Raw genomic sequence first — 57,671 nt, 5'->3', positions numbered from 1 at the left:
AAAACCAAGTGACCCGTTTCAGCAGCAGTAATGGCCGTAGAAACGGTCTCTAAATCGCGCATCTCTCCAACTAAAATAACGTCAGGATCTTGCCGCAAAGCGGCGCGTAACCCGTTAGCAAAGTTTTGTGTATCAAACCCAACCTCTCGTTGATCAATAATACTGTTACTATGCCGGTGGAGATATTCAATCGGGTCTTCCAACGTAATAATATGTTTGCGCATCTGTTGATTAATATAATCGATCAAGGCAGCTAGTGTAGTAGATTTTCCGCTTCCAGTAGGTCCCGTCACCAACACAAGCCCCTGGGGCTTTGCCGCTATTTTCTTCAGGACTTCTGGCATCCGCAGTTCTTCCAGAGTAGGAATGGTAGTTGGAATCGTTCGAATGGCCATACTGACAGAAGAACGTTGGAAATAAGCATTAATCCGGAACCTAGCTCCTCCTGCAAGACCATAGGAAAAATCCAGTTCACCTTTTTGTTGAAACATCTCCCAACGATCAGCTGGTATAAGTTCTTTTGCCATCGCTTCCGTATCTTGCGGGGTAAGAGCTCCCCGACTGTACTGCTTCAATTCTCCATGGACACGAAGCACTGGCGGAACGCCTACTGTTATATGCAAATCAGATGCCTTTTGGTCCAACGCAGCTTGTAATAATTCAACAATTTCCACAGGCCTCCCTGCCTCCTATTCTTGAATGGCAACCCTTAGCACTTCTTCCGTTGTAGTTAAACCCTGCTTTACCTTTAACAGCCCATCTTTTTGTAGGAAAATTGTTCCTTCCTTGACCGCATATTCACGAATGGTGGAGATTGCGTGATTATTCATAATCATCTTCCGAATGGTTTCATCCATCGCCAACATCTCATGGATCGCGATTCTTCCTTTATATCCCGTCATATTGCAATTCCCGCAACCTTTACCACGAACGACTTGTTCGATTTTTAGTCCATGCTTGGTAAAAATCATTCGTTCCCTTTCTGTCGCCTCCTGAAGTTCTTGACAATCTCGACAAACCCGGCGCACCAATCGTTGGGAAAGTACACCGGTTAAGGAGGCAGCAACTAAAAATGGCTCTACTCCCATATCAATAAGACGAGTGATGGTACCAATCGCCTCATTCGTATGAAGTGTGCTTAATACCAAATGTCCGGTCAGAGCAGCGCGAATGGCGATTTCTGCCGTCTCTTTATCCCTAATTTCCCCGATCATGACAATATCCGGATCCTGACGAAGGATTGATCGTAACCCTGCAGCAAACGTCAAACCCACTTGGGGGTTAACTTGGATTTGACTGATCCCCTCAACTTGATATTCGACCGGATCTTCTATTGTAATAATATTTACTTCTTCCGTATTGAGCCGATTTAACGCTGCATAAAGGGTGGATGTTTTCCCTGAACCCGTTGGTCCTGTAATTAAGATAATTCCATTGGGTCTTTCGATTAATTCTAAAAACCGCTGATGATTATTTTTGTTAAAGCCAAGCTTATCGATATCGTTTATACTGCTGCTTAAATCTAACACCCGCATGACAATCTTTTCACCATAAATGGTGGGTAAAGTAGAAACCCGGATATCGACCGCATGATAGTCAAAATTGATTTTAATTCGTCCATCCTGAGGCAGACGGTTTTCGGTAATGTTTAAATTGGCCATTATTTTAATTCGGGCTGTCAGTACATTTTGCATATGTTTCGGTAATGTACGTTCCGTCCGCAAAACTCCATCGACCCTATAGCGGATTGATACTTTGGTTTCTTGCGGATCAAAATGAATATCACTGGCCTTCAGCTGAACCGCATTCAAAATAATCTGATTAACAAGTCGAACAACTGGAGAGTCTTCATCAACGATACGGTTTTCTTCAGGCGCTTGATTTTTAGGAATCTCCTCAAGAAACGCATCCATTGACTCATCGAATTGATAATACTTATTGATCGCCCTTAATATATCGTCCTTTGTCGCGATTACAGGTTCAATTTGAAACCCGGTGGCCATCCGCAAATCATCGATCGCATAATAGTCCATAGGATCTGCCATCGCCACAAACAATCGATCTCCTTCTTTCTTTAAGGGAATCAATTGATTACGCTTGACTATATCCTTTGGAATTATGGTCATTAATGTTGTATCAATGGGATAGCGGTATAAGCTTACATGTGGAATCCCCAACTGAAACTCCAGTACCTCAATAAGCTGTTGTTCCGTTATAAAGCCTTGTTGAAGTAGGGCATCCCCTAATCTTTGGCTATCGCTTTTTTGACGTAACGCTTGATCCAACTGCCCTTCTGTAATAAGCCCCGCTTCCACCAATAAATCTCCCAAACGTTTACGTGCCTGTTTCATAGTTGAACTCCTTCGGTAAGGCGTTGTAGATCCTTTCCACTTATTTGATCATAATCCAGCCACTTTCCTTTGAAGCATCCTTCTGCAAATCGTCGTTTACTTGCTGTGGGGTGGCTTCTTCTTCTTGCTGATCGGAAGAAGGGCTCGGGTTAACAATCGATTCAGAAGCTGGTAAAGAAGCAGGTCCCCATTCTTCAACCCGGTGTATTGGGGGATAATAATCTTCAGAGATCCATTCTTTCCCTACTAATTTTCCATCCTCCCACTTTTGCCGATAGACTTCTACATGATAACCCAATTCTCCCTTTTCCACTGTAACCTTCTCACCCACAGACAGATTTGAATTAAAGTGAACGATTGTTTTCGGTTCCAATCCTTTTTTGGCTAACAAAAAGGGTTGATAACGAGCAGAAAGCTTGGCCCCTTCAAGAGAAACTGTAAGTTGATCATTTTGATAGACCGTTCTTAACGTATAGGGTCCCGGATTTGGATTCTTAAAGACCAAGTCCCAATGGTTTGGAATAATACTTGCCTCAAATCCTAAGTCTGTATAGGCCGGTTTTGTTCGACCTATATGGCGTTCAATCATCTCTAAATTGGTATGTAACAACAATTGATAGATTCCTGCCGCTGCCAAATTAAGAGAATTGTGTTCAGCTTCGGAAAACTGATTTTTCCCCATTAAAGTTAATAAAGAGACAGACTCACCCGGTTCGATTGTATAGTTATTTAACTTAGCAAATATTTGCAAATCAACCGGTTGTTTCGCTTGATTAGAAACGGTATTTTTCCCAATGACAACCGATGGAGAGGATTCCTTCTCAAGATAATCGCTTAAATTAAGTAAACTCTTTTGCACTGGCAACGTTACAGCCAAATCCTCCATCGCCTTTTCTAAGGACAGATAATCCACATGTTGCATGATATCCTTGTCCAATAATTGGGACATGTTGTTTTCGAGGGCTTCATGCAGAATGGTTAACTTTAGCGGAGAGGATCCTGTAGAAGATGCCTGTTCTATACTTGTTGGAATATCAAATTGAAAGACGGATGGATAAATAGAAGAATCCTTTCCATTCCAGCTAAGCTGGATTGAGGGTTCACCTAGCCAATTTTCCACAGCCTTTTCCACCTTCACCGTTGCTTCCCTTCGATTTAGACCCTCTACCGAAATAGCGCCAATGGTTGCCCCCGATGCAAATTGAAATTCGCCCACAAATGATTTAATCCCAAACACGGATGAATGGGAAAAACCTACCAAAAGCGAAACGGACAAAATTAAGATCAAAAAGACAACAACATAAGGTTTGGCATAAGCACGAACCTGTTCCATTTATCTCACCACTTTCAGATAAAACTGATTGGTTAATTTCGACAAATTTCATCATATTGTTACAAAGAACGTAAGGTTATTGTAATATAAAGTTGCATCGTCTAACAAGAATGGAATAGAAGAAGGTGAGTGCGTTTTGAATCAAAGTTTAAATCAAAAGGGGTTTACCTTAATAGAGGTATTAGTTTCCATTGTTCTATTTTCAGTCGTCCTGATGTTATTTAGTACCTATTTTATAAATAGCTTTTCTCTATCCAAAAGACAAGACAGTGAATTAATTGCCATGAACATCGCTAAGCAGATTGCAGAACAATGGAAAAGTGAAGAAGGAGATCTCTCATCCCCATCTGCTTCTATTCTTAAACCGGTTGATTCTGATTTAGCTACGATTGGTTTAGCTGATAAGACCCAACTTGGATATAATGATTTGCAAAAACTGGTGGGGTACACCCTTGTTTTACCTTCAGAAAAGATGAATGATAGAACATACGAACCGCATATTACAATCCAATCGTTAAATCGTGATCCAGATGAAACGATGGATTTAAGCCCGATTATTATCATCGAAGTAGCCATTTATTCTACGGTGACGAAGCAACCATTAGCAACACTAACGACTGCCATCGGTCACGAAACGAAAGGGTAAAAATTATGCGAATCGATCCATTACGTTTAGATCAGCGAGGAGTTACCGTACTAGAACTTTTGCTTAGTGTAACGATTTTTCTTCTCGTTGTTTTGCCCTTGTCAACCTATTATTTGTCCGGTGTTGATCGCTACCAAAAAACACTTAAACAATCTAATCTTAGAAATGAATTAGATTTTACGATTGCAGATATCATGACAAAAGTTGAAGGAGCTAGTTTCTTCGAAATTAGCGACACAGGTTTAGAAACTACGGATAAAAGAAAAGATGATTTGCTCACCATTTTTCAAAGTCCTAAATTAGGCAGTTCTATTTCGGAAAGTGAAGCCCAAGAGTTAAAAGCAAGTTTAACAACCTATAAAACACATGTAACCTACGAATATGATGAGACACTTGATAGGAAAGTGCCTCGATCAGAGATCGTAAAACAAACCTTTCAAATCCCTGATTTTAATTTTAACCATCAGCTTTACCTTATTGATGGGCTATTCAAGTTGTCTGATGATAACAAAAAACTTCTTGTTTTTCTGGTTGTCGTCCCCAAAAGCTCTTACTTTCTTGAGATGGATGGACAACATTCAGGTTTTACCGGATGGGATGAAGTGGTAACTGCATTAGAAGAAGATTCTCCGCCCTTTGAATATATTAAAATAACAAAAATAGAAATCGCAGTGAATAACTTGCAAAGAGGATAATTAGAATGATGACCAACAAAAGAGAAAGTGGAATCGCACTTGTAACTGTCCTACTCATGATTACTATTTTTTCTATCCTTGGACTATCCATCATGAGCTCAACGTTGAACCATGCAAAAATCCGTACTTTCTCAAACGAGGAAGTAGAAGGGAAAATGTTGGCTGATATTGGATTTGTCTATTTCCAGGAATACTTAAAGAAGAAACTAAACATGCATGAAAATGACGTACTGGCAGCCATGCACGATCCCGGAGACAACGATGCAATAATAGACCTCATTGATAATATTGCTGCTTTATCAGAAGTCGGAAACGGGCCATTCCTGCGAACGTTTCTCCCTGATCATAAAAGAAGCTTTGCCATTAGCTTCCAAGAGATGAAGGAAACGTACACCCTGTCTGGTGCCGAAAAACAAATGCCTATTCCTTATCAAGTTGAAACCAGTGGATATTCCCATCCCTATATCCGTAAATTAAAAGTATGGGTGATTGGAATCCCAGCAACAGCGGCAAACAATGATACTGCCTCCAAAAAGGTTAAGTTGGAAGCAACCGTTTATATTAACAACATTGCTGCGCCGTTTCATTACGCAGTTAGCACGCCGGGTGAATTGCGTCTATTTGGCGGCAGCAATATCATCGGTGATGTAACGGTCGGACAACGTTTATTAACAAGCGATGGATACCGATACAGCATCTATGATGATTCGGCTGATCAAGACAGATGGTATACAGGACCCGATAGTGGTGGTTCGCTTAGTACCCAATCTTTTATTAAAGGAAAAATACGGCTTAATGGGGATCTTGCCAATCTATATAAGGTGACCTTGGCAGAAAATTTTAACCCTTACATTGAACCAGATATGCTGCCAAGGGAGCACAACCCTGAAGAGATTAGACGGGATTCTTTAAGAGCAAACAGAGTATTTATGCCGAGAGGGATAGACAATTTAGATTCGACTGTAAACAAACCTTATATCCCTGAATATGATCCCCCGCTCTTTGAACGAGTGGATCCTTCTGATTCCTCCATAGGGGACGTTTCTACATTGGTAGAAGAAAAGTTTAGTCAATACGCGGCAACACCGAGCTTATATAGAAACGTCCCTCTCATTGTAGACGACCATGTGAATCAACCCATTGTTCTCAAAGAAAATAACCCGCCGTGGACAGAAGAAGATTATACATCCTCTGAAAGCAAGGAATTCTCCAGGGTAGACGTATCAGGTATCCAAGGCAATGACGTTGTTATCCATGTGCAGCGGGATCACACGATGGGTATGCAGCTGGCCAGCGGACTAACCCTAACTACCAGACTTACCGGAAATCAACTGGCAACCCCAAGATTCCAACGGCTATTTATCGGTCCAAGTCCGAGCAATCCCTTTTTTAGTGAAGATAAAGCCGCGGTAGAAATGGGGTGTAAAAGTTCCTTTGCGGAAAGCCCTGAAAAATGTGATCCTGATCGCGATAACGCTCCCTTTACCTTTACAGGCACCATTTTTATTAAAGGAAATCTGGATATTGTTGGTGATATCCATGTCAACGGAACAATTTACGTCGACGGAGATGTGACGATTCGTGAAATAAGCAATCTCCCCGATCAAAATTTAATCATTGTTTCTTCAGGAACGATCACGATTTCCAACCGCTTTCCCGATCTCAATCCTGAGGATTTACCTACAGATTTTAGACCGTTATCCGCCTTTTTGTATTCGGAAAAATCATTAAAGGTATACTCTATCGATTCCTTTAACTGGATTAACGGTGGTTTTGCTACAGGTACAGCCAACGGAAATACTGATATTCCCATGATTGAATTGAATACAAAACGGGAGGAGGATAGCCTTATATCCCGATTAACTATTGAATTTAATCGTGGAATCTTTGAGAAAGAAACACCAGGACTTCCTTCTTCTGACACCGATGTTTATCTTGATACCTATGATATTGAATACACTCCTTATCTTAAGGGCTTAAATTTAACAGAATGAAAGAAGCTTTCCCGATGGGTCTAAACCATTTGGGAAAGCTTCTTTTTTGTCACTTCAATTTTTCATTCGCTTTGACTACAACAGCCAGAGGCTTTTCTGTAGGAATCCAAAATGATTCTACCATGGTCTTGTCTGTTAAACTCATGACCTCAACCTCAATAGCGGCATTCACATCATAGGTTTGAGTTTTACCGCTTGGTGATTTTAAAAACTTTATCACAGGTGTAGAATCAACATACGCCTCTTTCACACTGGGTAAAGTGCCTTTCATCACCAGTAGGTTTTTTTCTTTATCTGTTATGGTATAGTAAGCATCTTTTACACGAACAGCAACCGCTGAGTTTTGATCCTGCTCACTAGATGATGACTTCTGGTTGATTTTATATTTGATGATAACCTTTGCCGCTCTATTGCCTGATGTTGCAGACAGTGTAGTAGAGGTTAAAGTAAAGGTGACATATTCCTTTCTAAAAGAATCTGCCGGGCTACTGTGATCGGGTTGGACAGTGATTTCTTTTATGGATTCAATAGTTCCTGTCTTCGCCTGCACCTGAACCTTTGTAGTAACAGGGTTGCCCTCATCATCTTTTAACATCACTACAGCAATATCCATCATGTTTGATGGCATCACACCCGTATAGAACAATTTCCAAGAGCCATCAACTGGGTTTTGCAAATACCATTCTGTATTTTCCTTAACCGTTCCAGGGACACTCTGTACGGTGACAACAGCAAATGGACCGACAAATTTTTTAAAACTTAGTTTAAATTCCGGTGCAACTTCAGCCTTAATGACCGTGACAGTAAAGGTTGTCGATACCTTCCCTCCTCTGCCATCATTTGCAGTCAGTTCGATTTCTAGCTCTCCAGGCATTGTTCCCGGTGTAAGAACAGGTTGATTATTAACCATCTCCACCTTGACGATTTGATTTGCACTGGAATCACCCAGAATCCTTGCTGTTACGCTCAGTTGATCCCCATCTGGGTCATCGAATATTTCACTAATTTCAACCGTCTTTCTTTCTCCACCGACAAACAAGGTCTGAGAAGGAATCTCACCGGCAGTAGGTGGACGATTAGGGATCGTTTTATCAATGGTGATTTCTCTGACTACTGCCTTCCCATTGGCAAATCCGCCTTGTCCACGAACCTCTAATTTGTAGTGAATGGGACGAGTGTTGTCACCGGTTAATTTTGGGATTTCATCTGACCATTTGGCTAAGGAAATCCACTCACCATCAACACCATCCCTAGTTATACGGTATTGATATACAACTTTGTTCTTTGAATCGAAGGATTCCGGTTCATATATTTGCTCATCGATAGTAGCCAGGATATCTTCCTTGGAAACCTTCACATCATCATCAACCACATGGCCACTTTCAACAGTTTTAAATTCAATACTTGGGACCAATGGCAAATAATCTACATAATCCGTTTGGTTCTTCACATTTCTTGATTCAACCCGGATAACATTCGTATTGATTTCATCCAAGTCTTCTAGATAGGTTAATTTTTTGATGGGATCTGATGTTAGGGACGCCGAAGCCACTTCGGAACCGTCTGATTGCTTTATCTTACTAATCCGGCCCCATTCATCCCCCTGATATATGTATTCATCATTTCCGATTAAATCGAGCAGTATAACCTTCGCTTGCACAAAATCAAGCGGGGCTTGAATCGTTATCTTTTTTTCCGGGCCATTTTTTAATTCGTAGGAAACCGTTGGATTCTCTAATTGGGTATTTAGGGCCCAATTCGCCTTCGCTTGCAGCTCCGCCTGTAACTGCCCCGGCGCAAAATTCACAGTGACCACGGTCCCATCAGCAGATACCAGGATGCCATCACCTGGCATTACAGTGATTCCATCCGGAAGTTTCTGGACCAACTTAACATTCGTTAAGTCGCCTGTATTTGTGATAGATGGTTCTAACTTGTAGTTAATAGTAAACTTATCCATTCCAGCAAATTCCTGGTCTTCTGAAATAATGAGGTTATCAACCTTTTGTGGAAAACTCATTGTACCGGTAATGTTCGGTTCGCTTACTCCCCGAACATTGATGGTAACGGGGTTATCCTTAGGTAAAACATAAGTTTTAGCTGTTCCCATTGAATCTTTATATTCCAATACGGCGTCTTCAAAAGTATAGCGGCCTTCTTTGGTAAATTGGATCGGCAGATCATAGATGTATTCACGGGAAGAATCATCGATATCCCCAAGTTGTAAAACGGCATAGTCACCGCTTATTGTCAGGTCAGGAGTCTCTGTAATTTTAATGTTTTTATCCAACACACCAAGGCTAGGTGAATTTTTAACTTTTAGTTTAAACTTGATGTCTGTAAACTTCGCATAGGAGGCCATCTCGCTGGTAATCGAGCGAAGCTGGGCTGTTAAATTTGTCCCGGTTGTTGCTTGAACAGACTTTCCACCTGTATTGCTGGCTAGAACGCTCAAAAGATTATTTGTATCATTATCTGTCCCAAATCCAACTGCATATATCTTTATATTTTGTTTGTTTAACTCGGCTGCTTGATCTTTCAACTGATATTTTATATTGGAAAACACATCATCATAGCTTATATTTACAAAGTTGATTTTCTTGTTATTTTCAAAAAAGAACTTTTCCCCTTTGTACCCATCAAGTAGATAATGAATATCCTTTTCTTCCTCTGTAAAACCGTTATTCTCCGTTCCAGAACCCTTTTTAACATACTCCTGCTTTACCGTTTTAACAGGTTTTCCTCCTGATAGAAAAACAATATATTGATTTCGGTTAGAATCACTGTTAAGCATCGATTTAGCCTTTTCTAAAGCATCTGTATAATTTGCACTTTCTTCAAGTTGGGCAGAGGGGAGTACGAATTTAGCAAAATCCTCATTTAGATCCATAGTTCTTATTACATTTTCATTAAATGTAATAAATCCCAGACGATCCCCCTTGCCTAGGTTTTTAACAGCCTCCAGAACTGCAGTTTTAACCTGCTCATTTTCGGTTTCGCTCAAAGAACTTGATTGGTCAATAACAAATACAACATCGCTAGGTTTTCTTTTGTTATTTTCGACAGTTCCTTTTGGCTTAAGGGTAATATTAATTATACCATTCTCACCCAATTTAATTTCGTTTGATTTCGCCTTCATTTCAGCTGCTAGTTCTGCATCATTTTTGGGAGGTGTTACAGGTGGTTCTGTTGGCTGCGGATTTCGCCCAGAAGCTACCGTAATAGTGCAAGTAACGGATTTATTTCCATTTCCAATATTGCTGCCATTCCCATGATAAGCCGTGATCCCTGCTGTCCCCTCTTTTAATCCGATAACCTTAATGGTCCCTCCCTTTCTATTAACCAACTTCACAATGCTAGAATCAGAGACTCTCCATTTCAGAGATGTATCATTTGCCGGGGTAATCGTTGCCGAAATACTTTTCTCCTCTCCCACTTTTACAATGCACTGACTACAATCCATGGATATATCATTATTCGTTGTGTTGCCATTTGCCAAAATAGGTGATTGATTTGATAAAAGAATCATCCCAAACAGCAAGACTAACGCTAAGAAATTATGTATACCCTTTCTGAACCTTTTCATTCGCTCACTTCCCCCAGACAGCCCCGAAAAATTTGTCGTTTTTTGTCATAGATACCATACACAAACATTTTAGCCTATTTTCTTTAAGAATTGTATCTCTCTTTCTCCAGAAACCCATTAGATAACCAACCAATTTTAACCATTTTAGGGTAATTTTGTTGATGTTATTAACGGATGATGATATAATTTTTAAAAAATTAGGGCAGGAACATTATATATGACCGTTACCCCTCCTATTAAAACCATCTGTTTTTCTCTTCTATTTCTTTGTGTATTGGATACCCTTATAACAAACTGGGGGTTACTAACTGATCAGATTAAAGAAATAAATCCAATTATGAATTTCATTTATTTTGAATTGGGTATTTCTATCTTTTTTATCGTTAAACTTGGTTTACCAGTCTTATTATTGTTTATTCATAAAATGATCCGCTCTATCTTTTTGTATATTGGGCTACTGATTACAACTTGTTTTTATATAATCATTCTTTTTTTACATATCCATTGGATTTTTGTAGCGTATCTTATACCGTGAAAATCATCTTTAGGCAGTAACAAAATATAGTCCTATATCCTGACAAAATTTATATTCGTTTCATCTTATAGATAGATCTCCGTCTAGCTTCGACAACAGCTTAATCACCTTGTCAGATGCCTGTTCTAATTTCTCCAGAGCTTGTCCAGCACTTAGCATATTCCCCTTCCCATAACATTCCACCGCCTTTTCAGCAAATTGGTGTACCTCTTTATGTGGCTGCTCTAATTCCTTATATGTAGAACTGTTTTTGATACCAGACGGTAAGTCGCTGTAATACCATTTCCCGAGTCTACAAGCCTCGTGGGACATGACCTGAGTGGAATCAGCAGTCTGTATTCCTAACATCATATTATAAATCTTCCATTTCCATAGAAGATGGTCTGTTTTGGCAACCCGAATTAAATCTTTAGCATTAAGTTTTACGTTGATCCTAAAGAAGGAATTTCGATATTCATCCATTTTGCTACTTAAATCATAGATAATCCTTGCAGTTTCTTTTGCAATTACTTGGGCTGTAGTACTATGGTCATGGATAATGGCATTGCGCTCAGCAATATCCATGACAGCAGCAGACTGTTCTTCAGACATTGCAGCAATTTGAGAAGTGGTTTCACTAATCTCCCTCATGGTAGAAACGATATGGGTTAACGCTTCCCCTGCATGTTGTGCCCCTGTTACACTTTGTTCAACGAGATCGCCAGTTTGTTTAATCTGCTGGATGACCTGAGTAGATACTTTCCGCAAGGAATCCATATTCGATGTAATTTGGCTGATTTGTTCCTTTGTATGTTCGGCTAACTTGCGAACCTCTGCCGCAACAACTGAAAAACCCCTTCCATGCTCTCCAGCACGGGCTGCTTCAATACTCGCATTTAAAGCAAGTAAATTCGTTTGTTCCGCAATTCCTCGTATAATCTTTACTACCTCCTGAGTATGTTCAATTTCTTGGTCAAGGTGATTTACTTGACTCATGACCTGGTAATAAACATCCCCTACTTGCCCGATATCATCCAATGCACTGTCAATCACTACCTTGCTTTGGTCTGCTGATTGCACTGCTTGATCGGTTCCTTCTGCTACCCGTATAGCATGGCTGGCAACCTCCTGAATGGACGCACTCATCTCCTCCGTTGCCGCTGTAACACTATGGCTTTCCTCCATCTGCTTGTCCATCGAAACAATTAATTGCTTGGTTGTGTCCAACTGCGTTGTATGGTTGAGCAGATCAGATACACCAAACAAAAACGACTTAAAGGTTTCTTCCATATACACTTCTACAATAAGTTGTTGGTCATACGAAGCAAGTTTCTGTATCGCAAGAACAGACTGCATCATTTGATGAGGTTTATGGTTTAACTTTTCCATCAAGATCGATGTCATGAACTGAATTAACAAATGATGGGCTGAAATAAAATGCTCTGCAGTCAAGTGAATTCGGCTATGAACTTGTCCGATGATAATTCTCGTCGTGATATATTCCTGATTGACCTCTGCATGAAGAAGTTGATCCAAGTACCTTTCCATTGTTTGTCGCAATCGATCAATGCTGGAATGTTGAAGGATAATATTTTTAAGGTGGTCCACAGATTGAAGATTCCCATAAAATTGATTAATAATCTTAGCTTTATACGGGAGTAAAATATGGGCGGCATCCTTAACATGATTTAACGTATCCTGATTGATACCCAAAAACATCAATCTTTCTTTTGCCCGTTCACCAACTTGAGATATATCCGTTAAACGGGAAAATTCCATATATTCATTCCAAGACTTTCTCTTTTTTGTAAAAATACTCATGTTTTCCTCCGTAACCAATAATTTCTTATGTATATTGTTTTACATAGTTTTTTAATTCCGTGTGAAGTGTCCGTTCCGAGTAACTTTTCGGATCAAATGCCATTCCATAGATATACCCTTTGTAACTTTCCCTAACCCACTTCAATTCACCGGCAATTCTTAATTTTTGATGATGGATTGTGCATTCTAATTGGATTATCGTTTTATTTACAGGTATTTGAAGAGAAGTAGTGACTTTAGCCCCCGTTAAACTCATATCCAATATCTCAATAGTTCCTTCTTTACTCTCTACCTCTCTTCCCTGGAGATGTAGGATCTTAAAGCTTGCCGAAATAGACTTTTGGAAGACTAGGCGAAAACCATCTTGTCTTCTGAAAATAGGGAACTGCGCTTCTTGATTACTCATACATTAGCTACTCTCCTACCTTTTATCTATGCAAAGCAAATTGAAAAGAATTTTTAAGATATTGCTCAAAATCCTGACTCGACAGTGGTTGACTGAATAAAAAGCCCTGCCCTTGACTACAACCGTCCTCGCTAAGAATGGTTAATTGTTCGGATGTTTCGACCCCTTCAGCAATGACATTGAGATTTAACGTTTGGGCAATGGACAGGATGGCCTTAACGATAGCCTGACTTTCTTTGTTCTGATGGATATCCCGGATAAACGATGCGTCAATTTTTAGAGTGTCTATTGGAAGGTGTTTTATATAACTAAAAGAACTATATCCTGTTCCAAAATCATCAACAGAAATATGAATACCTAAATCTCTCATTTCTTGTAAAATAGCTGCTGCATCGTCTAAAACTGCAAAAACGCTTTCTGTAACCTCGAGTTCCAACCATTGAGGCCTCAATCCTGTATCTTTTAAAATTTCTTTAATTTTATCAAGTAGATTAGGCTGGTAGAATTGTCGAACAGACAAATTTACGGATAGTTTTAATTGTGAATAACCCTGCTGTTGCCATTCGATCGCTTGCTCGCAGCCACGACGTAGTACCCACTCTCCTAAAGGAATAATCATACCAGTATCTTCAGCCACCGGAATGAACTTGTTAGGAGCAATCCTCCCGAGTTCTGGATGATCCCATCGAACCAACGCTTCCATGCCGATTAACCTGCCAGTAGAAAGATCCATCTTCGGCTGATAGTCGAGGTGAAATTGCTCCAATTCGATGGCTTTTCTAAGTTCGTTTTCCATTAAAATACGTTCTAACGAGCTCTCTTCCATATCCGAGTGAAAGAAAGAATACCCATTTCTCCCTTGATCTTTGACAGCATAAAGAGCCATATCTGCCCGTTTGAGCAATTCATCTGCATTCCTGCCATCCAAGGGGAAAATGGCAATCCCTAGACTGCAAGAGATATTGTACAACTGCCCACCCATTTTTATTGGTTCCTTGAAACTCGCATGAATCCGCCCAGCAATCAATTCCACTTCCTTCTTACTGACAAGGTTCGTCAGCATAACGGTGAATTCATCCCCTCCCAAGCGAGCCACTAAGTCAATGGATCGAATACATTTTTTTATTCGTTGGGCAGTTTCAGTTAGGATGAGGTCTCCGATTTCATGCCCCCATGTATCATTAATATATTTAAATCGATCAATATCGAGGAATAGAATGGCCAGTTGAGATTGGAACCGCTTCGCATGTTTCTCTTCTTTACGTAAACGATCCATAAAAAGCCTACGGTTTGGTAATTCGGTTAATGAATCATGGTAGGCTAAATGATAGATCGTTTGTTCCGATTCTTTCCGTTCGGTGATATCCCGCATCACCAATACGAAGTTTTGGAGATAACCAGATTCATTTAGAATCGAACTAATCCTCGTTTCTACATAGATATACTCACCATTTCTCATTTGGATTCGAAATTCCAATTGGGATGACACCTTTTTGGTCACTGATATTTGTTGAATCCCATGGGCTACAATTTCGCGATCCTCCACATGAACCCATTGAAGCAAGTTGCTAGCCTCTAGGTCTGTTAAGTTATGGCCCAACCGAAAAGTGTGGGAAGGGGAAACATACAGGAAATTACCTTCCCCATCAATAATGGATATGAGATCTGATGAATTCTCCGTAATCAAACGGTACTTTTCTTCACTTTTCCTTATTTCTTCCTCCATCCCTTTCCTCAGGCTGATGTCATTACGTATAGAGATAAATTGATACGGCTTTCCTGCTTCATTTAGAAAGGGCACAATGGTTGTATCTACCCAATAAAGCGAACCATCCTTAGCCTTGTTTCGAATTTCTCCTCGCCAAATTTCCCCTTTCATAATAGTCGCCCACATATGCTTAAAAAAATCACCCGAATGATATCCAGAATTTAAAATCCGGTGATCCTGCCCTAATAATTCTTCTCGTTCATATTTTGAGATTTTACAAAATTGATCATTGGCATAAAGAATTCGTCCACTTTGATCCGTAATCGCCACAATCGAAGCCTGATCTAAGGCATATTTGATATCTGCGAGTTCTTTCAATATTTCTTTTAATTTTTTGTCTTGAACAAGTAAAGGACTCTGTATATACCAATCAGCTGAGGGATCAGCTTTTCCCTTGTAATCTGCTCTCATTTTCATCACCCATTAATCAGATTTAATTTATATGGATATTCGGATTTCAAAAAAAAAAACCGACCCTAACAAAAAAGGGTCGGTTGCACTACTCACTCCCAGCCATCCAAGTGCCCATATGCAAATGGCTGATCATCGTCTCCACTTAAAAAGAGATATTCAATTGGATAAATATTCCTCATACACCCTTAAATTATATTTAAATATCTTAAAATAGTCTACAGTGGAAATAGACAAATGTTTGGCAAAATTATACTTTGAACTTCCCGATTAGCACATGTAATTCTCCATATATTTTTTAATATTCATTATGTGCGACTGTGAAATTTTGAAGGGCTGATTCATCGCCGATAATTAAATATCCACGCATGCTGACTTGTTCTTGTTTTACGGCTATTTGTAACTCCTTAATCTGAATGAGTTTCTGCGCTTTATCCTCAATTAAATCGGTATATGTACTATTAATTGATGTTATTTGGGAATATCCAATGGCTACAGTCGCGGTTAATATAATTAAAACCGCCAAAAAACCCCCAAATAATTTTCTGCTGATCGTCATGTTCACCCAAGTTCTCCTTCCTTGTTGCCTCTCTTTCTTTTTTTATTATATTCATCAAGAAAAATATCTTTGTGATTGATCTTACAAAACTTAGATGCCATTGTTACAACTATGTGAAAGGGTCGGTCTCATTAAAATAGAAAAAACCGGGCTTAGCCCGGAATTTGCTCACTAATATAATGACCTATAGATAGAGATGATGTAGCTGCAGGGGATGGTGCATTCAGGATATGAATGGAATGTTCGTTCGATACGACAAAAAAATCATCGATTAATTTCCCCTCTCTTGTCAGCGCCTGTGCCCGCACCCCATTTTCTGAAGCAACGAGATCGTCATCCATGATCGCCGGAATGAGGCGTTGCAGACTTTTGACAAAAGCCTTTTTGCTAAAAGATCGCACGATCTCCTTGAAACCCTCCCCAATGTTTTGACGGGCAATCTTCCAGAAGGCGGGATACAACATCACCTCAGCAAAATCCTTGAAATCAAAATCCGTTTTAAGATAACCTTCACGTTTCATGCTTAAAACAGCATTCGGGCCAGCGTGTACACTCCCGTCAATCATCCGAGTAAAATGCACGCCGAGGAAAGGGAATTTTGGATTGGGTACTGGATAAATCAGGTGTTTCACCATGTGGCGTTTATTAGGCTTAATCTCATAATATTCTCCGCGAAACGGGATGATCTTCATATTTGTCTTCATCCCTTGTATGGCGGCAATTCGGTCGCAGTGCAGCCCAGCACAATTAATTAAATAACGCGTTTCAAATGTCCTATTCCCGCATTCCACCATGACCCCATGCTTTCCTTCCTGAACTTTTTCCACCTTTGTATTTAAGAAAATCTCACCGTTTGCTTCTTGAATTTCCTTTGCCAGCGCCCTAGCAACCTGTTGGTAATGGATAATTCCTGTTTCCTTCACCCAGATGGCCTTTAGTCCTGCTACATGTGGTTCAATTTCTTTTAATTGTTCGGGCCCAATGATGGAAAGATCAAGTTTATTGTCCAACCCACGCTGATATAACCGATCAAGAAGCGGTAATTCCTCCTGTTCAGTCGCAACAATCACTTTTCCGCACAATTCATAGGGGATATCATGTAGATCGCAAAAGGCTCGCAGTCGCTTGCCTTCTTCTTTTGAAAACTTAGCCTTCAGGCTTCTAGGTTTATAGTAAATTCCAGAATGAATGACACCACTGTTGTGACCTGTTTGATGATAAGCCAGTGATGATTCTTTTTCTATTAAAGCAATTTTTGCTTGTGGATCACGTTTAGTCAAGGCATAAGCAGTGGATAGCCCAACAATCCCACCGCCAACAATTAGATAATCATACACCATCATCACCCCTGGTAAGAGTTTTTGAAAAACGTTCATAACAAGACTCCTTCCGAAAGAAGTCAACCTTATGGTTTCATAATAATGAAGTTCAATTTTATATTCATTGATTTAGGTCAATTTTCAAACTTCAGGAACCAAAATAAACTTATCCCCTTACCCGTTCATTCAATTGTTCCAATCTTTCGTAACCCTTTTCTAGACCTTCATCAACGACAGAAGCTTCCTTAATATGAGAAATTCAAAAAATAGACGAAACCCTGGTGATAACCCCCTCCATCCCGATACAAAAACCTACCTAAAAAAAGACCAACTACCTAAAGGTAGTCAGTCTAAAAGTTATTTCACCAATTTTTCTTTTCCGTTAGTTTTGGTAAATCGGTGATCCTGGGATGCTTCTTCTATTTCTTTAAATGCCCAATGGGTTGCAGGGACATCTTTCCATGTTGGTTGTTCTACACCACTTAGCGGGCCGCGTTTTAGGATTCGATTATAGATAGTCACCGCTTCTGCACGCGTTAACGGTTGATTAGGACGGAATGTTCCATCCGGCATGCCAAGCATGATTTTAGCTTTTTCAACTTGGGCGATTACTTTTTCTGCCCAATGCCCTTTGACGTCACTGCTGTTAGAGGTCGATGTCCCCCCTAACTGTAACCAGCGAGCAACAACTGCAGCCATTTCTGCACGAGTGATTGACTTTCCTGGACCAAAAGTTTGATCTGGATATCCTGACATAAGACCTGTGAGTTGAGCAGCCTGGATCGCTTCTTTTGCCCAGTGTCCTTGGTTGACATCGGGGTAAGACACTACATTCGATTTAGTTTGAGCCCCGGTATATACACGAGAAAGCAATGCAGCCATTTCAGCACGGTTAATCTGAGCTGATGGTTTAAATTGTCCATTTGGATAGCCCGCAACATATGCTTTATGTAAGCCATCTGTGCTCTGTGGTTGTGGCTGCTGCTGTTGCTGCTGTTGTGCGGCAAAATATTCCCGCCAATTTTCCATATAAACCATAGTAAATGTACTAAACTTTTGAATCCCAAATTGAATTCCTAGATTGTTCTGATCATAGGAAACAACTGTCCCTTTAATTAATTCCTTTGTTCCGTCGTCATGCTCAATAAAAATAACAAGATTCTCCAGTAATTCATCCCGTTTTTTGGAGTCTGTTGGTAAAGAATCCTTCAGTGGTAAAACAAGATCCACTGGGCGGCTTTCCATATTTGTTTCAATCGTCATTGGACGACCGTACACTTTTACTGATTTATCTCCAGCTACCTCCTGGACAACCTTCTCCTTCTTGGCCCGATCTTCTACTTGCTTACGTTCATCCTCATCTTTAATAGGGACAACGCGGAAATATAGATCCTGATTGAAATTGACAAGGGAATTGCTTGGAACCGTAATTTTAGCATTTTCTGTATGAATTTCTAAATTTATTTTTCCGTCATTCAGCGATTGGATTGCGTCTCTCGGCACATCGAGACGAACCTCCGAGACTTCGTCTTTTTCATCAGGGATGACGATTCGAGCGGTATTTTGTCCTTGTTCTTTTAGCTTATCTGCAGTTTGTTGGGCAGTTTCCGGAGAAAATACTACTTTATCTTTAAAAGAACCGTTTCCAGTGGGTGTACGGTTGATGGTTGTTTCAGTAACCGTCGTTCCACCTCTGCCGCTTTCAACGGGGGCAGTGATTATCTCCGGCTTTGGTGCTGGTGCTTGCCCTCCACCTGCTCCACCGCTGCTGCTTTCTCTTGCTTTTACAATAAACGAGTCCCTGGCAATATCATCGTCCTGACCGACAATCACCTTATAAGTCCCGTAGATCGCATCGTCAGCAAGCGTAAATGATTTACTATACTTTCCTTCTGACACAGGAATGACATTGACGTATAAAATAAGATCATTTGCATCATAGACTTTCACAACAACTTCCTGATAAGATGTCGATCCCTTAATTGTAACTTGTTCCCCTCGATATTTATCCGTAATATCCGTGACGTCTACATTTGCACTGGCTTGTACCATGGAAAACGGTACGAGCAACAGCATAGTTAGACAGATCGCAGAAAATAATGATTTGATCCGCACCTTTCATTCCCCTTTCTAATTTCAAAACCTTATGCGCGCTACCGATTCATTCTGATTAAATAGGCGGAGTTTTTCCGGTTAAAGATCCAAAATTGAATAGTAGCCAAATATAACCGGAGTACTTTCCGTTATTCTCGGAAAAATGGTCATTCTACGCAATTTTAGCAACGTTAACCGGAATCCGCTTAATTCAGGATGAATCGATCAAGATTATTGCTGAATTCTAAGTGTCTTCGGTTCAGCTAAGCTCCTTCCAACCTCGGACTGATTATCCATCTCTTTATCGAGCACGTTCACGATGACAGAATAATTCGGCCCTGTAACATTGAAGTAGGCGGAAACATTGTCCGTTGTTTGCAATCCCTTTTCAACCGCCACCACACTAATAGGTGTAGTCCCTTTCATTAACTGGAATACAACGTATTTCGTGCCTGCAGTTGGGTTTGCATTATCTGCTACTTTCACTTCGGCTGTTGCTTTAAGACCTCCTTGGGAAGTAAGCTGGCCTGTCACTTGATATGGCTTATTTTTCACGACGAACGTTTTGACCACTTCATTGCCCGCTTTGTCCTTAAGGTATAAAGTATAGGTCCCCTCTTTAGTAACACTGAAGGTATTGCCTGGAATTGAATTTCCTCCTGCAGCAAAGTCCCCCTTGGTGTGGGATCCTTCCAACCATTTCTTTGTGACAATAGGGCTGCCACTGTCCTGAACGTTGAAGGAAATGGATGCCGTTCCATCTGCATAGTTTGGCGTTACGCTGACTTCAACTTTTGGCGCCTTAGTAGAAAGACTATCAATTTTCTTTTCACATGCTTTGAGGGTTGCGAGATTTGTAATGTCATTTTCTGTTGCACCCAAAGCAATGGCTGCTTTGACCAAATCCCGGGCAGTTTGAACTTGACCACGATCGTCGTAGGTTAGTTCTGTTAATGGCAGCTGGGAAATCGCCAAAATGGCATCACGGATAGCTTTTGCTTTGGCTTGATTGGAATCTCTTTCTTCATCTACTAATCTTTGTACCTCAGCAATCCGTTCTAGCAAGCTTGTTTTTAATTCACCATCATCAAGCCTGTTAACTAGTTCTCTTGCAACGGCTAGATCCCCATCTGATTTCGATCCTTCTGCTCTCTCCACCGCTGCCATTGCCTCTTGGATTTGATTCCGCTTCGCAACAGCATCGTCAATTTTTCCTTGGACCTTCTGAGCGAGTGTTTGGATGATTGTTTTAAGACCATCGTTATCCCCTAGTGAATTGATAAAACTTTTATTTTCATCCACATATTTCTGAGCACGTTCCAGTGATATTTCATATTTTCCAGTTTCCTTATCCAGGAATTGCTCCATTTCCTCTTTAAGCATATCGAATCGGTCTTTAATCGCAGCTTTATTCCCATCATCATTAGAAAGTTGATCGATTAATCCGCCTGCCAAAGCCAAATAATCCTCTACTTGTTTTTCGTTAAAGGTTAGTTTATTCCCTGACTCCGACTCTTCAAAGTTCTTAGCAGCCTCCCTGGCTTTATCAAGGCGATCTTGTAATTCCTGCTTGTCATCGGATTCAGGAAGATTATTAAGTAATTCCTGAGCCTTATCAACGTACACTGTGGACTTAAATAGTTCCGCTTTCTGTACAGCTCTTTCGGCATCAGCTAAAAGTTGCTCATCAGAAGTACGTCCTACATCGTTTGAAACCGACATATCGATAAAGGAACCTAGTTTATTTCCAGCCTTGTCCACTACATTTCCAGTTCCCTGAACATAGGTTACAGTCACGGTTTGCCCATAAGAAATCGGTTGTTCCAGTGTTAAGGTAATTGTATTGCCATCGCTTGCGGCCGAATCAACTTCGACATCCTGTCCATTCACATTTACTGTAAATCCATCAGGAGAAGTGACGTACACATCATCATTTAAAGTTAATCGAATTTCATTTGGATTCGATACATTAACCTGCGGATTTTCAACCTCTGGAGCCTCTCGGTCAATATTGGAAATGGTGATTGTTTGTACCGATTCATTTCCCGCTTCATCCATCACATAGACGGTATAGATTCCGTTCCGATCAGCTTCAAATGATGTTCCGGTAATGTCCTGATCCTTACCCGCATTTCGTTCTCTGAAATCCTCTTTGGTGTGGGTTCCGTACGCCCATTGTTTGATTTGGATAGGGCTTTCACCACTATTTTTTGTAACTGTAACTTCTATTGTTACATTCCCTTTTGTTGGTTCTTCATTTGCCTTAAGAGAAATCCCAGGTGCATCATGATCCACATTGGTGACATGGATCGTTTCCAAAGCAACATTCCCAACATTGTCTTCCACGTATATCGTGTAATACCCACTTTCATTTACGTCAAAGAGAATACCTTCAAACTGGGTCCCTACAAAATTAGATGGATCCGTGATTTCTCCCTTAGCCCACTTTTTCACCTTCACCCCGCTGCCGCTATCAGTAGCCTCAACACCAATTGTAATGCGATGATTTGTCGGGTCTTCACTTGATTTGTAGGCTGTAATTACTGGTGGTGTCAGGTCAATCTTACCCACTGTAATCGTACTTACTGTTTCATTTCCAGATGCATCTATTGCATAGACTGTATAGATTCCATTTTCTGCCGCTTCAAACTGAGAATCTTTTATATCCGAACCAATTTTCCCCTTATCGAAATAGGACGCCTTCTGCTCGCCTTTTGCCCATTTTATAGCCTTGATATCATTATTATTGTCTGTGATTTCCGCTGTAACGAATACTGAGCCGCTTGTCCAATTTTCCGGTTGAGTCAAACGAATCACAGGTGCATCTGTTTCAATATTATTGATGGTGATCGTTTTCAATGCGATATTGCCAGCTTTGTCTTTAACAAAGATTGTATAATCCCCGTTTTCCGTAACAATAAAGCTACTTCCTGTAAGTGGTTGTCCATATTTTTCAAAATAGGGTGCAGGATGATCATCCTTTGCCCACTTAACAATATCTATCCCACTTCCACCATTTTCATCATAAACATTTACCGTAACTGTCACCTTTCCATTAGTTTGGGTTTCTGGTGATATCGAGGTTTCTAATGTTGGAGCAGTTTGTTCAATAGAATAGACTGTTACAAAATTAATTGTTGTATTTCCGGCTTTATCTTCTGCATAAACGGTATAAGCCCCAGGTTCCTCCACTGCAAAGGTATTTTCGGTGAATTGGGTTCCGTCGCCATTAGTAAAATATTTTAGGTCTTTTACATCTTTAGCCCACTTTTTAACCTTGATTCCACTTTTGTTATCCGTAATGTCGGTTGTTATGACTACCCTACCATTTGTCCATGTGTTGTCAGCATGTAAGTTTATGGATGGAAGCGTGTCATCAAAGTTGTCAATCGTTATATAGGATATTGATTCGTTCCCTGCTAAATCCCTTACATATACGGTGTAGGTTCCATTGATCAAACTAGGAATTTCTTTGTTCTCAAGTTTATTCCCATTGGTGGTAAAATAAGCCGGATCATGAACTCCTTCTGCCCATTTTTGAACGGCAATTTTATCCTCTTTTGTATAGGAAACAGCAACAGTGATCTTTTCATTTGTTGGGTCAGTTGTTGATGCGGTTAAAGTAATTCCGGGTAAATCTTTATCAATATTGGATATGACTTCTTTTTCAATCGTCTCATTCCCGGCAAAATCCCTAACATAAACATAATACGTACCTTTTTTACTTGCATTGAAGAAACCATCGGTAAATGCAGTTCCTTTACCATCTTTATTAAAATAATCAAAGTTTGGTTCCTCTTGTACATCTCCTTCGCCTTCTTCAATAAACTCCATTTTTTTCACATCAATTCCACTGTATGAATCGGTGGCCTCTACTACCATTGTAACTATACCATTCGTTTGATCCTTTATAGCTGGGGTTAGGGTTAAATTAGGTGCTGTTCTGTCAAATTTCATATCATCGATTGTTCCAGATTTGACCTCACCCTCATTTCCCGCACGGTCTTGATAGGTAATACTGTAGGTGATAGGTCCTTCCGGATCTGAATCTTTTAACTTATAGGTTGCCTCCCATAGAGTAGGATCGTTGTCTTTTTGAGTAACTGTTGCAATTTGGTTCTGAATCATTACCGTTGGTTGCAACTGACCGTCAGCCAGTGGCTCATCTGATACGAATGAAATCGTTACTGTATTATCTGGTTTTACAAAGCCTTTACCAATCACATTATTGGAGGTCATCTCAATATTATTTAACTTAGGCTTGGTTCGATCAATGTCAATAACTACTCCTATACTTTCACTTGCATTATTTGATTTGTCCTTTGCCCTAAAATATAATGTTGTTTTACCTTCAACGGAGATGGTGCCATTTTCGGATGGCTTCCATAATTCCCAGTTATCTCCATCCTTACTAAATTCATAAATAACAAATCCTGAATTATCCGTTGATCCGGAAAGGGTGATTTGAACATCCTGCTTTGTGGGTGTACCACTTACATATTCTTTACCATCATCCGTAGTTTTCACGGAAATAGTAGGTATTTGTGGTGCAACACCATCAGTGATTGTATACGGGCCAAAATAGCCAATCTTTTCATTCCCTGCGTAATCTACGGCTTTGTAATGGATATACCAGGTCCCTTTTTCATTAAATTGAATGGTTCTGATGTTATTGTATCCTGGTGCACCCCATTCAGACTCTTTTGGCACTTCCGCACTATTTTTAACTACATATTGTTGATAATTAAAGCCACTGTCACCTGTATCGCTGAACTTTAAATCAATTGACTTAGGTAATTCAAAGTTCCCTTCTTCGTCATCAGTGGAAACAGTAGGTTTTGTATTATCGTTAATAATCGTTAAAACCTTTGAAAACTCTTGGGATTGTTTACCTTCAGAATTTTTAACAACCAAAGAAATGGTATATTTCCCTGCGCCTTTTCCTTCAAAATCCATACTGCCATCTTCAAATGGAACATCCACAGGTGTAGTACCATTTTTTACTGTCCATTTACGATCAGTAATTGCTTTTCCAGATGGGTCATAACTTAAATCATTAATTTGGATCATTCCAGGTTTATAAAGTATTGTATCAGAGATTGAAAAATCGGCAATTGGCAGCATATCTGTACTTGTTGAGGTGTATTTGGAATAAGAAGTACTCGATTCACCCTCCCGATCCGTTACCATGAGTTGAATGATGTAATTCTCATCCTCATCTAATGTTCTTGGCTGACCATTCGTCCAACTATTATCCGACGTTTTTTTCCATCTCCATTGCCTTTCAACGATTCCCTGATCTGGTTCACTTTGATGGTCGGGGTCATATGATTGATCTACAAACGCCACGTTGTTACTACTATCCTTGACAATAGTAAAATTACTAACCGGCTTTCTATGAACATAGATTGTTTTCACAAGCACATCTTGATAGTAAATATCATACTTACCCGGTTTATTAAAACGAACATCCATATTATTTAAGTAATGATCATGAAAAAGCGCTAAACCTTCATCATTTTTAAATACGGATGGATCATGTTTCACCTTCCATTTTCCATTCGGCCAATCCTCATCCGCAGTGTTTTTAGCTTTTTCTGCAGGGCTAACAGTAAATTGATAGTTTGTACCATAAGGGATATATTCAACATTACTCTTTTTTGATTTTTGGTATTCATCAGCAATGTATTGTGCAATCTTTTCAATATTTTCATTTGTATCGTTGTTGTTCCTGTTGACAAAGGTTCCCCTGCCACCGTTCTTGGCAATAAAAGTTTCTGCTTGGTCTTTTGTTATATCCGTATTATCCGTTGAATCATCTTTTCCCCAACCAATATAATGGATTTCATCATTATCCATGCGGGATAAGATTTCTCCTATTGCGGCGTTATCATCAAAATCATCAACCGTTTCATCGTCCAAATTGACAACGAAGCTTTTGGCTGTACTGCGCCATTCGGGTTGCCGTAGGACTTCTAAGAAACGTTTTACATTCGTTGTCTGCATTTCTAGATTTTCAAAATTAAACCAGGATAGCTGCTGACATCCATGACCTGTATATTCTGCTAATGGTCCGAAACCATAAGAACCAAAATCATCAGGCAATTCATATTCCATAGTATTCGTTGTTTCATCAACGGTATCCCACATTTTAAACTTTTTGCCAGAAACCTCAATTTTAATATTATGAACACCTGCTAATAATTTTGAACTATCTGATGTTAATAATGTCAATCCCCCTCCATTATTGTGAAAATCATTCAAGGAAATATTATCGACTTTATAAAGTGCTGGATAAGAACCTGTTTTTCCTGTGTTCGAATCTGTATATTTCTCCAAAAGCAGAACATACCCAGAAATTCTCTGGTTATCAAGTACATCTGAAGGCACAATAGATGGTAGGTACCCCGAATTTTCTGATGTGGTATACTGGTCTTCATTGGTAATTTTTGCGTTAAAAAGAAACCCACCGCCCTTCATGCTATGATTATTTATATTGTTGTCGTCCATTGTAAAGGTAAATGTTTTTGGGGTAGGGCTACTATTAGGCATGTACATAAAATCTCGATATGCAGGGCTTTCATACCCATAAAAAACGATCTTTTTTCCACCGTTATAAACCCAAATATGTTTATACGGTGTTCCTGTGTTCCCTTCCGGCTTTGCAACAGTTTGACCATTAAAATTTTGATAATTCCAATCAGTAGACATATGATCATAATTCTTCCAGGCAAAATTACTTTCGGCACTAACCTCCGTAGCCTCTACCGCAGAAATTTTAATACTATCCAGTGGAATCCCTTTGTCCTTCAACTTTTGTCTTAGATCTGCTTCAAAACTACTTACATCCTGATCAGATGAACCAACGGATAATACAACATCCACATCATAATCTTGATCAACACTTATATCTACAGCTGCATCTGCCGCTTCAACAGTTTCACTTCTAGCCAAATTCTCGGCCTGTGCCACCTCAGGAATATTGACCATAACAGGTGTTGCCGCCATCGTGGCACTCATTAAGGTTAAGACGCCCCTTTTACTTAGAGGCACCCTTTTTTTCAACTTTTCTGTTTTTTTCATTTCTTCAGCTCCTCGTACTTTTATAAAATATGGTTTAAAATTATTGCATCTTCACCTGCAAAACCCTCCAAGTATCCTCCGGGTATTTCACAAGGCTAACGTGATAAACAGCCTTTTTCTCTGAACTGCCAGGTACTTGGTAAAAAACTTCTAAATTACTTCGATAGATTTGTTGGGCTGTATTAGTCACCACAACTTCATTGTGGAGGGAATAACCCTTCTCCCATCCTGGTTCAACTGCTATTTTCTCCCTCTCAAATTCCTTCAAGTATCGATCCACGATGTTCATTAGTTGCATCTGTTCCAGTAAGGTTAATATGTATGTCTGGACGGGAAGTTCCGCTTGGTTGCTTTCCGTCGGTGTAGCCTTTTCGGTTTTATCATCATGCTCTTGTTTAAAAATATTGGTCAGCTTCTCCCATAGTTTTGCGGCCATTTTATCACCCCATTTAATTTCAAGACTTGGATTACCGGGAGCAATAAGCTTCCCTATCCTGTCAAAACCTTTTGCCTATCCTCCGCCTGAATGCGTCTGTTGATCCTCTCCAAAGTCCATCGGTAGACTTTATTCTGAATCTGCATCTCCATCTTCTGATATAAGAACCAAGCCTCGTCATTATAGATAACTAAGGGGTTTCGCTGTTCAAAGGCCCGGTAATGGATGCCTTGTTTTAGATGTTCCAAGACTTCTAAATGTCCAACCCAAGCATCATCAAGCATTTTTAAATATTCGATCTGAAAAAGCGGTTCCTTAAGTTGAAAAGTGAGTGATGAATCTTCCATTAAGCAGGACCAATATTCGACTATTTCCTGTGTGAGTTCTTTTCTACTATCTACCGTTCTCTCATTCGGTTTTGACTGTTCATAGATAGGCAAACCGATTTTTCCAAGCAATTGGTTTAAATTGATGTCCTCGAAATCCCGATAGTTTTCTTCCACAAATCTTTCAATATAGGCTTTCACAAGTCTTTCAAATATTGGAAAGATGGGTGTTCCCTCCAAAACCTGCTGACGATGCTGATAAAACATTGTCCGTTGGTCGTGAACTACTGAATCTAGCACGTGAACGATTTGGCGGACCTCGAAATGCTGCTTTTCCACCATCGTTTGAACATTCAATAAAAATTGTAGGACATCCTTATCCCTTATCCCAAGCTCACTATTTTCCGACCATCTATTTTTAAATTTTTCCGCTTTCTCCCGGGCAAATCGTTCCACAATCTCATCTTCAAGCGAAATGAAGAAACAGGATTTCCCAACATCCCCTTGCCTTCCTGCTCGTCCTCGCAATTGATGGTCAATCCGCCTGCTTTCATGATGCTCGGATCCAATGACATAAAGTCCGCCCAATTCGGACACCCCTTCACCGAGACGGATATCGGTCCCTCTTCCAGCCATATTGGTCGCAATGGTTATTGACCCTTTCTGACCTGCATTGGCTATGATTTTTGCTTCTCCCTCTTCAGTTTTTGCATTCAATAGTCGGTAGGGCAAATTTCTCAACCGAAGCCGATGCGCCATCTCTTCTGATTGGGCTATGGATGTTGTCCCAATCAGCACAGGCTGTCCTCTCTGGTTGGCTGCCTCAACCTCCTGGACAATCGACAAATATTTGGCTTCCTTTGTTAGAAACACTTGCTCATCATCCTGGCGAATCACAGGCCGGTGGGTAGGGATTCGAAAAGCCTGCAATCCATAAATTTTATATATTTCTTCTTCCTCAGTAAGAATCGTTCCCGTCATTCCAACCACTCGTCTATATAACCCAAAAAACTTTTGTATCGTGATCGTTGCATGTGATTTATTTTCATCGCTTAGAGAAACATTCTCTTTGGCTTCAATCGCCTGATGGAGGCCATCATTTAACTGTCTGCCTTCGAGAATTCTCCCCGTATATGTATCAATTAAATTCACTTTCCCCTGGGCAACGATATAGTGGACATCCCGCCTCATCAATACTCTGGCTCGTAGACTTTGCAGCAAATAGTGATAGATGGAAACATTCTCTAAATCATAGAGATTATCAATTTGAAGACTTGTTTCGATTTCCCGAATTCCTTCTTCAGTAAACATCACCTGTTGCAGTTCATGGTCATATTCATAATCCCGCTCTTCCTGCAACCCCCGAACAATTCTTGTACATATATAGTAAATATCGCTTGGGCTTTTAGTTGGAGCGGCAATGATTAACGGGGTCTTCGCCTCATCAATGAGCATACAATCAATCTCGTCCACGATTGCCACCGAAAGTTCCCGTTGCACCTGCTCTGCCCGGTTCGTCGCAAGCCGATCGCGAAGGTAATCAAAGCCAAATTCATTGCATACGCCATAGGTTATATCTTTTAAGTAGGCAGATTTTTTTTCTAAGATGGATAAGCCAGAGATATTCAACCCAACAGATAGGCCTAAATAGTTGAAAATCTTCCCCATTTCCGCATAATCCCGACGAGCCAAATACTCGTTGACGGTCATTAGATGAACACCTTTTCCTTCGAGCGCAAACCAGACCGCTGGAAGTACAGACATCACCGTTTTCCCCTCACCCGTCGCCATTTCAGCTACTTTTCCCTCTGTAAGGACGATTCCTGCTAAGACCTGTTCATCATGCAATTCGATTTCTAAAACCCTTTTTATCGCCACTTTCACGACGGCGAATAATTGAATTTTTATATCTTCCTGCTCGTCTCCCGCTTGCCGTTTTTCACGCAAGCTTATAACCTGGTTTCTTAGATCCTCGTCTGAAAATCGACTTAACCCGACAGCAAGGTCGCAAACCCTCTGAACGGATTGCCGATAGGCCTTTAATTTCCTTTGATAAATCCATTGATCTACAAAGTTCCGCAAGTTACACCTCCTACCAAATACCCATTTTAAACTTTCAAATAAACCAAAGGTGCTATATCCAATCTTTATAATTCATATGTTTATCACGTTATTTACGATATTTTTCTACACAATTCTTCCTTATTCTACAAAACACTTCTTAACAAATTCTTAACAAATACAAAAAAGCCCATTGGATGCTTCCAATAGGCTAGTCATTTAGAACTATTCAATTACTCGGAATACGAATTGTGACTTTCGTCCCAAACCCTTCTACACTGTCAATGTTCAATTCCGTACCGTAGGCATATTTTAGTCGCTTTCTTATATTTTGCAACCCGACGCCAGTGTGGCTTGTTTTTTCTTGAACGCTGTTTTCCTTTAAGCCGATCCCGTTATCCTCAATCACAAAGATACAGTGATTCCCTGCTTTATAGGCACACACCCTAACCATACCGCCTTCCATACGGTTGCCAATCCCGTGTCGAATCGCATTTTCTACTAAGGGTTGAATTAGAAGTGGCGGAATCTCCACATCCCTTACATCATCTGAAATCTCATATTCTACGCGGATGCGATCCTTAAAACGGGCTTTTTCAATTTCTACATAAGATTGGATCAAGGCAAGTTCGCGGTGAAAAGGAACCTTCTCTTGTGTGTTGCTAAAATGGAAGCTTCCTCGAAGATAATCTGCGAGATCGGTAATCATTTTTCTAGAAGCCTCGGAATCGGTATAACTAAGCGCCATAATCGTATTCAGGACATTATAAAGAAAATGAGGTTTGATTTGTGATTGAAGAAATGCCACCTCTAAATCAACCGCTTTTCCAACCGATTCCTTGATCATCAGGAGGCCTCTTACTCGTGCCTTCAGCTCCGCCGCATCAAACGGCTTGGTGAGAAAATCATTTGCGCCAGCATCAAAAGAAGTGATTTTATCCTCAGGCTGAATCGATGCAGTGACCATCAGGACGGGAAGCTCTAGCAAACTATACTTTTCGCGAATTTCTCGACAAACATCCACCCCTGACAATCCGGGCATCATCAGATCTAATATAACAAGATCAATTTCATGCATCTCTTCAATTAATTTCAGTGCCTCAAAACCATCCTTCACTGCTACCACCTTATAATTCAGTGGTTCCAGCAGATCGATCAAAACCTTAAGGTTGGAATAGTGATCATCGACCACTAATACTGTATATTGACCTTGTTGATCAGATATATAAGGCGTTGTAAAACGAAACCCGGGAGAAGCTTGCGGCCGCTGATTTCCAATCCCCTTTTTCTCATTTGCCGATTGCATAACAGTTCCATCTTCAGGATCCACTATTTTTAAGGTGAAATGAACGGAAGTTCCCTGTCCTTTTTTCGAGTTGATCCAAATACTCCCCTGCTGTAGTTCAATCAATTGTTTTACAATAGGTAAACCAAGTCCAAAGCTCTGATAGGAATCTGGTTGCAACATTTTATAGGGTTCAAAAATAGTCTCTAGATTGTCCTCATCAATCCCTACCCCAGTATCGGTGACAATGATTTCAATCAGCTGATCCCGTTTCACGGCGGAAATCTCAATAAACCCGCTATCGGTATATTTGATCGCATTATCAAGTAAATTACTTAGAATTTGCCGGATTCGATTCTCATCTACCCATACTAAAGGAAGTTCTTTAGGGACACGGTTGATTAATCGAATTTCCTTTCCCACGGTTAAGAAAGAAAATACCTTGATGACGACATCCACAACAGAATGAATATCATGTGGCGTCATATCCACTTTCATTTCCCCTTGCTTCAATCTGGAAAAGTCCAAAATATCATAGACTAATTGGGATAATCGCTTTGCCGTTGAAGAAATGAGGCTTAAGTTTTCTAGTTGACCAGATGAAAGCTGATTAGAATCCTTAATCATGGACTCAGCGATGTGCACTAAACCATGCAAAGGGGTTTTGAATTCGTGAGCCGTTTTTGTAATAAATTCATCCTTTATTTGGTCAGCTTTTAATAATTGTGCGGACAGCAGCTCATTTTGTTTATACGCATTAGAAAAGCGCAACGAAATAAGAAGCGACAGCATAAGCAGAAATAAAAAGGGTTCAATCGGCGGAAAACTAAATATAGGAACCGCAAAATAGACGTTTAAATTTTGCATCGAAGTATAAAGATTCAAAGCAATAGCGGCAACCGCCAAATAAAAGCTTCCTTCCACCCTGTGCAGCGCAGCCAAGACCAAGCTGTACATCATGTAAACTGGTGCCAAGGATACATACAGGGAATGAATGAGCAAAATCACGCTGTTATAGGTCGCACTCATAAAAAACAGACTAAGTACAATCTGGATTAATCCCAAGAGTAGAGCAATCCGGATTAACAAAGGCGAGCAAAAAGGCCGAAGTACTAAGTAGACATACAAAAACATAGAAATGCTTGCACATAAAGTAGAAACAATCTGAATTCGTAAAAAGGCCCCTACAGACAAATCGGGAAATACATGAAAGATAATCCGCTCCCCGCCTGTGGAAGAAAAAAGAGCAATAAGCATACACATCAGTCCAAATATGAGGAGAAAGCGATCTTTTGTTCGCTGTGTATACATCCCGATAAAGTAAAGCCCGATGATCAAAAATGCCGTGACCGATATCCAATCATATGCTACTGCTTTGGATTGCAGCTCTGAAATTTGTTCACTAGTTCCGAAATAAATGCTGTGCTTGATTCCGCTCGATGCGGGAAAATCATAATTGGCTACCTGCACAATCACCTCATTAAGACCCTGCTGCAGTGGAAAATAACCAACAATGGGTTTGTTTTTCCCTACATATCGGGATAAATCTGAAGGTACTCCACTGTTTCCAATTTCCTGCCCGTTCACAAAAATTCTGGCGGACATTTGAATAGATAATGTTTTCAGACCAAAAACGAGGTTCTGTTTTCCAACGTCAATTAGCAGACGATACGTAGCTTTGCCAATCGTATTCATCCTACTTGCCCATGATCCTGGGACTGTCATCAGATCTGCGGGAGGCTCGTTCGACTCTAGAGCAAAGTCACGGTGTTCCAGCAGCTGATCGGGATAAAATTGCCATTCGCCATCTAATCGAACTAGTCCTTTGTCATGTTCCTCAAAATGCCATCCTCTCAAATCCAATACGCCATTTATGGCTTTGGGCATTACCGGTTCGTTGATTTTTAGAAGGTAAGGAAGGGTCCCATAAGTAACTGCAAGCATAGCTAATGTAATGAGGAAAGCCAACCATTTTCGTTTCATATTAGCTCCTCATCCCCAACTCCATAGAAGCGAATGGAAGATATAGCCGCTTGGTCTCCTCTTCCAACTCTACACCTAGTTGATCTTTTACAGAAGCCTCCAACTGGCGATAAACCAATATTGCCTCATTTCTTTTTCCTAGAATAAGGAGTAGTTTGATAAGTTCACGGCCATCTTGTTCGGATTCCGGTGTTAATTCTAAGATCTTGTGAAGACATTCTATTGCATCAGAAAATTGCTTTACTTTCTTGAAATAAAGGAAACCATACCGCAAAGCCTGAACATACTTTTTAGCCAATGATTCCTTTTTTGTTCGTGCCCAATCAAAATCACAGTGGTCCATGTAGTCGGCTTTGTACAAATGATTCAGCTTTTCCATCCACTTTGGCCGTAGTACTGCCTCTCCCTTTAAAATCTGATCAAGAAGCTCCTCCAGTTCCCTTACATCACAGCCCATATCTCCGAGATCAAGAGCATAACCGCTTCCTGTTTTTGTTACTGTGGCAGGCAAGTCAAATGTACGAAGATTTTTCCTCAGCAAGGAGATACAGGTGTGAAGATAAGTTCTAGCCTTTTCAACATTGGATTCCGGCCAAAGCGCTTCCAAAATCACATCCCGGTGCACTACTTGACCTAAATGATGAATAAGGAAAGCGCACAATTCCTTTTCTTTATTTGTCCTCCAAATTATCTGTTCATTCTTCGCATTGCTAAGATGAATGGAGAAATCTCCCATACAGACGACCAGTGCTCGGGATTCAATCTTGGTATTTTCTTCAGTTTTCGTTTCCTGAATGCGATTTACGGAGTCTGCCAGTCTTTCCATCCTAATCGGCTTTAATAGGTAGTCGAGCGATCGAATTTCAAAAGCTTCAATTGCATACTCAGCATAGGCAGTGGTAAAAATAATTTGGATATTGGGGTTTACTCGCTGAATTTCTTTCGCCACGTCCATCCCTTTCATACCCGGCATATCAATATCTAGAAAGACTGCATCTACCTGGGTATGGTGGATAACCTCAATCGCTTTCATAGGATTGGTATATTTCCCCGAAATAACGAGGTTTCCCATTTGATTAAGCAGAATTTCCAGAATATCAAGGGCATGTTCTTCATCATCTATGAGCAAAACATGAATCATCTGATTTCCTCCATCACAATAGCTAAGTACACTTCATTAACTTTTCGACACCCTTCGATCAATTTCCTTTCCCATCTTACCTTGTGGACAGCCCCAATAATTTCCAAAAACTTGTGGATAAATACTTTGGATTATCCCCAATCCAGAAACAAATAGCCTGGATCTGTGTTAAAGTTTAGTCTAGCTGATAATTGTTGGTATTGTTTCCTCCAAATGAAGACGGTTTATCAGTTATCCACTAATTTATACACATCTGTTGATAAACTATCCACAGAATATCCACTATTATCTGTGGATAATTACATTCTCCCTTTCGACAATTTCCCTGGAAATATTCCATTTGCTGTGTTTGGATAAATTCCATTTCTGTGATACCATAATAGCCACTGAGCCAATTAGTTTAAGGCTAAAAAGGATAGTGAATTCAGGGGAGGGGGTCATAAAAATGAACGGCCTAAGCATGATCCTTATTATTTTTGTTATTAACATTATTTACGTATCTTTTTTTACCGTCCGGATGATATTCACCTTTAAAGGACAACGCATGCTTGCTTCTTTAATCAGTGTAGTTGAAGTCTTTGTTTATCTGATGGGATTGAACATTGTTTTGGATAATATCGACAAGCCGCTCAATCTGCTTGCTTATTGTATCGGTTGGGGAACCGGCGTTTATATGGGAAGTAAGATTGAAGAATGGCTTGCATTAGGATACATTGCCTTGCAAATTGTTGTAGATTCGAAAGATCAGGCTCTTCCGCAGAAGCTCCGGGAAAAAGGATTTGGGGTCACAAGCTGGCTTGGGGAAGGTAAAGATGGTCACCGACTTGTCATGCAGGTTTTAGCAAAGCGTAGTAATGAAAAAAAATTGATCAGCACGATCGAGGAAATCGCCCCTAAGGCTTTTGTGATCTCCTACGACCCGAGGTATTTTAAGGGTGGGTTCTGGACGAAGCGTTTGAATTAAAAAGAGGGTCTTCTTGGGGAGCTTCTGAAATAAAGGTAAAATTTTCCGCTATTCTCTATTTTGGGTCTGAAATCCAGAGAATAGCGGAATTTTTTTTCCGTTATTTTCGGTTGGAAGCACTAGTGACGTAGTTTTGTTCCTCAGTAGCGGAAGAACTTTCCGCTATTGCAATTGTCTCCCCTTGGATTTTATGAGATAACGGAAAAAAGTTCCGCTATCTTATTCCACGGGCCGAACGCCTACCATATTACACATAGCTCTTCATTCTCTCAAAGATACCGTTATACAAATTAGCCTCCGCTTTTACAATATAAGCCCCTGCACGATACATGGCCTGTAAATCCGCTTCTGCCTCAAATCGTTCCAAGACGTTCTTGCAGAGTTGATAATGCCTCGGTTCGTGTTGGTCTGCGTGGGCTTTCCAGAAGGTCACATTCAACAGCTTACCGTCTCGTATATAATTAGGATGGCTCAGCCCTTCCCCGATTAATCCCATCACTTTGCCTGCAAACAGCTCCGAACCAAATCCAACGGCAGCCATCGCCTCTAATGGTGTGGCCTGTTGAAGGAACTGGATAAAGGTGTCAACTGCCACAATGGGTGCAGGTGCCACAGGATAATCTGGTACATATTTTTCATTTGTCGGGATATGTGGTGCAGCGGACTGCAGAAATGTATGATAAAGCCTCGAGTGATACGCACGAGGGTTTCCGCGCCCCGCCTCATCCCATAAATTATCTACTAAACCTACCCACCAGTCATCTTCCGGCATTACAGCAGCTATTGCTGCCCCTAACACTCGGGGAAAGTTGCGGCTGTAATAACTATACTGCAGGGCAAATTCGCTTACTTGCTCAGCATTCCATTTTCCCGCAAGAAGGGATTGCATAAACTCTCCCTGGATAATCTCCTTGTCAACCAAATCCCAGATTGCTTCTTCCACTTTTTCATAACTTCCGAACTGCATTTCTTCTATCTCCATTTCTCTCAAAAAATTCCTGGACGTCCCTATCTTATCATACCTTTTTGCGTGAAGTGACTTTCGCTTGTGTAAACAACAAAAGATAATCATGTCCGCCTGCTTTGGAGTCCGTACCTGACATGTTGAACCCGCCAAATGGGTGCACTCCAACCAAGGCTCCTGTACATTTTCGATTGATATATAAATTCCCGCAATGCATTCGGTCAGTTGCATACGCGATACGCGCTTCGTCCGTTGAGTAAAACGAGCCAGTTAAACCAAACTCTGTATCATTATAAATATCAATGGCTTCTTGATAATCCTTTGCTTTTGCCACAGCTAACACAGGACCAAAAATCTCTTCCTGCATAATCCGCGCCTTGGGATCAACATCTGCTATGACTGTTGGCTGTATATAATAGCCATTGCCTTCTGCTTTCTGTCCCCCGATCAAAAGACGCCCTTCCCTTTTTCCAACCTCAATGTAATCAAGGATTCGATTATATGCTGCCTGATCCACCACAGGTCCAACGGGAGCGTTTTCGTCCGCCGGTCCAACCCTTAACTTGGATACAAGCTCCACGATCTTCTGCACCATTTGTTCATAGACAGATTCCACGATAATCGCCCGGGAGGCTGCTGAACATTTCTGACCTTGAAAGCCAAAAGCAGAGCCGACGATGGAAGCGGCTGCAGCATCCAAATCAGCGGTTTCATCCACAACGATACCATCCTTCCCGCCCATTTCAGCAATCACCCGTTTAATCCAAATCTGTCCTTTTGCTGTTTCCGCTGCCAGCTTATTAATCCTTAGACCGACTTCCTTCGAGCCAGTAAAACTGATGAAACGGGTTTTTGGATGGGTGACCAAAAAATCCCCGATTTCTGAACTGTTTCCGGGAATAAAGTTCAACACCCCAGCAGGAAGTCCGATCTCCTCCATTAAAGCAACAAATTGATGAGCTATTACAGGAGTCGGGGACGCGGGTTTGAGCAGCACAGTATTGCCTGATCCAATGGCTGCGGTTGTCATGCCGACGCAAATCGCCAAAGGGAAATTCCAAGGTGGGATGACCACACCACCCCCTAAAGGGATGTAAGAAAGACAGTTGTCCTCTTGAGGAATTTTGACCAGTGGTGAATGAATATTCGTTTCACTAAGACGGATTACTTCTCTCGCATAAAATTCCATAAAATCAATAGCCTCTGCTGTGTCCGCATCCGCTTCAGCCCAATTTTTGCCCGCCTCCAACACCATCAGTGCCGAAAACTCATGCTTCCGCTCCCGCATCCGGGCTGCCGCCTTGAATAAATACTCCGCCCGTTCAAGCGGCGGCACCCTTTGCCAACTTTCAAATTTCTCTAGAGCCACTTGCATCGCTTTTTCTGCGAGTTCTTGAGAAGCTTTGCTTACCCGCCCGATCACCTGCCCGGTATCTCCAGGATTCATCGAGACAATTTTCTCCTCCGTCAAGATCTTTTCCGATCCAATGTGAAGAGGATAATCCTGCCCAAGTTGTTCTTTCACCTTCGCTAGGGCTGCCAAAAACGCCTTTTTGTTTTCATCCAATGAAAAATCCGTAAATGGTTCGTTTGCAAAAGGTTGTCTATTCATATCCGAAAGATCCCCTTTCCCATTTCACTTAGATTATTCATTATGCATTTTCATCCGTTTTTAGACCTTTTTATTTCCTTTTCGACTTTACTTTCCCTCGTTGGGGTTTCACCACGGACGCGGGCTTTTCGTTTACCATCTGGCCCATATGTAACGTTTTCTTTTGGATTGGAATCGCCAAATCACGACCAATTTTCTTTAGGATTCTTTCCTCCGGCACAGTCACAATCGAGATGACGGTACCTGATGCCCCCATTCGGCCCGTCCTTCCTGAACGATGAATATATTGCTCGGCATCTTTTGGAACATCAAAATGAATGACATGAGTAAGTCCTTCAATATCTAACCCTCTTGCTGCCACGTCTGTTGCCAATAACAGCGAGAATTTCCCCTCGCGGAAATTTTTCAGAACGGCTTCTCGCTCGGTCTTTTTTGCTTCCCCATGAAGAAGCTCTATGTCTAATCCTTTATAGCGCAACTTTGCCGCAAGCACGGAAAAATCCCCAATTCCGTTAAAGAATACAAGGGCTTTGACTGGTTCCATTCTGACAATTTTTCTTAATAGGTCAATTTTTTCCCTTTGCTCGCAAACAAAGTAAAGATGCTCAACCTTGGAAGGTGGCAAATCATCCTTTTGAATCCGAATGATCTCCGGATCTTGCATCCATTCCTTTACTGTTTTCTCTGTTCGATCCGCAAGTGTCGCAGAGAAAACGGCTATTTGTCGGTCCTTTAAGGTGCTACGAATAATCATTTTTACCGTTTCCGCATGTTCAGGAACCGTTAGCTGATCAGCCTCATCAAGCACAATCGACCCCACATCATGCATCTTCAATTTCTTCATTTGAATCAATTCGTGAATTCGTCCCGGTGTGCCTACCGCAATTTGTGGATGTTTCTTTAATTTTTCAAGCTGCCTTTTGATGTCAGCGCCGCCAATGAGGGATACCCCGGTGATGCTGCTTGCTTCCGTCCACTTTTGGATCTCCTGCAAGATTTGCATGACCAATTCTCTTGTTGGGGCTAATACAACAGCTTGCAAGCCTTTTTCCTCCGGGTTGATCCTTTGTAAAAGGGGCAATAAATAAGCCACCGTTTTTCCTGTACCTGTTGGCGATTCAGCAATGACATCCTTCCCTTCGATCAACAAGGGAATAGTCTTTTGCTGAATGGCTGTCAAATTTTTAAATCCGCTTTTTTTCCAGATATTCTGTAACGATGGTTTTAACGAAGATACTGACCAGTTCTCTGTCATGTGATACATCCTTTTTCCTTCTATTTGATATCATGGTTATTTTAACCTTTAACGGTATTTGAATTCCAGTAGAACACTTAAATTGAAACATCAATGGTTCATCTCGGTTTGGACAAAGAATAAGAATGACACCTGAAAATCTCTTGCTTTTAACCAGGAATCTGTGCGGAAATCTTTTATTTTGTCATTGAGGGAGAGGTTACACTTAATGGGCAACATTCTATGAAAAAGCGCGATTCAGCAAGAATCACTGAGGTAAGAGGATTGAGGCAGGATGCGAAGCAACATTTATCTTAATTGACTTGCCATAAGAAGAAGGAGAGATCCTTCCTCTTATTTTTGTAACAAATATTGGTGCAAAATATCTTTTACCGCTTCTTCTTTACTCAGGCGCAAATGGTCCATATTGATTTCTTTTTTTACTGATTCTCCGAAGAAGGATAGAACCCCCTGTGTAACATGTGGCTCAAGATTTGCTTCTGTGATCAGGGAATAGCTATCTTGTACTTCTTTATGCCGCCGTTTTTTATGTAAGACGTGGGTCGTGATTAAGGTATTTGCAAACTGCGTGAAGTCATTATGATTCAGGGTATTCGCTATACTCTTCATGACCTCATCGGAAACCTTGTAATTCTCTGCGGTCAGCATAGTTTCAATGACAAGTGCCTCTAACCCTTTCATAAAAATACTGCGCAATAACTTGATACTTGCTGCCGCCCCGTTTGGTTGATCAATTACAGTAGCGTTAAATCCTAGCCGATCCAATTGAAATTTAACCTTCTCTCCATTTGCTCCGGCAATTAAAAGTGGGACACGATGTTGCTCCGTAGCTACGGTTCCCATGATGCTGGCATCTACATACATTCCAGCATACGAAGAAATGAACTGCTCACTTCTTGCTTTCATTTGGGGAGTGCTGGTCGTAAGGTCAAGATAGATCGTTCTACTTGATAACGCTGGAGCAATATTTTGGGCTACTGTTTCCGAGGAGGAACTGTTTACTAAGGTTAAAATTAGCGAACAATGGGCTCCTATTTCCTCTAACTGCTGTGTTGGCTGTACCCCCATCTCCCTTGCTTTTACTGCTAGGGGGTGGTTGGGGGTTTCAAAAACGATATCGTATGCCCAAACCTGATTTGTCTTTTCTACTAAACCTTTGGCAAAAGCTTGTCCCACTTCGCCAAATCCAATCAACCCTACTTTTGGATAAGTATTGTCCATATCACACCAGCTCTCATTTTTAATTGGATGTGATTTAGTATAATTTAGTTTTGGTTGAATAGTCAATTATTTCTGAGTAGGATTCACGCTTGTTTCTGACTTAGGTCGGGGAAAAAGGGGGGCAGTCGGAATCCAGGAGGCTCCGGACCAGGCTTCGACCCTAGGGCCCTCCTCAAAGACTTTCCACCTCGTTTTTAACCCCGTTTTAGGCTTGAGACCCTCCCTCAAGGATTTTCCGCCTCATTTTCGAACTCGATTAGGGCTTGAGACTATGGACTTGACAACATTTCCGTTCTTCGCCACGCCAAAATCCTCTGATGCATGAGATACTCCCCTATCCCCAATAACAAACCAATGACAATCGCCGCGAATATTGAAATCACTGTTCCATTAAAAACAAATTGACTTAACCAAGTAACAACGATCATGAACACGCATCCCTGGATTGTTGAAGAAACAAGCCCAAACTTAGGTAGTACGGTTTCATCGGCAATCAATCCGATCGCAATATACAAGGCACTCAATGTAAAAGGTACAACCCACGAAGAATAAACCACATGATCCAAAAAAAGTTGGGGTAACAAAAAGAGAATTAGAGGGAAATAGATGATTTTATAAGCAAGATTGATTCCAACTCGCCTTGCCAGGCTCATTTCGTGTGCCCCCTATAAAACCAAAATTTTACCTTTAGCTTATCGTTCCCCAAACCTAAAAGCAAAAAAGCCGTCCCCCTGAACAAGGGGGACAGCGTTCTTACTAATAGCGGATTTGTCCGATTGGAGAATCGGTTTTCCCTTGAAGCTCCACAAGCCCCATAAGGACAGTAGCGGCCTGGGCTTTTGTCACTTGACTGGATGGATTGAACTTCCCATCCACTCCTTTCATCAATCCAAGACGGGTGATGATCGACACCGCACCCTTTGCCTTAATTTGTGAAGCATCGGCAAAGCCTACTTCCTCGGCACCCATAAACTTAGCCAATTTATCATATTTGACAATGTGGGTAAGGGATACAGCCAAGTTTTCACGAGTTAGCACCTGATCTAATCCCAGCTTTTTCTCCTTGGCGTCGATCCAATCGCGTTCACGGGCCCAACGTGCAGCAGGATAATAGGCATGATCTTTTTTCACATCATCAAACAACTCTCCCGCTTGGGGATCAATGTAAACTTGATCATAATATGGGTCAACTGCCTTGACCATCATATCTAACCACTCCCCGCGGGTAATGGCGTGGTCTGGGTTGACATTTCCTTTTTCATCCGGCTTGATGATTTGGTAGCGAATGAGTGTTTGCAAGGAAGTTTCTGCCCAGTGTCCCTTTATATCTTTTGGTTCAACCCCTTGATGCTCGGCATCACCTGATGGATCCCAACCTGATTTCCATTTCCCATCGATTGCATCGATAGCAAATCCACCATGTAATCCATCCTTAAAGGTCTGTTGATAGACTAATTTAATATCTGAATTCGCATTACCTTCTGGGGACCAAGGCTCCCCGATGCGCAAGAAGTTCAACTGAACTGACGTGTCCTTCAGATACCGTTTCGTTGCTTCTTCCTTGGAAACTTTGGCGGATAATCCCTTCACTTTACCTGCAAGATCTGTTGTTTGATTTGTATACAATCGAACTAATTGTCCCTTTGCATTTAAAGTAAGGTTGACCGTATCCCCTTCTACCGGAATACCGTTATAAAAGCGCTGAAAGCCAAATGATACTGTATTTTCCATAGGTGGATAATACATCATGGAATCGGTGTTGATTAGTTTTAGGTCATCGGCGGCATTTGGATAAAGCTGCTGGATCAACTCGATGGCCTTTTTCTTTACTTCTTCCTTGTTCGGTTTTTCTCCCTCAACTTCTGATGTGGGGTAACCAAAACGATTTTCTTCAAATTCTAGAATTTGGCCCGTTTTCGCATCGATAGCAGCAAAAGTTTCGCTTTCCGGCCCAAAAGCTCTTTGTGTGCTGTCGCGGTAGGTGAGATTCCATACACTTTGTCCCTGCTCTCCACGGTAACTGCCTAGGGACTTCGCTTGAAGTTTTCGTCCTTCAGGAATCTTTCCCACTTTTTCAACAATCGCTGCAGCTTCGTCAGCTGTTAATTGTTTGCCACTTGGATTGGGCTTAAATGCATTCATAGATTTCGGAATTTCTTCATATACCACACTATCCTTACTCATAGGCTGGCCTGTCGGTGAAAGAAATTCCCCACCCATCGCATCGATTACTGAATAAGGGACGGCAGGCTTCCAACCGAGGAAAACGGTATTTTCTCCCCCACGATAAAGAGGAATATAATGTAGCGTTAATTCCAACTGATCCTGGTATTTTTTAAGTGCCTCTTCAGCGGTAATCGTCGGAGTTGCCGAAGGATATTCTCCAATAGAGGCTTGGCGATTGAACTCAATGACCCGACCTTCCCCATCGACGGTCATATAAATTGATTCCTCAGGAACCGGAATCCCTTGAACGGTTCTTTCGAATTGGAAGGAATGCCGGACCTGTCCAAACAAGGGCTGGTTTGTAAAGTAGGTTACAGGCTTTTCTTTTAAATTGGTTATGTATGGTGCTGCCTTTTTAATAAAGGCCTCCGCTTTTTTCACTGCCTCTTCTCTGGACACTTTCGGCGGATAATAGGCTACATCTTCCTCATCTATTGGAAAACCGATATAAGTAGAAATAAGATCCCCCGTCATCGCATCCACTCTACTATTAAAGCCGTAGCCAGAATTCCCCCTTTGATAGTGCCATTCAATATTCCACACCATCTGATTCGCAGGTGGAGGATACACATGACTATCACCCAACTCCACCTCAGAAACCTGGGCATCCTTTAGCATGGGAAAAAGTGATCGGATTTTCTCAATCGCTTCTTCTTTCGTAACCTTTGCATTCTCTGGATTTGCCGGGATGACTTCTTCCTGAACTGCACTCACTTTCTGTGTCTGCATGAAGACCGTATTCCCTGATTCTGCCCCAACATACATCGCTGGCTGCAGCATAGCTAAACTTAACATTGGAATGACAACAGATCTCCCACTCACCAATCGTTTCTTTCTTTTCACCTTTTAAAACTCCCCTTTCCATAGCAAAAAATAGGACCGTTTCTGTCCTATTCTTCATGACTTATCAGGCTTGTCTATACATTATTACGCTATAGGATGGAAAATGTTTCATAAATATTGAAATTAGTTAAATTTTATCACAATGTTTTTTTATTACTCTCTAGTAATCTATGGTAAAATATGTTGAAAAATGTAGAAAGGAGCCGTTTGGGTGAAAAAACATCTGTCATTTTCATGGATTTCTGCCATCGTGATCACCTTCGCATGTCCGTTTATTGCCGGGGCCTCCCCAGCTCTTTCTGATATTCAAGGCCATTACGCAGAACCATCGATCCAAAAGCTGTATGAGGCCGGAATCATCTCTGGATTTCCCGATGACCGATTCCGCCCGAACGATCGCGTCACTAGAGCTGAATTTTTAAAGCTTTTATTGACGACCGTCCAAACCGAGTCGCTTATTGAAGGGCCTATCCCCTTCCAACAACTAGAAAAACATTGGGCCTATCCCATCCTTGTGCAAAGCTATCAAAGTGGGATTTTACTAGATACGGATTGGAGTCTGCTAGATCTGGGGGTGGATCAGGTACTTACAAGGGGTGACGCTAGTCTGCTATTGGCTAACGCCTTACAAATATCTGGAGAGGATGTGGAAGAACCGTTCAAAGATTTAAGCAGCTTGCCTGATAAAATGAGGGAATCTATTTTGGGTCTACATGAAGCAGGGTTGATTCGCGGAATCTCAGAAACTGAATTCGCACCCCATTTACCTCTTACCCGTGGCCAGGCTAGTATTCTTATTGATCAAGCCCTGCAGTTTCAAGAGGAGGATTTTAGGGAACGAATGCAGTTGAAGGTCAAGGTTGCAAAAATAAAAGGGGGTGTCCAACATCTTATAGACGGCGTAGGTCATCCTTTGCGAGAGGGAGATCACCTTCATGTTGGTTCCGAGATTCAGACAGGACCCGAAGCGGGTGCTACTCTTGTTACAAATGATGGGGATACCCTTTTTATTGACGAGAATACTAGAATCACTATTCAAGAATTGGATACTTCCCTGCAATTAATGAAGGATGATGGTGTGAAAGCACAAAGCTTTAAAGGGGACGGCATTTTGCTTCGAGGAAAAGTGGGGGAAGAAAATATCGGATTAAACTGGGAAACCAAGCAACAGGCCAAATCATTCTCAGTCTTCAAAGCAAAAAATGACTCCGTTCAAGAAGAAAGCAAGCCAGTTCTTCCTTCGACATCAAAAACTACCTGGTTTGATACCGAGGTCTCTCCCGGAAACTCATATTCCTATCAAGTCACAGGTAAGGATGCAAATGGGAATCCACTGGCAAGCCAAGAGGTCCATTTTGAAGTCACCAAGAAAGCGTCCTTTAAAGAATGGGCTGGAAATGTGGTTGTAAAGGTGAAAAGTCTATTTAGTTCAGATTCCAAATTTGAAATCGAAACACCAACCACCACAGCAGGTGTGCGTGGGACCCTTTTCATGGTTAGTGTTCAGCCTAACGGCCGAAATGGTGTTAGTGTGTTTGACGGTGTTGTTGGTGTCTCCCGAAAAGGTTCGTCAGAAGCGGAAACGCTTGTCCACGGGAATCAACAATCAATTATCCCAACATCAGGTCAAGTGCAACCGCCAATGACAATGGATAAAAACCAGTTCAATCCGTTCATCGAAGAAAGTATGGCACAGCTGATCCTCGTCCAGCAACAACTACAGAGGGAACAAGAACAACGGTTGCAGGAAATGCAGGCCCAGCTTGAAAAGAGATTGAAGGAAGCATTGGCAAGCATGCCATCTGAACAAAGGGCAGCTTTCGAAAGAATCGTGCAGCAGACCCGTATCACAGAGCCACCAGCTTCACAAGCAGAAGCACGAAGGGCGGCACAAGAAAGAAAAGTGCTTGATGAATTGGCCCAGCATCCAAACATCCAAGATCGGATTAAACAAAGTGACAATTCGATGCCAACATCTCCGAGATCACCGGGTGGCGACTCTTCCGATGACGGATCCCCTAGCCAAAATCCGCAAGAACCTGAAAAGCGGGAGTTGGGTGAAATCATCAGTAACAAGTTGGAAATTCAAGTGAACGTTGTGGAGTAGCCGGTATTTTTTCCTGGGGGACGGAGCGAAGGAGCCTTTATTGTGAAAAGTGAACGGGGTGGTTTAATAAACGGAGAAAATCCGGTTAATCGGTTGAAAAGGTAAATTCAGCCCAAAACAAGCAGATTTTTTCCGATTAAACTCGGGAAAATGGATATTCTACGCAATTTTCTTGACGATAATCGGAGATTCTTCGCTTATTTTCCCCCTAAACCCGAGCATTGGAATAATAGGCGGAAATTCTCCGGTTAATTCACAATAAATCTACAGCTCCGTAAATCCCTTATTTGCAGGAAATCCCCCCTATTTTCGAAGGCTCACGGACAGACGTTCCTAAATGAGGGTTTTAAGGGATCTTCGATCCGTCAAGGGGTATAGACGGAGAGAGAACCGCTATCTAAATAGGAAACGAGGTAACCCTTTTGACAAAAATCATTCGCCATGGCTCCATTGCCATCATTGTTTTCCTTTTTATCAGCCTTCTTCAGTGGATTGGTTTTTTTCAATCGTTGGATAATATAAGTTATGATCTGCGAATGAGATGGTCCAGTGCTCAATCGCCAGACCCAGCTATTGCCATTATTGCTATTGATGATTCATCGATTAAAGAATTGGGACGGTGGCCCTGGAGTCGGGAAGTTCATGCAAACTTAATTGAAAAGCTTGCCGCTTCCCCACCCCGCGTAACCGTGTTTGATGTTCTATTTTCTGAGGCTAGTGAGAATCCCGAGCACGATAAAAGGTTGGCGAAAGCTATGGAGAAATTACCAGGCGTTGTCCTTGCTGAATATGCCCAATTTTCAGCCCGCTCGCAAAACCAACAGATCCTGGCAGAAAATATCGTTCAACCGATTCCAGCCCTTCAGTCATTTGCACAGGGTCATATCAATGTGATCCCGGATCATGATGGCAGTCTGAGAAAAGCACTGCACCACTTTTCCTACCAGGGAACCATCATCCCTTCTATTGACCAAGCCGCCGTCGAAAGCTACACAGGATTTCCCGTGAATCAGGCTTCTGTTCCATTGGACCCATTGAATCGTTGGTCAATCCCATATCTAAAGGCATCTAGCTATCCCGTCTATTCCTATGTGGATGTACTCAAAGGAAGGATTCCCGCAGATCAACTCAAAGACCGCTTAGTGATCATTGGCCCAACAGCAGTTGGACTTTTCGATCATTATCCGACCCCTGTAGCAAGTGCAATGGACGGAGTCGAGGCCCATGCCCATATTATGGATGCCCTGCTGCATGACCGGTTTATCACTCCACTTGGATGGGATTTGCTTTGGATTCTGTTGTTAATCCTTTTAGGACAGTTCTTGGCCAGCCGTTTCCCTTTGAAATATGGTATAGCCCTGGCCCTGTTCGTAGCTGCTGGGTATGCTTTCCTAGCCCTTTATTTGCTTGAATTTCAGCGTCTTGTTCTTACAGTAGCGGGGCCCCTATTCGGCCTGTTTCTCTCTTTTGCCACGCAAATTGGCTATCATTATTATGCAGAACGAAAAGAACGGCAGCAGGTCACGAGATTATTTGGGCGTTTCGTCGCCCCGCAGGTTGTGGAAGAAATTTTGCGTGTGGGCGAGGATAATATCAAATTGGGCGGGGTTAAACGAGACATTTCTATTCTATTTTTGGATATACGCGGATTCACCCCATTGTCTGAGAAACTATCACCGGAAGAGGTTGTTGACGTACTAAATAGTTTCTTTTCAGAGATTACGAAGGCCATCTTTGAAAATGGAGGAACATTGGATAAATTTATCGGCGACGCCGTCATGGCAATCTTCAATGCTCCACTGACGGTAGAAAACCATGAACTGCAAGCGGTAAAGGCAGCCATGCAAATTCAACAAAGTGCTCTTACTATTCAAAAGGAGATCGAAAAAAAGTATGGGAGAACTGTAGCTTTTGGGATCGGGATTCATTGTGGCGATGCGGTCGTTGGAAATATCGGAGCAATGCAGCGCCTCGATTATACGGCAATCGGAGATAACGTCAATCTTGCCGCACGTCTAGAGTCAAACGCCAAACCAAATCAAATTATTATTAGCCGGCAAGTTTTTGAACAGGTTAACTCCACAGACGATAAGATCTCCATGTCTTCCCTAGGAAAGATCACCGTCAAAGGGAAAAGCCAACCTATTGACGTTTTCGAAGTCCACTATTAGAAGGAAAGGAGGGGGTTTTAATGATTTTCTTACTTTTACTCTTTGCTCACCTGTTAGCAGACTACCCCCTACAAGGGAGCTTTCTTGCAACGATGAAAGGAAAAAATATCATCCTGCTTGCCAGCCATGCTGGCATCTGGACTGGAACGATCCTTGTAGTTGCATGGTTTGCCGGGATTTCTAGTAACCTTTATGATGTGTTTTTTCTTTTTCTCGTACATGCTGTAGCAGACTACGCGAAGGCCAAACCGCTCGGAATCTATAAGAGATTAAATCCTTTAGGATGGGGGTTGTTCCTTGACCAAATGATCCATGTGGCCCAGATTCTTATGTTTATGTATATAAAAGGTCTAATTCTTTTTTCTAATTTATAGGATAAAAGACCTGTGAAATAACAGAAAAATAGTTGATACTGATAATATTTTACTATTATAATGGTGATTACCAGCTAAATATGTCGATATAATTTGAATTTTGCCAATGGGTGCAAAGAGAAGATCTTCCAATCAACCTTTCCCCACCCCCAATAATACTCGAAAGTAATATTATTTTGCAGTATTATATTTTTAGCGATTTTTTTAGGGGGTTAATGACTATGGCAAGACCAGGAAGAAGAATGGGGGCTGTTGGGGAAAAAAGCCGTGAACTAATCATTACAGCTGCAACAAGGGAATTTTCGCAACATGGCTATCATAAGGCAAAAATAAGCTCAATTGTTAGTAAAGTTGGACTTACCCAACCATCTTTTTATTTATACTTTGAAAGCAAAGAAGCGATTTTCAAAGAATTAGAGAATCTCTTTCAATCCCGCTTGCAGGATCTAACAAAGAAAAGCCGGTTAGGGGTAGGAATCCATTTCAATGAACTATCTACCCGGATCCGAGAATCCCTAAAAAATATATTTGAATTTTTCTTGGAAAACAAGGATTTAACCCGAATTGGCCTTTTTATATCCCCGGAATCCAAGCAGATAAAGGAAAAATTTACTATCCAGATTACAGAAAATCTGTTGGCTGAACAGTCTGCCGGCTATTTCCGTTCCAATGTGGATATGGCATTTGTGGCCGAAAGTCTAGTTGGTGTCATCATGCAGATAACAGAATCGTTGCTTCTATCAGGGCAAAAGGACCCCGAAAATCTAGCTGCACAGATTGTTGACCTTTTCTTATACGGGTTATCTAGTAGCTCTGAAAAATAATATATATGGAGGATTAGGATGAAAAAGATGTTGTTCCCCAAGTTAGTTGGTACTGCGATACTCTCTGCCCTTATTACTACTGCTTCGGTTATTCCCGCATTTGCGGCAATTGATGAGGAAAGTGTTTCGAAGGTTATTTCAAATCCGCTTGAATTGCGGATTAATGTTAATGAACTTATTTCCTCTGACCTTATTTCACTTAGTTGGGCGGAAGGCGATCAAGAGGCAAAAGAGATCAACACCCGTAAAAACAAGGTAGAAACTGTAACTGTTACCGCGGCCCCTGGAGCTGATATCGGTGAATTAGGTGAACCAATCAAGTTCGGCGTGGTGGTCCAAGTTCCAACTGAAGACGCTAATAAAATTGGCCGCCTTACAGTTGATGAAGAAGAAGCTTCTATCATCAAATCTCCAGATGGAAACTATACCTATTATGTGATTAAAGATGGCCTTGAGATGACAGATGACTCTGGTACGGAAGAGGCAAGCTTTGACATTTCTTTTGTTTCATTAACTAAAGAGCGGTCGATCAGTGCAAACATCCTTGCTGTGAAGGAACAAGGTGTAGAATCTATTCCAACAGAGGCGCCAGTGGTTAGTGTAGTTGACTTTGTTTATAACTCGGATGATATGGCAGGCTTTATAGGAATTGAAATTGAACCCCAAGAAGATCTTAACAATGGAACACTCGTGATTACTTTACCCGAAGAAAATCGTATATTGGGCGGCGTTTATGGAAAGGTGGAACCTGACACACCTTTAACTGAAGATATGATTGGTCAAGATGGCCGTACCGTCACAATTCCAAATATAACCGCAACAACAGATGATAAAATTAATGTTAGTCTTGAGTATTCGGATGGCCAGCCATTATTTATTGATCTACAAATCGATGCCGATGGGGATGGAACGGGAAGATCGATGTCACCAAAAGTAATGCTAACTTTTCCACCATTTCTAGAACCTCGATAAAAACGTTTCAAATTATTCACATCCCAGATTCAACTTTTTTAACGCTTTACCTTGGAAACGGGGTCTGACCCCTTTACCAGGGTAAGGCCTTTTAAGTTGCTATATAATGATATCATCCAGAATAAATGTAGAAGAAGGTGCAGTTGTGACCAATCCAATCGTTTTGTCCATTCAAGTTGGTAAACCAAAATCCTTAGGTACTTCAGATGAGGCTACGAGTCCGATGGATCGCATGTGGACAAGCGCTATTATTAAAGAGAAAGTAGAAGGACCAATCTGGCTAGGGGAAACCAATCTGGAGGGGGACGAGCAGGCTGATTTGGAACACCACGGTGGTCCAGAGAAGGCCGTATTGGCCTATGCCTCTGCCCATTATCCCTTTTGGCAAGGACAGCTAGGGTTGCCAGATATTCCATTCGGGGGATTTGGAGAGAATCTTACCGTTGCAGGCTTAACAGAAGCGGATGTATGCATTGGAGATACCTATGAAATGGGTGAAGTGATAGTCCAGGTATCACAGCCCAGACGTCCCTGCTGGAAGTTGGCTCGTCGTTGGAAAATCAAAGATTTGACGTTGCGCGTTCAAAACACTGGCTGTACCGGCTGGTACCTTCGGGTGCTTAAAACTGGTTACATAAAGGATGGGGATACGCTTAAACTTATCGAGCGACCCTATCCAGAATGGACGGTTGAGCGCTGCAATCAGCTAATACATGGCAATCACAAGACTAAGCTTGAGGAAGTAAAGGAATTAGCAAATTGTACCTTACTCTCCCAAAGTTGGAGAGATACATTGTTTGAGATCATAGCTAAAGGGGAAAAACCGGATACACAAAATCGGGTGATTGGGCCAAATGAGTAATGCATGTCGGATTTTATGGGAGTATGCGATCCATTGATTTTACTCAGAATCATCCGCAGGTATTTGACCCCTTTCAAATTCCTGTACTTATTATTTATAGCAAGTATTCTAATTGAAGTTGGTTATGCCGTTGCGGCTCCATTGAGCCTAAAATATTTGGTTGACTACGCTTTTGTTCCTAAGGATGGACAGGCTTTTATCCTCATCCTGTCATTGCTCGTTTTCAGTGGTCTATTCAATATTGCGGCTGGAGCCAGCGGGGATTATTTAGTAGCCAAGTTAAGCGGATATCTGTTGCGAGAACTTCGCATCGAGTTATTTTCAAAGTTACAAAGGCAAAGTTTGGATTTTTTCTCCCGCCATCGAGTTGGAGATATTACGACAAGGTTTAATTCTGATCTGCTGTCTATTGAGCGTGTCATAGGGGCGATCTTTCCCCTTGGTTTTAAGGAGGGCATCACCGTTTTCCTTGGTTTGGGATTATTGTTCAGTTTGCAATGGAAACTCGCATTGGCTGTTCTGATTGGCTCAAGTCTGTTGTTCATTGGCCCCCGAATCATCCAAGGAAAAGCCGAAACAGCCAACCGCGTGGTTAAGGAGGCTGAGGGAGACTTCGCCAGCACGATTGATGAGTCATTGAAAGGTCATAAAACAATCAAAGGTTTACATCTTCAAGAAATTCTCATTGAGCGGGCCCGAAAACAAATCCATGCCTTATTTGCCCTAGGACTTCGTAAAAACTTTATGAATTCGCTGCTAGAACGGATTCCTATGACCTCCCTTATGGTATTGAATGCAATTATGATCGGCTTTGGTGGATTTCTTATTTTTCGTGGCGAGCTTAGCATCGGTGAATTTGTGGCCTTTTTTACTTTGTTTATGAGCGTCGGCCAATCGGTGTTTCACTTAACCTTTTTCATCCCCGCGATGATTGAATCAAACATTAGCTTTGAACGAGTCAGCGAACTTCTGGATGAACATCCTACCGTATCAGATGTGGACAATCCTGTAAACATGCTCCCGCTTGTTGATGAGATTTGCATGCATAATGTAACCTTCGGATACGGGGACGGTCCCGATATATTAAAGAATGTTTCCTTTCATATTCCTGCAGGTAGTTTTGCCACCTTTGTCGGCTCAAGCGGCTCGGGCAAAAGCACTGCCCTACAGCTGCTGATGCGGTTTTATGATCCAAGAGAAGGTTCGATCACCTTCGACGGGGTGGATTTACGAAAAATGAGTGAGAAAAGCCTTCGGGAGCAAGTCGGTGTCGTCTTCCAAGATACCTTTCTATTTAACGCCACGGTCAGGGAAAATCTGCAGATGGGTCGATCCGGAATAACTGAAGAAGAGATGATTGCCGCTGCCAAGGCAGCCAATATCCACGAGACCATTATGGCATGGCCGCAAGGGTATGATACTCCGATTGTTCAGGAGGGGGCCAGCCTGTCAGGTGGCCAGCGTCAACGCTTATCGATTGCCAGAAGCTTGCTGCGAAAACCAAAGATCCTTCTCTTGGATGAAGTGACCTCAGCATTGGACCCGTCTACAGAGGGTCATATTAATCAGACCATTGAAGGTCTTAAGGGAACCACGACAACTATTTCCGTTACCCATCGTTTGTCGTCGATTGTTCACGCGGACCTCATCTTCGTTTTTCATGATGGGCGGATCGTAGAAATAGGTTCACATAAGGAGTTGTTGGATCTTGGCGGATTATACTTTGAAATGTGGGAAAAACAGGCAGGCTTTAGCTTTTCACTAGATGGCATGCATGCGAAGGTGGATGTACGGCGATTGGGGAAAATTCCAATCTTTCAAGGGTTGGAGAAAGAACCCCTCCTACACTTAGCAACCTTGCTCACGTCAGAAACCTATGAACGCGGGAAAATGATCGTCCGTGAGGGAGATGAAGGAGACAAATTTTATCTTATCGCAAGGGGAAGTGTTGAGGTGAGAAAGCAATTCCCGGATGGGGATCGCCGCGTCGCTGTTTTACAGGAGGGAGATCATTTTGGTGAAATTGCGTTATTGAAGAACATTCCTAGAACGGCAAGCATTATTACAACCGAAACCACCGTACTGCTTTCCCTACGTAGGGAATGGTTCCTTGAACTGACGAAAGATTATCCACAAGTGATGGAGGCAGTGGAACAAACGCTCACCCAACGAATGAATTAGGGGGAATACATTATGAACATACAGTTAAAGGAATGTACAACTGACGATGATTTCGCCAAAACGGGCATTTTCTTTTTGGAACATCGGCTGGATTTTCGACGTGATTTTAATACGATCGATGCGGTCACTGCCCTGCATGGTTATATTGTAAATGGGCATTTGATCCAAATCCTAGATGCATCGGGGAATTTGATTGGAATGTCTGGCTATTACTATGGGACCCCTGAGAAAGAGTTTGAGGACCGGCATATTGTTCTTATTGATGCGGTAATTCTCGCCCTCGAGAAGCGAAAAACGACCGCATTTGTCCGAGGCTTCCAGCAACTGGTTGATAGGATAAGTCAAGAAGCTTCGGATACACTGTTTTTTCAGTTCAATGCATCTGTCGATAACCACTATTTGCAAAAATTATACTCTAAGTTTGCCGAACCTATTTATACGGAAGACGATATTCATAGATTCAGTGTCAAAATAGATCATTTAACTGCATTTCTAGAGAGATTTTCAATATAAAAACCTTAAAAATGATTGTTTGGAAAGAAGTGGTATGGTATATTACTGGTAAGTAACTTAAAAAGGAGGGAAATTTATGATACCACCAATTGGTTTTGGATCTAAAAACGGAAAAGGAACCGGTTTTGGAAGAATTGTTAAAGTCTATGACACCTTAAGAGTACAACCGAAATAAGATGTCCTTGCATTTTTTTGTAAGTGAATATTCGAGCACATTTGACAATTACCTCAAGTTTTTACTAGAACATCACAGCGAATTAAATTTACCCTATGATTTTGCTATGAAGCTTAGTTTTATCACCAGCCCTATTCTATTTGGAAAAGTCATACTCTGTGTGGATGAAGAGGAGCACCGTTTGGAAGGTGCACTTGGTTATGTCTACGGAACGGGTGCGAATGATTATCAGGACAAGGACATATGCCAAATTGAAGTTGCCTTTTGCAAAAGCTCTCTTCGAAGTACTCCCTTATTTCTGCGGGGGTTGAAGTATTTCACGGCCTTCGTTTCCGAAGACAATAAGGAGGTTAAGCAGATCCAATTCTGGGCATCCGCCGAAGATCATCGCCTGCGGCGATTGTTCTCGAAAATAGATGCCATGCAGCGTACAGAAGTTGGGGAGCTTGATTTCTACAAAATTAGCTTGGATGCATTAAAGAGTTACTGTGATCGTTTTTTTAGAAAGAGATAATAGTAGTTTCATAGTTTACCCCTGGAAAATAGAGAAATTTTTTCTTCATAGCGGTACTGCGCGACCATGAAGGACATTTCTCTATTTTTGTCTGGGTACCTGTCTTATGAAGATCATTCTCGTGGGTTTGCATTTCGGTCTTCAGCGACCTTATGATGACCACTTCTCTCAATTTTTAAATGCATTTTGGTCTTCATCGACCATCTAATGTCTTGGTCCCCACAATATAATAGAAACCCCAATTATGCAGATGACCGATCCGATCCAATCATAGATATCCGGTGTCTTTTTATCAATCCCCCATCCCCATAAGATGGAGAGAATAATGAATACACCGCCGTAGGCCGCATATACCCTGCCAAATGTGGGAAACTTCTGAAGGGTGGGGATGATACCATAAATAACTAGGATCACACCTCCAACGAACCCGTACCAAAGCGGTTTTCCTTCACGAATCCATAACCAGACTAGATACCCTCCCCCGATTTCAGCTAGACCGGCAACAATGAATAAAATTATCGCATTAATCAAGTTCCACCACTTTACCTACCATCCACAATTTCTTTGAAGATTTCATATGACCGTATTTGTTTCGCTTGATCATAAATGTAAGTAACAGCCATTATTTCATCAACATGAAACATCTCCTGGAAGTCCATTAACTGCTGACGCACGGAATCCTTACTTCCCATAAATGTCATACTGCTCATCGATGTTGCGACCGCTTCTTCCTGTGGACTCCAAAGATGATCCATGTCCTCGACTGGCGGACGCAAAAACGTCTGTGAACCCCTCACAACATTTAAGAAAAATTGCTGTGTGGTTGTCATCTCGCGTTTTGCTTCTTCATCCGTTTCGGCTGCTATAACATTGAGGCATACGATCATGTATGGAGCATCCAGATATTGAGATGGCTTAAATTTGTTTCGGTAAATAGAAATGGCTTCCCTCATTTGTCTAGGGGCAAAATGGGAAGCGAACACGTAGGGCAATCCTAATTCCCCTGCCAAAAAAGCGGAATCCGTTGACGAACCAAGGACATAAATCGGAATTTCCGTTCCAACACCAGGAAAAGCCCTCACAGAACCTTGCTCCTCTTCGGGTCCAAAATATCTTAACAGGGATTTGATATCATCCGGAAAAGTATAAACCGATTCGTGTTGGGCTCTCCTCAGTGCACTTGCTGTCCTCATATCTGTACCCGGTGCTCGTCCAAGTCCCAAATCCAGCCGATCGGGATAAATGGTCGCCATCGTTCCGAATTGCTCCGCAACGACTAGTGGAGAATGGTTTGGAAGCATAATTCCTCCGGATCCCACACGGATATGTTTTGTATGTTCCAAGGTCTGCTTTATCAAAATCGAAGTCGCTGAACTGACAAGAGTTCGGGTATTGTGGTGCTCAGCAATCCAATAACGTTTATATCCCAATTTTTCCGTTTCCTGCGCCAAATCCACCATAGCATCAATGGCTTCTTTAGGCCCCTGCCCTTCGCGGATGGGAACTAAATTTAAAACGGAAACAGGGATTTGTATATTCGGCATAGCATATTTCTCCTTTCAAAATGAAATGGATCACTCTTATCGTAGCCTTTTCAAATTTCCTTTTCAAGGCGAGTGTCTGCTCGCAAAATTAAATGAACGTACAGAGCTTTTATCAAAATGATGAAAAATATAAAAGGAATCAAGTGAACTTGGTTTTGTCACTTGATTCCTTTATTTGGCACTCCATTCATCTACCCTTGCTTTCATCGAGTTAATAACCGTCCTTTTATAGCGTAGGGCTAGGAGGAGCACTCTTAATTGCTGGCTATATGGCAATTTGAAAAACCGGGGATCCTGCTTTATATAAGTTTGAATGATCTTCACGCTTGCAGGAACCAATTGATCTTGATCAATACCAGGGAAACGGTGAATTAATGACTTTACCCCTTTGGAAATTTTACCTTCATCAACAATACAAGGTACGTATTTATTGGTCGTATGGTTTTTCAGATACTCATACCGATCATGGCCACTGACAACAATATATTTTCCGCTCTTTTTGTTTTTCTTAACCGCAACAATGTACATGCAATCTAACATTAAATTACGGAGCTTCTGAATGCTCTTATTCATTTTATACGATCCATCTGGTTTCAGCTTTTTCAGAGGGATATACTGTACATTAATCATTCTCATGGCATCCTCTCCCTAATGGGAGTATATGTACAGAAACCCGGTCATGATATAGGCGAAAAGGCGCAAATTACCCAAAAACTTTTCCTTCGGAAAGGTTTTAATTCATCATTCAACGACAGTCTAGTTCAACAGTTTATCAACATTTAATCCACAATTCGATATTATAATCCACAACTTATCCACGTTATTCTTGAAGAAGGTGCTAAAGCCATGATAAGTAACGGAATGAAAATTACCTTTGCTTTTTTTGAGAGTCCAAATTATAATCATTTTTGTTGGTAGATCAGATTCTTCAGTAGTAGCTAAATCAGTACTTCTCGAAGAGGGCTCCACCATACAATATTTTCTACTACGTTCATTCTCACCTTTGCTGAAATATTACCAGAAGTCAACTAAGAAGCACTATACATAAGAAATAAAGCTGTTTTCACTTTTTGAAGGAGACAGCTTTTTTGATTTGCTTAAAAGACGTCCCAAATAAAATGTTTTTTCCATCATTATTGGAAAAGATAAGAACACCTTCACGTAATTTCAAACAGAATTGGAGGGGAACTCATGCTATCCGAACGATTAAAGGCAACCGTTTTACATGATAAAATTGTTTCCGCAGATGAGGCTGCTGGATGGATCCAAGACGGGATGACACTTGGACTTAGCGGTTTTACCCGGGCAGGAGATGCTAAAGAAATCCCGCTTGCTCTTGTTGAGCGAGTAAAAAAAGAAAATATATCCCTAAAAGTAAATGTAATGACGGGGGCATCCCTCGGTTCCGATATTGATAAATTAATGGCTGAAGCTGGTATTGTAAATAAACGTCTTCCCTTTCAGGCCGAACCCGCTATGCGGAAGAAAATCAATGATGGGGAAATTTTATTTGTAGATCAACATTTATCGATGACTGCCGAATACATACGCGATGGCGTCTTTCCGCCTATTGATTTCGCCATTGTTGAAGCAGATTCAATTACCGAAGACGGTCTCATCATTCCCACGACATCTGTGGGTAATTCGAGCATTTTTATTGAACATGCCAAAGAGGTTATTATTGAATTAAATATGAAACAACCCTTGTCCCTTGAAGGGGTTCATGATATTTATAGCGTTGGAAAACACGAAGGTCGACAGCCCATTCCTATAATCCAGGGGAACCAGCGCTTAGGCACCATCGGGATCCCGGTTCCCTTCGAAAAGATACGGGGGATTGTTCTAACAGATCGAACGGATTCGCCATCAACAATCGCGCCACCAGATCAAGAAACAAAACAAATGGCTAACCATCTCATTGCATTTTTTCGTGAAGAAATAAAGAAAGGGCGTTTAACAAATAAATTAGCTCCACTTCAAGCAGGTATAGGGACGATTGCCAATGCAGTCTTAGGCGGCTTAATTGACTCGGAGTTTGAGGAACTGGAAATTTACTCCGAGGTCTTACAGGATTCGGTCTTTGATCTACTTGATTCAGGTAAGGCTCTATATGCCTCTGCTAGCTCCATTACCTTATCTGCTAAAAAACTCGAAGAGGTATTTCGTAACTTTGATCGATACAAAGATCGAATTATTTTACGTCCGCAGGAAATCTCAAACCACCCTGGGATTATTCGTCGATTAGGGATTATTTGCATTAATACGGCTCTCGAGGCTGATATCTATGGTAACGTCAACTCGACGCATGTATCAGGAACATATATGATGAATGGAATTGGCGGCTCCGGTGATTTTGCCAGGAACTCAAAGATCGCTGTATTTGTGACTAAATCTACTGCAAAAGGCGGGCAAATCTCCAGCATTGTTCCGTTTGTTACCCATGTCGATCACACGGAACACGATGTTGATGTATTAGTCACCGAACAAGGCTATGTCGACCTTCGGGGGCTGGCGCCTAGAGAGCGAGTATATCAAAT

General features: G+C 41.4%; 39 protein-coding genes and 1 riboswitch (2 of these 40 only partly in view). Of the genes, 15 read left to right on the top strand and 24 right to left on the bottom strand.

The features are described from left to right. The 3 genes in view from J2Z37_RS01035 to J2Z37_RS01025 are tightly spaced (at most 40 nt apart) and all read right to left on the bottom strand, a layout consistent with a single transcriptional unit that may run on beyond the window. Positions 1–674 carry the 5' portion of a type IV pilus twitching motility protein PilT gene (locus J2Z37_RS01035; protein ID WP_209808048.1) on the bottom strand. Its footprint begins 358 nt before the window's first position, so only the first 674 of its 1,032 coding nucleotides appear in the window; the start codon lies at positions 672–674; its stop codon lies off the left edge, out of view. 15 nt (positions 675–689) lie between these two features. Then, positions 690–2,351, bottom strand: a complete 1,662-nt coding sequence (locus tag J2Z37_RS01030) for a GspE/PulE family protein (RefSeq protein ID WP_209808047.1) — start codon at positions 2,349–2,351, stop codon at positions 690–692. A 40-nt stretch (positions 2,352–2,391) separates the two neighbouring features. Next, positions 2,392–3,684 (bottom strand): VanW family protein, encoded by a 1,293-nt coding sequence (locus tag J2Z37_RS01025; RefSeq protein WP_209808041.1) that lies wholly within the window; start codon positions 3,682–3,684, stop codon positions 2,392–2,394. Between the two features lie 136 nt (positions 3,685–3,820). Here J2Z37_RS01025 and J2Z37_RS01020 point away from each other — a divergent pair, with 136 nt between their 5' ends. Genes J2Z37_RS01020 through J2Z37_RS01010 form a run of 3 tightly spaced genes read left to right on the top strand, consistent with a single transcriptional unit; the run spans position 3,821 to position 7,019 of the window. After that, positions 3,821–4,330 carry a type IV pilus modification PilV family protein gene (locus J2Z37_RS01020; RefSeq protein WP_209808039.1) on the top strand — a complete coding sequence of 170 codons (510 nt, stop codon included), beginning with the start codon at positions 3,821–3,823 and terminating at the stop codon, positions 4,328–4,330. A gap of 5 nt (positions 4,331–4,335) precedes the next feature. Further along, the gene (locus tag J2Z37_RS01015; RefSeq protein WP_209808037.1) at positions 4,336–5,025 is read left to right on the top strand and encodes a PilW family protein; all 690 of its coding nucleotides are present in this window, start codon (positions 4,336–4,338) and stop codon (positions 5,023–5,025) included. A gap of 5 nt (positions 5,026–5,030) precedes the next feature. Further along, a complete protein-coding gene (locus J2Z37_RS01010; protein WP_209808035.1) occupies positions 5,031–7,019 on the top strand; it encodes a hypothetical protein in 1,989 nt (662 codons plus the stop codon). 49 nt (positions 7,020–7,068) lie between these two features. Here the strand turns inward: J2Z37_RS01010 and J2Z37_RS01005 are convergent, their stop codons facing one another. Continuing rightward, the gene (locus J2Z37_RS01005) at positions 7,069–10,605 is read right to left on the bottom strand and encodes a vWA domain-containing protein (protein WP_209808033.1); all 3,537 of its coding nucleotides are present in this window, start codon (positions 10,603–10,605) and stop codon (positions 7,069–7,071) included. Positions 10,606–10,822: 217 nt separating this feature from the next. Between J2Z37_RS01005 and J2Z37_RS26080 the strand changes: the two genes are divergently transcribed. Then, positions 10,823–11,140, top strand: a complete 318-nt coding sequence (locus tag J2Z37_RS26080) for a DUF5658 family protein (RefSeq protein ID WP_425340298.1) — start codon at positions 10,823–10,825, stop codon at positions 11,138–11,140. Between the two features lie 60 nt (positions 11,141–11,200). On the opposite strand, the gene J2Z37_RS01000 is transcribed toward J2Z37_RS26080, so the two are convergent. From J2Z37_RS01000 to J2Z37_RS00950, 11 genes are all read right to left on the bottom strand, one after another. Beyond that, on the bottom strand, positions 11,201–12,940 hold the full coding sequence (locus tag J2Z37_RS01000; protein ID WP_209808030.1) for a methyl-accepting chemotaxis protein: 1,740 nt from the start codon (positions 12,938–12,940) through the stop codon (positions 11,201–11,203). A 25-nt stretch (positions 12,941–12,965) separates the two neighbouring features. Beyond that, the gene (locus J2Z37_RS00995; protein WP_209808028.1) at positions 12,966–13,346 is read right to left on the bottom strand and encodes a PilZ domain-containing protein; all 381 of its coding nucleotides are present in this window, start codon (positions 13,344–13,346) and stop codon (positions 12,966–12,968) included. A 22-nt stretch (positions 13,347–13,368) separates the two neighbouring features. Further along, complete coding sequence (locus tag J2Z37_RS00990; protein WP_209808027.1) at positions 13,369–15,525, bottom strand: bifunctional diguanylate cyclase/phosphodiesterase; 2,157 nt, start codon at positions 15,523–15,525, stop codon at positions 13,369–13,371. Positions 15,526–15,593: 68 nt separating this feature from the next. After that, positions 15,594–15,677: riboswitch (cyclic di-GMP riboswitch) on the bottom strand. Between the two features lie 146 nt (positions 15,678–15,823). Further along, the gene (locus J2Z37_RS00985) at positions 15,824–16,084 is read right to left on the bottom strand and encodes a CHASE3 domain-containing protein (RefSeq protein ID WP_245203528.1); all 261 of its coding nucleotides are present in this window, start codon (positions 16,082–16,084) and stop codon (positions 15,824–15,826) included. A 152-nt stretch (positions 16,085–16,236) separates the two neighbouring features. Further along, a complete protein-coding gene (gene lhgO, locus J2Z37_RS00980; protein ID WP_209808883.1) occupies positions 16,237–17,421 on the bottom strand; it encodes an L-2-hydroxyglutarate oxidase in 1,185 nt (394 codons plus the stop codon). A 339-nt stretch (positions 17,422–17,760) separates the two neighbouring features. Then, on the bottom strand, positions 17,761–19,518 hold the full coding sequence (locus J2Z37_RS25975) for an S-layer homology domain-containing protein (RefSeq protein ID WP_209808022.1): 1,758 nt from the start codon (positions 19,516–19,518) through the stop codon (positions 17,761–17,763). A 210-nt stretch (positions 19,519–19,728) separates the two neighbouring features. Continuing rightward, on the bottom strand, positions 19,729–26,580 hold the full coding sequence (locus J2Z37_RS00970; protein WP_209808020.1) for a SwmB domain-containing protein: 6,852 nt from the start codon (positions 26,578–26,580) through the stop codon (positions 19,729–19,731). A 40-nt stretch (positions 26,581–26,620) separates the two neighbouring features. After that, positions 26,621–27,016, bottom strand: a complete 396-nt coding sequence (locus J2Z37_RS00965; RefSeq protein WP_209808018.1) for a hypothetical protein — start codon at positions 27,014–27,016, stop codon at positions 26,621–26,623. A 53-nt stretch (positions 27,017–27,069) separates the two neighbouring features. Next, positions 27,070–29,424, bottom strand: a complete 2,355-nt coding sequence (locus tag J2Z37_RS00960; RefSeq protein ID WP_209808015.1) for a preprotein translocase subunit SecA — start codon at positions 29,422–29,424, stop codon at positions 27,070–27,072. Between the two features lie 208 nt (positions 29,425–29,632). Continuing rightward, positions 29,633–32,671 (bottom strand): hybrid sensor histidine kinase/response regulator, encoded by a 3,039-nt coding sequence (locus tag J2Z37_RS00955; protein WP_209808010.1) that lies wholly within the window; start codon positions 32,669–32,671, stop codon positions 29,633–29,635. Position 32,672: 1 nt separating this feature from the next. Next, positions 32,673–33,812 carry a response regulator gene (locus tag J2Z37_RS00950; protein WP_209808009.1) on the bottom strand — a complete coding sequence of 380 codons (1,140 nt, stop codon included), beginning with the start codon at positions 33,810–33,812 and terminating at the stop codon, positions 32,673–32,675. A 445-nt stretch (positions 33,813–34,257) separates the two neighbouring features. Here J2Z37_RS00950 and J2Z37_RS00945 point away from each other — a divergent pair, with 445 nt between their 5' ends. Next, positions 34,258–34,776, top strand: coding sequence for a DUF2179 domain-containing protein (locus J2Z37_RS00945; protein ID WP_209808008.1), 519 nt, complete (start codon positions 34,258–34,260; stop codon positions 34,774–34,776). Between the two features lie 247 nt (positions 34,777–35,023). Here J2Z37_RS00945 and J2Z37_RS00940 read toward each other — a convergent pair whose 3' ends face one another. The 6 genes from J2Z37_RS00940 to J2Z37_RS25970 all read right to left on the bottom strand — a co-directional run bounded on the left by J2Z37_RS00940 (position 35,024) and on the right by J2Z37_RS25970 (position 42,897). After that, positions 35,024–35,743: an iron-containing redox enzyme family protein gene (locus J2Z37_RS00940; protein ID WP_245203471.1), complete on the bottom strand. Its 720-nt coding sequence runs from the start codon at positions 35,741–35,743 to the stop codon at positions 35,024–35,026. Between the two features lie 49 nt (positions 35,744–35,792). Next, positions 35,793–37,352 carry an L-glutamate gamma-semialdehyde dehydrogenase gene (pruA, locus tag J2Z37_RS00935; protein WP_209808006.1) on the bottom strand — a complete coding sequence of 520 codons (1,560 nt, stop codon included), beginning with the start codon at positions 37,350–37,352 and terminating at the stop codon, positions 35,793–35,795. A 70-nt stretch (positions 37,353–37,422) separates the two neighbouring features. Then, positions 37,423–38,607: a DEAD/DEAH box helicase gene (locus tag J2Z37_RS00930; protein ID WP_209808005.1), complete on the bottom strand. Its 1,185-nt coding sequence runs from the start codon at positions 38,605–38,607 to the stop codon at positions 37,423–37,425. A 333-nt stretch (positions 38,608–38,940) separates the two neighbouring features. Then, positions 38,941–39,828, bottom strand: coding sequence for an NAD(P)-binding domain-containing protein (locus J2Z37_RS00925; protein ID WP_209808004.1), 888 nt, complete (start codon positions 39,826–39,828; stop codon positions 38,941–38,943). Positions 39,829–40,097: 269 nt separating this feature from the next. Beyond that, positions 40,098–40,481 (bottom strand): DUF2512 family protein, encoded by a 384-nt coding sequence (locus J2Z37_RS00920; RefSeq protein ID WP_209808002.1) that lies wholly within the window; start codon positions 40,479–40,481, stop codon positions 40,098–40,100. A 103-nt stretch (positions 40,482–40,584) separates the two neighbouring features. After that, positions 40,585–42,897, bottom strand: a complete 2,313-nt coding sequence (locus J2Z37_RS25970; RefSeq protein ID WP_209808000.1) for a YcdB/YcdC domain-containing protein — start codon at positions 42,895–42,897, stop codon at positions 40,585–40,587. Positions 42,898–43,108: 211 nt separating this feature from the next. Here J2Z37_RS25970 and J2Z37_RS00910 point away from each other — a divergent pair, with 211 nt between their 5' ends. The 9 genes from J2Z37_RS00910 to J2Z37_RS00870 all read left to right on the top strand — a co-directional run bounded on the left by J2Z37_RS00910 (position 43,109) and on the right by J2Z37_RS00870 (position 53,590). Next, positions 43,109–45,004, top strand: a complete 1,896-nt coding sequence (locus tag J2Z37_RS00910; protein WP_209807999.1) for an S-layer homology domain-containing protein — start codon at positions 43,109–43,111, stop codon at positions 45,002–45,004. A gap of 422 nt (positions 45,005–45,426) precedes the next feature. Beyond that, complete coding sequence (locus J2Z37_RS00905) at positions 45,427–47,175, top strand: CHASE2 domain-containing protein (protein WP_209807997.1); 1,749 nt, start codon at positions 45,427–45,429, stop codon at positions 47,173–47,175. Between the two features lie 20 nt (positions 47,176–47,195). Next, positions 47,196–47,549: a DUF3307 domain-containing protein gene (locus tag J2Z37_RS00900; protein WP_209807995.1), complete on the top strand. Its 354-nt coding sequence runs from the start codon at positions 47,196–47,198 to the stop codon at positions 47,547–47,549. 221 nt (positions 47,550–47,770) lie between these two features. Continuing rightward, on the top strand, positions 47,771–48,373 hold the full coding sequence (locus J2Z37_RS00895; protein ID WP_245203470.1) for a TetR/AcrR family transcriptional regulator: 603 nt from the start codon (positions 47,771–47,773) through the stop codon (positions 48,371–48,373). Between the two features lie 18 nt (positions 48,374–48,391). Beyond that, positions 48,392–49,345: a hypothetical protein gene (locus J2Z37_RS00890; RefSeq protein WP_209807993.1), complete on the top strand. Its 954-nt coding sequence runs from the start codon at positions 48,392–48,394 to the stop codon at positions 49,343–49,345. Between the two features lie 106 nt (positions 49,346–49,451). Then, entirely contained in the window at positions 49,452–50,207 is a 756-nt protein-coding gene (locus J2Z37_RS00885; RefSeq protein WP_209807991.1) for an MOSC domain-containing protein, read from the top strand. Positions 50,208–50,240: 33 nt separating this feature from the next. After that, positions 50,241–52,388, top strand: a complete 2,148-nt coding sequence (locus tag J2Z37_RS00880; protein WP_209807989.1) for an ABC transporter transmembrane domain-containing protein — start codon at positions 50,241–50,243, stop codon at positions 52,386–52,388. A 12-nt stretch (positions 52,389–52,400) separates the two neighbouring features. Further along, positions 52,401–52,901: a hypothetical protein gene (locus tag J2Z37_RS00875; RefSeq protein WP_209807987.1), complete on the top strand. Its 501-nt coding sequence runs from the start codon at positions 52,401–52,403 to the stop codon at positions 52,899–52,901. Between the two features lie 281 nt (positions 52,902–53,182). Then, positions 53,183–53,590, top strand: coding sequence for a hypothetical protein (locus J2Z37_RS00870; protein ID WP_209807985.1), 408 nt, complete (start codon positions 53,183–53,185; stop codon positions 53,588–53,590). Positions 53,591–53,794: 204 nt separating this feature from the next. On the opposite strand, the gene J2Z37_RS00865 is transcribed toward J2Z37_RS00870, so the two are convergent. The 3 genes from J2Z37_RS00865 to J2Z37_RS00855 form a co-directional block, all read right to left on the bottom strand. After that, entirely contained in the window at positions 53,795–54,121 is a 327-nt protein-coding gene (locus J2Z37_RS00865) for a YnfA family protein (RefSeq protein ID WP_209807983.1), read from the bottom strand. 11 nt (positions 54,122–54,132) lie between these two features. Further along, positions 54,133–55,134, bottom strand: a complete 1,002-nt coding sequence (locus tag J2Z37_RS00860) for an LLM class flavin-dependent oxidoreductase (RefSeq protein ID WP_209807981.1) — start codon at positions 55,132–55,134, stop codon at positions 54,133–54,135. Positions 55,135–55,305: 171 nt separating this feature from the next. Then, entirely contained in the window at positions 55,306–55,770 is a 465-nt protein-coding gene (locus J2Z37_RS00855; protein ID WP_209807979.1) for a ParB N-terminal domain-containing protein, read from the bottom strand. A gap of 555 nt (positions 55,771–56,325) precedes the next feature. Here J2Z37_RS00855 and scpC point away from each other — a divergent pair. Further along, a protein-coding gene (gene scpC / locus J2Z37_RS00850) for a succinyl-CoA:acetate CoA-transferase ScpC (RefSeq protein ID WP_209807978.1) crosses the window boundary here: on the top strand, positions 56,326–57,671 show its 5' portion. 157 nt of this gene lie beyond the right edge of the window; 1,346 of the gene's 1,503 nt are visible here — the first part of the coding sequence; it begins with the start codon at positions 56,326–56,328; its stop codon lies off the right edge, out of view.

It is taken from the genome of Ammoniphilus resinae (assembly GCF_017873965.1).
Taxonomy (GTDB): Bacteria; Bacillota; Bacilli; order Aneurinibacillales; family RAOX-1; genus Ammoniphilus_A; species Ammoniphilus_A resinae.
Note: the sequence above shows the minus strand (reverse complement) of the source record. Positions and strands in the feature narration are given on the sequence as shown.

Excerpts from the sequence above, each read along its gene's own strand:
- J2Z37_RS00870 (WP_209807985.1), top strand. The coding sequence starts at position 53,183 with ATGAAGCTTAGTTTTATCACCAGCCCTATTCTATTTGGAAAAGTCATA.
- J2Z37_RS00955 (WP_209808010.1), bottom strand. The coding sequence starts at position 32,671 with ATGAAACGAAAATGGTTGGCTTTCCTCATTACATTAGCTATGCTTGCA.
- J2Z37_RS01030 (WP_209808047.1), bottom strand. The coding sequence starts at position 2,351 with ATGAAACAGGCACGTAAACGTTTGGGAGATTTATTGGTGGAAGCGGGG.
- J2Z37_RS01000 (WP_209808030.1), bottom strand. The coding sequence starts at position 12,940 with ATGAGTATTTTTACAAAAAAGAGAAAGTCTTGGAATGAATATATGGAA.
- pruA (WP_209808006.1), bottom strand. The coding sequence starts at position 37,352 with ATGAATAGACAACCTTTTGCAAACGAACCATTTACGGATTTTTCATTG.
- J2Z37_RS00925 (WP_209808004.1), bottom strand. The coding sequence starts at position 39,828 with ATGGACAATACTTATCCAAAAGTAGGGTTGATTGGATTTGGCGAAGTG.
- J2Z37_RS01025 (WP_209808041.1), bottom strand. The coding sequence starts at position 3,684 with ATGGAACAGGTTCGTGCTTATGCCAAACCTTATGTTGTTGTCTTTTTG.
- J2Z37_RS00930 (WP_209808005.1), bottom strand. The coding sequence starts at position 38,607 with ATGACAGAGAACTGGTCAGTATCTTCGTTAAAACCATCGTTACAGAAT.
- J2Z37_RS00885 (WP_209807991.1), top strand. The coding sequence starts at position 49,452 with ATGATATCATCCAGAATAAATGTAGAAGAAGGTGCAGTTGTGACCAAT.
- J2Z37_RS01005 (WP_209808033.1), bottom strand. The coding sequence starts at position 10,605 with ATGAAAAGGTTCAGAAAGGGTATACATAATTTCTTAGCGTTAGTCTTG.
- J2Z37_RS00920 (WP_209808002.1), bottom strand. The coding sequence starts at position 40,481 with ATGAGCCTGGCAAGGCGAGTTGGAATCAATCTTGCTTATAAAATCATC.
- J2Z37_RS00945 (WP_209808008.1), top strand. The coding sequence starts at position 34,258 with ATGAACGGCCTAAGCATGATCCTTATTATTTTTGTTATTAACATTATT.
- J2Z37_RS00970 (WP_209808020.1), bottom strand. The coding sequence starts at position 26,580 with ATGAAAAAAACAGAAAAGTTGAAAAAAAGGGTGCCTCTAAGTAAAAGG.
- J2Z37_RS26080 (WP_425340298.1), top strand. The coding sequence starts at position 10,823 with ATGACCGTTACCCCTCCTATTAAAACCATCTGTTTTTCTCTTCTATTT.
- J2Z37_RS00940 (WP_245203471.1), bottom strand. The coding sequence starts at position 35,743 with ATGCAGTTCGGAAGTTATGAAAAAGTGGAAGAAGCAATCTGGGATTTG.
- J2Z37_RS00985 (WP_245203528.1), bottom strand. The coding sequence starts at position 16,084 with ATGACGATCAGCAGAAAATTATTTGGGGGTTTTTTGGCGGTTTTAATT.
- J2Z37_RS01015 (WP_209808037.1), top strand. The coding sequence starts at position 4,336 with ATGCGAATCGATCCATTACGTTTAGATCAGCGAGGAGTTACCGTACTA.
- J2Z37_RS00895 (WP_245203470.1), top strand. The coding sequence starts at position 47,771 with ATGGCAAGACCAGGAAGAAGAATGGGGGCTGTTGGGGAAAAAAGCCGT.
- J2Z37_RS01010 (WP_209808035.1), top strand. The coding sequence starts at position 5,031 with ATGATGACCAACAAAAGAGAAAGTGGAATCGCACTTGTAACTGTCCTA.
- J2Z37_RS00965 (WP_209808018.1), bottom strand. The coding sequence starts at position 27,016 with ATGGCCGCAAAACTATGGGAGAAGCTGACCAATATTTTTAAACAAGAG.
- J2Z37_RS00990 (WP_209808027.1), bottom strand. The coding sequence starts at position 15,525 with ATGAGAGCAGATTACAAGGGAAAAGCTGATCCCTCAGCTGATTGGTAT.
- J2Z37_RS00950 (WP_209808009.1), bottom strand. The coding sequence starts at position 33,812 with ATGATTCATGTTTTGCTCATAGATGATGAAGAACATGCCCTTGATATT.
- J2Z37_RS00900 (WP_209807995.1), top strand. The coding sequence starts at position 47,196 with ATGATTTTCTTACTTTTACTCTTTGCTCACCTGTTAGCAGACTACCCC.
- J2Z37_RS00890 (WP_209807993.1), top strand. The coding sequence starts at position 48,392 with ATGAAAAAGATGTTGTTCCCCAAGTTAGTTGGTACTGCGATACTCTCT.
- J2Z37_RS00860 (WP_209807981.1), bottom strand. The coding sequence starts at position 55,134 with ATGCCGAATATACAAATCCCTGTTTCCGTTTTAAATTTAGTTCCCATC.
- J2Z37_RS00995 (WP_209808028.1), bottom strand. The coding sequence starts at position 13,346 with ATGAGTAATCAAGAAGCGCAGTTCCCTATTTTCAGAAGACAAGATGGT.
- J2Z37_RS00875 (WP_209807987.1), top strand. The coding sequence starts at position 52,401 with ATGAACATACAGTTAAAGGAATGTACAACTGACGATGATTTCGCCAAA.
- J2Z37_RS00855 (WP_209807979.1), bottom strand. The coding sequence starts at position 55,770 with ATGAGAATGATTAATGTACAGTATATCCCTCTGAAAAAGCTGAAACCA.